Source organism: Deinococcus aerophilus (genome assembly GCF_014647075.1).
Lineage (GTDB): Bacteria > Deinococcota > Deinococci > Deinococcales > Deinococcaceae > Deinococcus > Deinococcus aerophilus.
In genome coordinates this window covers 56729-112707 of sequence record NZ_BMOM01000004.1, presented here as the reverse complement: position 1 = coordinate 112707, position 55979 = coordinate 56729, and the positions used below count along the sequence as shown (strand labels likewise).

52 protein-coding genes, 1 tRNA gene, 1 other RNA gene and 1 pseudogene (1 of these 55 cut by a window edge) are annotated in these 55979 nt (G+C 68.7%); 22 read left to right on the top strand and 33 right to left on the bottom strand.

Annotation, left to right across the window (positions count from 1 at the left end; translation table 11 throughout):
• Nucleotides 1-10 precede the first annotated feature (10 nt).
• Nucleotides 11-760 (bottom strand): WecB/TagA/CpsF family glycosyltransferase, encoded by a 750-nt coding sequence (locus tag IEY21_RS04005; protein ID WP_188901601.1) that lies wholly within the window; start codon nucleotides 758-760, stop codon nucleotides 11-13.
• A 100-nt stretch (nucleotides 761-860) separates the two neighbouring features.
• Between IEY21_RS04005 and IEY21_RS04000 the strand changes: the two genes are divergently transcribed.
• From IEY21_RS04000 to IEY21_RS03990, 3 genes are all read left to right on the top strand, one after another.
• Nucleotides 861-1535: a Crp/Fnr family transcriptional regulator gene (locus IEY21_RS04000; RefSeq protein WP_188901599.1), complete on the top strand. Its 675-nt coding sequence runs from the start codon at nucleotides 861-863 to the stop codon at nucleotides 1533-1535.
• 135 nt (nucleotides 1536-1670) lie between these two features.
• Nucleotides 1671-3227 (top strand): bacillithiol biosynthesis cysteine-adding enzyme BshC, encoded by a 1557-nt coding sequence (gene bshC / locus IEY21_RS03995; RefSeq protein WP_188901788.1) that lies wholly within the window; start codon nucleotides 1671-1673, stop codon nucleotides 3225-3227.
• A 620-nt stretch (nucleotides 3228-3847) separates the two neighbouring features.
• Nucleotides 3848-4429 (top strand): RlpA-like double-psi beta-barrel domain-containing protein, encoded by a 582-nt coding sequence (locus tag IEY21_RS03990; protein ID WP_188901597.1) that lies wholly within the window; start codon nucleotides 3848-3850, stop codon nucleotides 4427-4429.
• 109 nt (nucleotides 4430-4538) lie between these two features.
• Here IEY21_RS03990 and IEY21_RS03985 read toward each other — a convergent pair whose 3' ends face one another.
• Genes IEY21_RS03985 through mraZ form a run of 4 tightly spaced genes read right to left on the bottom strand, consistent with a single transcriptional unit; the run spans nucleotide 4539 to nucleotide 7639 of the window.
• The gene (locus tag IEY21_RS03985; RefSeq protein WP_188901596.1) at nucleotides 4539-5894 is read right to left on the bottom strand and encodes a peptidoglycan D,D-transpeptidase FtsI family protein; all 1356 of its coding nucleotides are present in this window, start codon (nucleotides 5892-5894) and stop codon (nucleotides 4539-4541) included.
• Entirely contained in the window at nucleotides 5885-6286 is a 402-nt protein-coding gene (locus IEY21_RS03980; protein ID WP_188901594.1) for a hypothetical protein, read from the bottom strand. The genes IEY21_RS03985 and IEY21_RS03980 overlap by 10 nt, the downstream gene beginning before the upstream one ends.
• Complete coding sequence (rsmH, locus tag IEY21_RS03975) at nucleotides 6283-7206, bottom strand: 16S rRNA (cytosine(1402)-N(4))-methyltransferase RsmH (protein WP_188901592.1); 924 nt, start codon at nucleotides 7204-7206, stop codon at nucleotides 6283-6285. The genes IEY21_RS03980 and rsmH overlap by 4 nt, the downstream gene beginning before the upstream one ends.
• Before the next feature lie 4 nt (nucleotides 7207-7210).
• Nucleotides 7211-7639 (bottom strand): division/cell wall cluster transcriptional repressor MraZ, encoded by a 429-nt coding sequence (mraZ, locus tag IEY21_RS03970; RefSeq protein WP_188901590.1) that lies wholly within the window; start codon nucleotides 7637-7639, stop codon nucleotides 7211-7213.
• 323 nt (nucleotides 7640-7962) lie between these two features.
• Between mraZ and IEY21_RS03965 the strand changes: the two genes are divergently transcribed.
• Complete coding sequence (locus IEY21_RS03965; protein ID WP_188901588.1) at nucleotides 7963-8319, top strand: DUF423 domain-containing protein; 357 nt, start codon at nucleotides 7963-7965, stop codon at nucleotides 8317-8319.
• Here the strand turns inward: IEY21_RS03965 and IEY21_RS03960 are convergent.
• Nucleotides 8316-8927, bottom strand: coding sequence for a TetR/AcrR family transcriptional regulator (locus IEY21_RS03960; RefSeq protein ID WP_188901586.1), 612 nt, complete (start codon nucleotides 8925-8927; stop codon nucleotides 8316-8318). The genes IEY21_RS03965 and IEY21_RS03960 overlap by 4 nt on opposite strands.
• Before the next feature lie 98 nt (nucleotides 8928-9025).
• Here IEY21_RS03960 and IEY21_RS03955 point away from each other — a divergent pair, with 98 nt between their 5' ends.
• Nucleotides 9026-9340, top strand: a complete 315-nt coding sequence (locus tag IEY21_RS03955) for a DMT family transporter (protein ID WP_188901584.1) — start codon at nucleotides 9026-9028, stop codon at nucleotides 9338-9340.
• Nucleotides 9337-9609, top strand: a pseudogene (locus tag IEY21_RS03950) (DMT family transporter); the annotation flags it as partial. The gene IEY21_RS03955 and the pseudogene IEY21_RS03950, both read left to right, overlap by 4 nt.
• Before the next feature lie 98 nt (nucleotides 9610-9707).
• Here IEY21_RS03950 and rnpB read toward each other — a convergent pair.
• The 3 genes from rnpB to IEY21_RS03935 form a co-directional block, all read right to left on the bottom strand.
• An RNA gene (gene rnpB / locus IEY21_RS03945) (RNase P RNA component class A) lies at nucleotides 9708-10167 on the bottom strand.
• A 33-nt stretch (nucleotides 10168-10200) separates the two neighbouring features.
• A complete protein-coding gene (locus IEY21_RS03940; protein ID WP_188901582.1) occupies nucleotides 10201-10959 on the bottom strand; it encodes a pseudouridine synthase in 759 nt (252 codons plus the stop codon).
• Entirely contained in the window at nucleotides 10956-11327 is a 372-nt protein-coding gene (locus IEY21_RS03935) for a hypothetical protein (protein WP_188901580.1), read from the bottom strand. The genes IEY21_RS03940 and IEY21_RS03935 overlap by 4 nt, the downstream gene beginning before the upstream one ends.
• A 165-nt stretch (nucleotides 11328-11492) precedes the next feature.
• On the opposite strand from IEY21_RS03935, the gene truB reads away from it, so the two are divergent.
• Complete coding sequence (gene truB / locus IEY21_RS03930; protein ID WP_188901578.1) at nucleotides 11493-12425, top strand: tRNA pseudouridine(55) synthase TruB; 933 nt, start codon at nucleotides 11493-11495, stop codon at nucleotides 12423-12425.
• Nucleotides 12426-12472: 47 nt separating this feature from the next.
• Here truB and IEY21_RS03925 read toward each other — a convergent pair whose 3' ends face one another.
• Nucleotides 12473-13687, bottom strand: coding sequence for a saccharopine dehydrogenase family protein (locus IEY21_RS03925; RefSeq protein ID WP_188901575.1), 1215 nt, complete (start codon nucleotides 13685-13687; stop codon nucleotides 12473-12475).
• Between the two features lie 56 nt (nucleotides 13688-13743).
• On the opposite strand from IEY21_RS03925, the gene IEY21_RS03920 reads away from it, so the two are divergent.
• The 5 genes from IEY21_RS03920 (at nucleotide 13744) to IEY21_RS03900 (ending at nucleotide 18283) form a co-directional block, all read left to right on the top strand.
• A complete protein-coding gene (locus IEY21_RS03920) occupies nucleotides 13744-14103 on the top strand; it encodes a hypothetical protein (protein ID WP_188901573.1) in 360 nt (119 codons plus the stop codon).
• A 271-nt stretch (nucleotides 14104-14374) separates the two neighbouring features.
• Nucleotides 14375-15217, top strand: a complete 843-nt coding sequence (locus IEY21_RS03915; RefSeq protein ID WP_188901571.1) for a serine/threonine-protein kinase — start codon at nucleotides 14375-14377, stop codon at nucleotides 15215-15217.
• Nucleotides 15208-16110: a DNA polymerase III subunit delta gene (gene holA / locus IEY21_RS03910; RefSeq protein ID WP_188901569.1), complete on the top strand. Its 903-nt coding sequence runs from the start codon at nucleotides 15208-15210 to the stop codon at nucleotides 16108-16110. The genes IEY21_RS03915 and holA overlap by 10 nt, the downstream gene beginning before the upstream one ends.
• Before the next feature lie 252 nt (nucleotides 16111-16362).
• Nucleotides 16363-17499: an acyl-CoA dehydrogenase family protein gene (locus tag IEY21_RS03905; protein ID WP_188901567.1), complete on the top strand. Its 1137-nt coding sequence runs from the start codon at nucleotides 16363-16365 to the stop codon at nucleotides 17497-17499.
• A gap of 88 nt (nucleotides 17500-17587) precedes the next feature.
• Nucleotides 17588-18283: a hypothetical protein gene (locus IEY21_RS03900; protein WP_188901565.1), complete on the top strand. Its 696-nt coding sequence runs from the start codon at nucleotides 17588-17590 to the stop codon at nucleotides 18281-18283.
• A 23-nt stretch (nucleotides 18284-18306) separates the two neighbouring features.
• Here the strand turns inward: IEY21_RS03900 and IEY21_RS03895 are convergent, their stop codons facing one another.
• A complete protein-coding gene (locus IEY21_RS03895) occupies nucleotides 18307-18801 on the bottom strand; it encodes a DUF456 domain-containing protein (RefSeq protein ID WP_188901563.1) in 495 nt (164 codons plus the stop codon).
• Between the two features lie 93 nt (nucleotides 18802-18894).
• A tRNA-Met gene (locus IEY21_RS03890) sits at nucleotides 18895-18971 on the bottom strand.
• A gap of 185 nt (nucleotides 18972-19156) precedes the next feature.
• Between IEY21_RS03890 and fni the strand changes: the two genes are divergently transcribed.
• The gene (fni, locus tag IEY21_RS03885) at nucleotides 19157-20200 is read left to right on the top strand and encodes a type 2 isopentenyl-diphosphate Delta-isomerase (protein WP_229752866.1); all 1044 of its coding nucleotides are present in this window, start codon (nucleotides 19157-19159) and stop codon (nucleotides 20198-20200) included.
• Here the strand turns inward: fni and IEY21_RS03880 are convergent.
• Nucleotides 20149-21516 (bottom strand): low temperature requirement protein A, encoded by a 1368-nt coding sequence (locus tag IEY21_RS03880; protein ID WP_188901561.1) that lies wholly within the window; start codon nucleotides 21514-21516, stop codon nucleotides 20149-20151. The two genes, fni and IEY21_RS03880, sit on opposite strands and share 52 nt — an antisense overlap.
• 28 nt (nucleotides 21517-21544) lie before the next feature.
• A complete protein-coding gene (gene ruvA / locus IEY21_RS03875; RefSeq protein WP_188901559.1) occupies nucleotides 21545-22141 on the bottom strand; it encodes a Holliday junction branch migration protein RuvA in 597 nt (198 codons plus the stop codon).
• Between the two features lie 132 nt (nucleotides 22142-22273).
• Between ruvA and IEY21_RS03870 the strand changes: the two genes are divergently transcribed.
• From IEY21_RS03870 to IEY21_RS03855, 4 genes are all read left to right on the top strand, one after another.
• Nucleotides 22274-22882 carry a GNAT family N-acetyltransferase gene (locus tag IEY21_RS03870; RefSeq protein ID WP_188901557.1) on the top strand — a complete coding sequence of 203 codons (609 nt, stop codon included), beginning with the start codon at nucleotides 22274-22276 and terminating at the stop codon, nucleotides 22880-22882.
• A 137-nt stretch (nucleotides 22883-23019) separates the two neighbouring features.
• Nucleotides 23020-25062, top strand: a complete 2043-nt coding sequence (gene metG / locus IEY21_RS03865) for a methionine--tRNA ligase (protein ID WP_188901555.1) — start codon at nucleotides 23020-23022, stop codon at nucleotides 25060-25062.
• Nucleotides 25063-25169: 107 nt separating this feature from the next.
• Nucleotides 25170-26012, top strand: coding sequence for an RNase adapter RapZ (rapZ, locus tag IEY21_RS03860; protein WP_188901553.1), 843 nt, complete (start codon nucleotides 25170-25172; stop codon nucleotides 26010-26012).
• Between the two features lie 115 nt (nucleotides 26013-26127).
• Nucleotides 26128-27399 carry a gluconeogenesis factor YvcK family protein gene (locus tag IEY21_RS03855; RefSeq protein ID WP_188901550.1) on the top strand — a complete coding sequence of 424 codons (1272 nt, stop codon included), beginning with the start codon at nucleotides 26128-26130 and terminating at the stop codon, nucleotides 27397-27399.
• 51 nt (nucleotides 27400-27450) lie between these two features.
• Here the strand turns inward: IEY21_RS03855 and IEY21_RS03850 are convergent, their stop codons facing one another.
• The 7 genes from IEY21_RS03850 to hpf all read right to left on the bottom strand — a co-directional run bounded on the left by IEY21_RS03850 (nucleotide 27451) and on the right by hpf (nucleotide 35548).
• Entirely contained in the window at nucleotides 27451-28428 is a 978-nt protein-coding gene (locus IEY21_RS03850; RefSeq protein WP_188901548.1) for a CPBP family intramembrane glutamic endopeptidase, read from the bottom strand.
• 73 nt (nucleotides 28429-28501) lie between these two features.
• On the bottom strand, nucleotides 28502-29542 hold the full coding sequence (locus IEY21_RS03845) for a threonine aldolase family protein (RefSeq protein ID WP_188901546.1): 1041 nt from the start codon (nucleotides 29540-29542) through the stop codon (nucleotides 28502-28504).
• Nucleotides 29543-29578: 36 nt separating this feature from the next.
• Entirely contained in the window at nucleotides 29579-30988 is a 1410-nt protein-coding gene (locus tag IEY21_RS03840; protein ID WP_188901544.1) for a carboxypeptidase-like regulatory domain-containing protein, read from the bottom strand.
• Between the two features lie 151 nt (nucleotides 30989-31139).
• Nucleotides 31140-33155, bottom strand: a complete 2016-nt coding sequence (locus IEY21_RS03835) for an elongation factor G (RefSeq protein ID WP_188901542.1) — start codon at nucleotides 33153-33155, stop codon at nucleotides 31140-31142.
• A 188-nt stretch (nucleotides 33156-33343) separates the two neighbouring features.
• A complete protein-coding gene (locus IEY21_RS03830) occupies nucleotides 33344-33715 on the bottom strand; it encodes a hypothetical protein (protein WP_188901540.1) in 372 nt (123 codons plus the stop codon).
• Nucleotides 33715-34800, bottom strand: a complete 1086-nt coding sequence (locus IEY21_RS03825) for a butyrate kinase (RefSeq protein ID WP_188901538.1) — start codon at nucleotides 34798-34800, stop codon at nucleotides 33715-33717. The genes IEY21_RS03830 and IEY21_RS03825 overlap by 1 nt, the downstream gene beginning before the upstream one ends.
• A gap of 184 nt (nucleotides 34801-34984) precedes the next feature.
• Nucleotides 34985-35548 carry a ribosome hibernation-promoting factor, HPF/YfiA family gene (gene hpf / locus IEY21_RS03820; RefSeq protein WP_188901784.1) on the bottom strand — a complete coding sequence of 188 codons (564 nt, stop codon included), beginning with the start codon at nucleotides 35546-35548 and terminating at the stop codon, nucleotides 34985-34987.
• A gap of 222 nt (nucleotides 35549-35770) precedes the next feature.
• On the opposite strand from hpf, the gene IEY21_RS03815 reads away from it, so the two are divergent.
• The gene (locus IEY21_RS03815; protein WP_188901536.1) at nucleotides 35771-36457 is read left to right on the top strand and encodes a TetR/AcrR family transcriptional regulator; all 687 of its coding nucleotides are present in this window, start codon (nucleotides 35771-35773) and stop codon (nucleotides 36455-36457) included.
• A gap of 59 nt (nucleotides 36458-36516) precedes the next feature.
• Here the strand turns inward: IEY21_RS03815 and IEY21_RS03810 are convergent, their stop codons facing one another.
• A complete protein-coding gene (locus IEY21_RS03810) occupies nucleotides 36517-37296 on the bottom strand; it encodes a hypothetical protein (protein WP_188901534.1) in 780 nt (259 codons plus the stop codon).
• A gap of 153 nt (nucleotides 37297-37449) precedes the next feature.
• Nucleotides 37450-38619, bottom strand: a complete 1170-nt coding sequence (gene argJ / locus IEY21_RS03805) for a bifunctional glutamate N-acetyltransferase/amino-acid acetyltransferase ArgJ (protein WP_188901532.1) — start codon at nucleotides 38617-38619, stop codon at nucleotides 37450-37452.
• A gap of 60 nt (nucleotides 38620-38679) precedes the next feature.
• Between argJ and IEY21_RS03800 the strand changes: the two genes are divergently transcribed.
• Nucleotides 38680-40248: a GMC family oxidoreductase gene (locus IEY21_RS03800; protein ID WP_188901530.1), complete on the top strand. Its 1569-nt coding sequence runs from the start codon at nucleotides 38680-38682 to the stop codon at nucleotides 40246-40248.
• 22 nt (nucleotides 40249-40270) lie between these two features.
• Here IEY21_RS03800 and IEY21_RS03795 read toward each other — a convergent pair whose 3' ends face one another.
• Nucleotides 40271-41230: a LysR family transcriptional regulator gene (locus IEY21_RS03795; RefSeq protein WP_188901529.1), complete on the bottom strand. Its 960-nt coding sequence runs from the start codon at nucleotides 41228-41230 to the stop codon at nucleotides 40271-40273.
• A gap of 170 nt (nucleotides 41231-41400) precedes the next feature.
• Here IEY21_RS03795 and IEY21_RS03790 point away from each other — a divergent pair, with 170 nt between their 5' ends.
• Nucleotides 41401-41697 carry a hypothetical protein gene (locus IEY21_RS03790; RefSeq protein WP_229752864.1) on the top strand — a complete coding sequence of 99 codons (297 nt, stop codon included), beginning with the start codon at nucleotides 41401-41403 and terminating at the stop codon, nucleotides 41695-41697.
• A 97-nt stretch (nucleotides 41698-41794) separates the two neighbouring features.
• Here IEY21_RS03790 and IEY21_RS03785 read toward each other — a convergent pair whose 3' ends face one another.
• On the bottom strand, nucleotides 41795-42703 hold the full coding sequence (locus IEY21_RS03785; RefSeq protein WP_188901526.1) for a transglutaminase-like domain-containing protein: 909 nt from the start codon (nucleotides 42701-42703) through the stop codon (nucleotides 41795-41797).
• 97 nt (nucleotides 42704-42800) lie between these two features.
• Here IEY21_RS03785 and IEY21_RS03780 point away from each other — a divergent pair, with 97 nt between their 5' ends.
• Complete coding sequence (locus IEY21_RS03780; protein WP_188901524.1) at nucleotides 42801-44840, top strand: thioredoxin domain-containing protein; 2040 nt, start codon at nucleotides 42801-42803, stop codon at nucleotides 44838-44840.
• A gap of 9 nt (nucleotides 44841-44849) precedes the next feature.
• Here IEY21_RS03780 and IEY21_RS03775 read toward each other — a convergent pair whose 3' ends face one another.
• The 4 genes from IEY21_RS03775 to IEY21_RS03760 all read right to left on the bottom strand — a co-directional run bounded on the left by IEY21_RS03775 (nucleotide 44850) and on the right by IEY21_RS03760 (nucleotide 49535).
• Complete coding sequence (locus IEY21_RS03775; protein ID WP_188901522.1) at nucleotides 44850-46547, bottom strand: VanW family protein; 1698 nt, start codon at nucleotides 46545-46547, stop codon at nucleotides 44850-44852.
• Nucleotides 46548-46674: 127 nt separating this feature from the next.
• Nucleotides 46675-47934, bottom strand: a complete 1260-nt coding sequence (locus IEY21_RS03770; protein ID WP_188901520.1) for an aspartate aminotransferase family protein — start codon at nucleotides 47932-47934, stop codon at nucleotides 46675-46677.
• Nucleotides 47935-48030: 96 nt separating this feature from the next.
• On the bottom strand, nucleotides 48031-48909 hold the full coding sequence (locus IEY21_RS03765; protein ID WP_188901518.1) for a DMT family transporter: 879 nt from the start codon (nucleotides 48907-48909) through the stop codon (nucleotides 48031-48033).
• The gene (locus IEY21_RS03760) at nucleotides 48906-49535 is read right to left on the bottom strand and encodes a pyridoxamine 5'-phosphate oxidase family protein (RefSeq protein WP_229752862.1); all 630 of its coding nucleotides are present in this window, start codon (nucleotides 49533-49535) and stop codon (nucleotides 48906-48908) included. Before IEY21_RS03760 ends, IEY21_RS03765 begins: the two co-directional genes overlap by 4 nt.
• Before the next feature lie 85 nt (nucleotides 49536-49620).
• Between IEY21_RS03760 and pdxR the strand changes: the two genes are divergently transcribed.
• Nucleotides 49621-51132, top strand: a complete 1512-nt coding sequence (pdxR, locus tag IEY21_RS03755; RefSeq protein ID WP_188901514.1) for a MocR-like pyridoxine biosynthesis transcription factor PdxR — start codon at nucleotides 49621-49623, stop codon at nucleotides 51130-51132.
• Here the strand turns inward: pdxR and IEY21_RS03750 are convergent.
• From IEY21_RS03750 to IEY21_RS03735, 4 genes are all read right to left on the bottom strand, one after another.
• Nucleotides 51129-51701, bottom strand: coding sequence for a cob(I)yrinic acid a,c-diamide adenosyltransferase (locus IEY21_RS03750; protein ID WP_188901512.1), 573 nt, complete (start codon nucleotides 51699-51701; stop codon nucleotides 51129-51131). The genes pdxR and IEY21_RS03750 overlap by 4 nt on opposite strands.
• 155 nt (nucleotides 51702-51856) lie before the next feature.
• On the bottom strand, nucleotides 51857-53368 hold the full coding sequence (malQ, locus tag IEY21_RS03745; RefSeq protein WP_188901510.1) for a 4-alpha-glucanotransferase: 1512 nt from the start codon (nucleotides 53366-53368) through the stop codon (nucleotides 51857-51859).
• Nucleotides 53369-53599: 231 nt separating this feature from the next.
• A complete protein-coding gene (locus IEY21_RS03740; RefSeq protein WP_188901508.1) occupies nucleotides 53600-55285 on the bottom strand; it encodes a bifunctional metallophosphatase/5'-nucleotidase in 1686 nt (561 codons plus the stop codon).
• A gap of 40 nt (nucleotides 55286-55325) precedes the next feature.
• On the bottom strand, nucleotides 55326-55979 hold the 3' portion of the coding sequence (locus IEY21_RS03735; RefSeq protein ID WP_188901506.1) for a TetR/AcrR family transcriptional regulator. Its footprint extends 6 nt past the window's final position; 654 of the gene's 660 nt are visible here — the last part of the coding sequence; its start codon lies beyond the right edge, outside the window — the gene reads right to left on this strand; the stop codon is at nucleotides 55326-55328.

Sequence of the window (55979 nt, the reverse complement as noted above, 5' to 3'; positions counted from 1 at the left end):
TGCGGTCGCCTCAGCCCTTGCGTTTTTTCTCGGCCGCCACCATCTGCACAAACTGCAGCAGGCGGGGCGCCCGGTTCCAGCGTTTGCGGTCCCCGGCCACACGCCAGATCCACTCCACGCCCATGCGGCGGGTCCAGGCCGGAGCGAGGTCGGCGGTGCCGGCCAGCACGTCAATGACGCCGCCGCAGCCGATCATTACGGGCACGCCCAGCACCCCGCGCCACTGCTGGTTGAACACCTCTTGCCGTCCGGCTCCCATTGCGGTCAGCAGCAGCCCGGCGCCGCTCGCGGCCACCAGCCGCGCCACCCGTTCATCGTCCTCCGGGCCAAAGTACCCGTGGTGCACGCCCGCCACCGTCACGCCGTACTCACGCGCGGCGTTCTGGGCGGCCACCTCGGCCACTCCGGGCTTGGCTCCCAGGAAGAACACGCTCAGGTCCGCTCCGTGGCGCTGCATCAGGCCCTTCACGATGTCGAAGCCGGGGGCGCGGGGCACCTCCTCGCCGCGCAGCTGCCGGGCGGCATACACGATGCCCACACCGTCCGCCGTGACCAGATCGGCGTCCTGCACAGCCCGCACGAACTCGGGGTGGGTGCGCGACTGCACGATGATCTCGGGATTGAGGGTCACGACCGTGTGGGGAGCGCGCGCCTCATCGGCCAGCCACCCGCCCAGCAGGTCCAGCGTGGCCGGCAATGTGATCACATCCAGCGGCAGGTCGAAGAGCCGCAGGCGGTCGTGGAAAGATGGGGAGGTCATGCACGGACGATTCTAGAGCATCCGTTTCCCGGACGGTTCCGGCGCGGCGCGGGGGATGGACTGTGCCGAAGGGGAGAGCTTGGGGCATACTGCTAGCCATATGTTGCCCGGAGCATTTGGAACCTTGCCTGCGGACGCCCAGGCCCAGATCATGGCGGCAGGAAGGGTGGGGCGCTGGGCGCGCGCCGGGCTGCTGTTTCACCCGGAAGACCCCGCCGAGACGCTGTACGTGGTGATGCGCGGCGCGGTCCGCCTGTACCGGCTGGGCTCGGGCGCACGCGAAGTCACGCTGGACGTGCATGGGCCCGGCGCGCTGCTGGGCGTCTCGGCCCTGCTGTCGGGCCAGAGCCAGGGTGTGTACGCCGAGGCCATGGATGACGTGGAAGCGCTGATGCTGGGTCAGGACGCCCTGCACCGCCTGACCCACGCCCAACCGGCCCTGGGTGTCACACTGACCGAGCAGATCACCCGTCAGACGCGCGGCGTACAGGAACGGCTCTCGGGCCTGGTGTTTCTGGAGGTCTCGCAGCGGCTGGCGCTGGCGCTGCTGAACCTCGCCGAACGTGAGGGGGGCTGGCCGGAAACCGGGTCTCTGGCGCTGCGCGACCGGGTGTCCCATCAGGATCTGGCACACGTGGTGGGCAGCACCCGGGAAACCATCACCAAGCTGCTGGGGGATTTCCGCGCACGCGGACTGCTTGATCTGGGCTACCGGCGCATTATCCTGACCGACCGTGAAGGTTTGCAGCGCGCCGCGCGCGAATCGCTGCGCTAAGGTCAGCGTTCGGAATGCCGCCGGGTGCGCCGGGTACCACGCAACGGCCAGCCACGGCACACCACTCACATACAGCACACCACGGTCTCGCCGCCTGCCCGGGCAGAGCGGCAAGGCCCTGAAGGGACGGGCATGATGGCGCGGAATATAGCGGCGGAATACAGAAATGGGCAGCTGGCGGAGTTCTTCCGTCTTCCGGTCAACGCGCTGGAAGACGCGCAGGCCGAGACCAGGCCGGACCTGGACCGCCAGGCGCTGGCCGGGGCGCTGCGCGAATACCACCGCGATCTGGGCACGCTGGACCGGCCGGTGGAGGAAGCGTTGACGCGGCTGGCCCATCCCGCCTCACGGGTGGTGGTGACCGGGCAGCAGGCGGGCGCCCTGACCGGCCCCGCCTACAGCGTTCATAAGGGCGCGGGGGCGGCGGCGCTGGCCCGGCGGCTGGACCGCGAGGACGCCCCGGTGGTGGCCATCTACTGGGTGGCCAGCCAGGACCACGACGCGGCCGAGGTCGCTTCCACCACCCTGCTTGACCATTCCGAGCGCCTGCACCGCCTGACCCTGGACGTGCCGGCGGGGGTGCCGGTGGGCCGGGTGCCGTGGCAGCCCGACTGGACGGCGCAGGTCATGGCCCTGCTGGACGCCTTTGATGCCCCCGCCGGGTACGTCGCCGCCGTTCGGGAACGGGTCGCGCGCGCCACCGCGGGGGGAGGCAGCTACGCCGACGTGTTCGCCCGCCTGATCCACGGCCTGCTGGCAGCGGCCGGCGTGGTCGTGCTGGACCCGCTGCATCCGGCCCTGGCGCGGCTGATGGCTCCCACCCTGGCCCATGAGCTGAGCAGTCCGCTGTCCGCCTCGGCCCGCATCGAGGACGCGGCGGCGCGGCTGAGCGCCCAGGGCTTCACGCCGCAGCTGCGCAGACCCGAGGGAGCCACCAACCTGTTTATCGAGGAAGACGATGGGCACCGGCGGCTGCTGCGCGTGGAAGGCCAGACTTTCAATACCGAAACGCGCAGCTATACCCGCCAGCAACTGCTGGATGTGCTGGCCGCCGATCCCAGCCGCCTGACCCCGGCGGCCGGTCTACGCCCAGCCGTGCAGGACGCGCTGCTGCCCACCTTGGCCTTCGTGGTCGGTCCCGGCGAGATCGCCTATGGCGCGCAGCTGCGCGAAGTCTATGAACTGCACGGCCTGTCCCAGCCGCTGCTGTGGCCGCGCCTGAGCGTGACCTGGCTGGAACCCAACGTCGCGCGGATGCTTGACCGGCTGGGAGCCAGCGCCGCCGAGGTGCAGGCCGATCCGGAAGGAGTGCTGGGCCGGGCCGTGGCCCAGGAACGCGGCGTGCAGGCACTGACCGCGCAGCGGCTGGAGGACCTGGATGCCCGGTTGCGCGCCGTGGTGGATGAGATCGCTGGCCTGGACCCCACGCTGGTCGGCGCGGCGCAGCGCACCCGCGCCCGCGTAACCGCACGTATTGCCCGCCTGCAGGCGCAGGCCACCCGCGCCCTGGCCCGCCAGGAGAATGACCGCAGCGCTCAACTTACCCGCCTGCGCGCCCATCTGCTGCCGGGAGGCACCCCCCAGGAACGCGAGATGAACTTCCTGACGTATCTGCTCAAGCACGGTGAGACGCCCCTGACCCTGCTGCTGGCGCTGGAGCCCGACTTTCAGGGCACGGTCACGATTCCGTAAACCCTTTCCAACCGGGACCGGCAGCTTTCCAGCGAAGAACTCTGGCTGGGGGAATGACCGCCATAGCGCGGCGCCTCGTGCCGACCGTGCCGCTGTTTCCAAAGCTGCGGTCGTTCTGCATGCTGGAGCAGCCCCCTGTTGCCGGTGCCTCAGCCGAACAACAGGAGGTCCCCGACTGTTCCCCCTACATGAGAAAAATGATAGGAAACTCACCTGACTAGATGTATGTTAGGGGTCTTGACTGTGCCCTCATGACAATTTTCAGAACAAAAGTAGGTATTCACCCTCTATTGGAAACCATTGCAGAAGAATAGGCAGAAAAGGCCAGGGGTGTTCCTATCAGATGAGCACATTTGATGAGAAAATAAATGAGAGAATTAGAACTCCTCTCATTTTAGAAAGAGCGTCCCATATGAATTTTCGTATGCACTTTTGTACTTGGTATAATCATATTTTTTCTAGATTATGAGCCTCCGGGAGCTTTTTTGCCACGAAACCACCATCTTGGCACCCTAGTCTCATCGCCGAGGTCGGGGAGACCTTGAGTTTCCCTTGAGTCGCTTTTAAGGACACAACCACAAAGGGTGCGTCAGCGTGCTGGACACCCCGAAGGAGAAAATATGGTTCGACCACTTCACCGTTGGATGTACGGCGTGCTGTTTGGCATTGCCAGCGTGGCCGCAGCCACCCCCGCCCTGCCCGGCAGCGCCCTGGCCACCGACGCCGTTCGCGGCGCCCTGGTGGTTCCAGTTAAGGCCCCGGCCCCTGTGGCCCAGACCCCCCCCGTCCAGCAGAAGACGGCCGAGCAGAACCGCGCCGCCGCCATTGCCCAGGAGGCTGCCGTCTCGGCCACGGTGGCGCAGAGCGTGGTGCGGGGCCGCAGCGCGGTCGTGCGGGCCACGGCCTACAACAGCCTGGCCAGCCAGACCGACAGCACGCCCTTCATCACTGCCACCGGCACCCGCACCCGTCCCGGTGTGGTGGCCCTGAGCCGCGACCTGCTGCGTCAGTTTCCGTACGGCTCGAAGATCATGATCGAGGACCTCAGTGGCCGCTACAACCGCATGCTCAAGGGCCGGATCTTCATCGTCGAGGACACCATGGCCGCCCGCAAGACCAACAGCCTGGACATCTGGATGTCCACGCGCAGTGAGGCCATCAACTTCGGTGCGCGTCAGGTCCGCATCACCGCCGTTCGCTGAGCCGAACCCGCCCGTCGGGGCTCAGGTGAAGGAGTCATCCCAGAAGGGGTGGCTCCTTCGCGTGTTGGGGGGTGTTCTTGCGTGTTATTCGGAAGGTGCCGCAGCCCGCTTACTTGGCAGGCGACTCCGGAGCCGCCTCCGGCTGCGGCACCGCCGCCCAGTTCGACAGGATCTCGGAGGAAACCTCCTGAAAGATGGGCGCGGCGAGCATGGACCCGTGCCAGCCGATCTTGGCGCCGTGGACCATCACCGCGACGGTCACGCGCGGAGCATTGGCCGGGAAGAATCCGGCGAACACGCTGTCATAGACCGTCGAGGAATAGCGTCCGTCCACCACGACCTGTGACGTGCCGGTCTTGCCGCCCAGCGCATATCCCTTGACGCCGGCCTGGGTGGGAATCCCTTCCTCAACAACCTCCTGCAGCATCTTGCGGACCGTGCGGGCCACCTCAGGCCGCAGCACCTCACGGCGCTGGGTGCTTCCCGCCGCGCCTTCCACCAGTCGAGGGGGCAGGTAGCGCCCATCGTTCGCCAGCGTGTTGTAGGCGGCGGCCAGCTGCAGCGTGGTGCTGCTCATGCCCTGACCGAAAGCGTTGGTGACCCGCACCAGGTCATCCCAGTTGCGCAGGGGCTGCAGCCTCCCGGTGGCGGTGGACACCACCGGAAGGTCCACATCCGCGCCAAAGCCGTAGTCGAGCAGGTAATTGCGCATCTTTTCCGGCTCAAATTGCTCGACGATGTGGCTCATGCCAACGTTGCTGCTGTAGCGCAGCACCTGCTGGGTAGTCAGGGTGAGGGGGTGCTGCACGGCGTCGTTGATGACGCTGCCCCAGCGTCCACCCACGTGACGGCGCATGGGCGTGTCATAGCGCGCAGTGGGGGTGGTCAGGCCCTCGTTCAGGGCGGCAGCCACGACCAGTCCCTTGACCGTCGACCCCGGCTCGAACACATCCAGGAAGGGCCGGTTGCGCCGGTCGTCCTGGCTGTACTCGCGCCACTTGTTGGGATCGAAGCGGGGGTAACTGGCCGCTGCCAGCACACGCCCGGTGCGGGCTTCCAGAATCACCACCGAGCCGTACACCGCTTCGTGGGCCGGCACCGCGCGGGCCAGGGCCGACTCGGCCGCGGCCTGCATGAAGGTATCGAGCGTCAGGTGTACGTCCTCGCCGCTTTCCAGCACGCGGTTGTAGGCGTACTCCAGGCCCTCAAGCCCGTTGGAGGTTCCCATCATCCCGACCACCTGTCCGGCCAGGGTTCCCTGCGGATACACCCGCTTGCCGTCCACGCTGCGGGCCAGCACCTTGCCGTCGGCCGCCATGATCGACCCGCGCGCCTGCACCAGATTGCGCTTGACGGTCTGCGGAACGCCCCATTCCAGCTGTGCATAGGCCCACACCAGCGTCAGGAGCAAGAGGGTCGCCAGCACCTGCATCAACCGAGACCGGTTGCGAATCTTTACTTCCACTGCGTCTTAACCTCCACGGTCGTCCCCGGCGCGGAGGCGGGGGGGGTGAGCGAGGTGGGGAGAGCTGGGGGCAGGGGCTGAATCTCCTGCGTGGTCTTGGGCACCTCGGCAAAACGGCGCATGCCATTGGCAAGGGCCCAGTCGCGAATGCGCTGCGGGTTTTCCAGGCCCTGCAGCTGCACCGTCAGGTCGTCGCGCTGGGTGGTCAGAGCAGCCTGACGCGCCTCGGCAGTCCGCAGGTCCGGGCGGATGTGCTGCGTCAGGGCGCGGGTCACCACCAGCGCCAGCGCCAGCGCGAGGTAGATCAGCACGTAGCGGATCGCCCGGTTGCGCCAGGTGGTCACCGACAGGTCGAGGGTCGGCGCGCGCCAGGGAGAACGGGAAGCGGTCATGCCTCTTCCCCCTGCGCGGCGTCTGCGAGTTTCTCGGCGCTGCGCAGCTTGGCGCTGCGGGCGCGCGGATTGGTGGCCTGCTCGTCCTCGGAGGCGACCTCGGGGCGCTTGCTCAGCGGGCGCAGCGCCGCGCTGCCCAGCAAAAAGCGCTTGACGATGCGGTCCTCCAGCGAGTGAAAGCTGATGACCGCCAGCCGCCCACCGGGCCGCAGCAGGGCCTCGGCAGCCTGCAGCCCGTCGCGCAGCGCGCCGAGTTCGTCATTGACATGGATGCGCAGCGCCTGAAAGGTGCGCCGCGCCGGGTGAATGCCCTTGCTGAAGCCAGGATAGGCCCGTTTCACGATGTCGGCCAGCGCCACGGTGGTCTCGATGGGTGCTTTCTCCCGCGCGTACACGATGCCCCGGGCAATGCGGCGCGAGAGACGGTCCTCACCGTACTCGTAGATGATCGAGGCCAGCTCGGCTTCCTCGTAGGTGTTGACCACGTCGGCGGCGCTTTCACCGGACTGACTCATGCGCATGTCCAGCGGCGCCTCGGTGTGGTAGGAAAATCCACGCTCGCCGTCATCGAGCTGAAAGGAGCTGACGCCGATGTCCAGCAGCACGCCGTCTACCTGCGTGACGCCCTGGGCGGCCAGCAGCGCCGCCATGTCGCGGTAGTTGCCTTCCAGAACGTGCAGGCCCGGCAGGGCCGCCGCGCGGGCGCGGTCCAGGGCGTAGGGGTCCTGGTCGATGCCGTACACGGTCGCGCCGGTCGCCAGCAGCAGCCGGGTGTGGCCCGCGCCGCCCAGTGTGCCGTCCACCATGACCCTGCCAGGAGCGGGCGCCAGGGCAGCGAGGACCTCGGCGGCCAGCACCGGGGTATGTGAGAGGGGCGAATTGGGGGTGGGTTCGGATGGACCGGATGGATTGGTATTCATGGAGTCACGCCACGAAGTTGATGAGCAATTCGGGTTTGGGGGGATGGTTCTGAACGGCGGTGATGGCGGCTTCCCAGCGCTCCGGGCTCCACAGTTCCAGGCGGCCCGGCGCGCCCGCCACGATCACTTCGCCTTCCAGACCGGCAAAGGAGCGCAGGGGCTGGGGCACCGAGACCCGGCTCTGGTTGTCCAGCCGCGCCTTGTTGGCCCCGGAATAAAAGAAACGCACGAACGCCCGGGAATCGGCGTCCGTGAGCGGCAGACCTTCGAGCTGTTCTTCCACCCGCCGCCAGCTGGCCAGCGGAAAGACATACAGACAGCCCTCCATGCCGCGCGTCAGGATCATTCCGTCCTCCACGAACTCACGAAAGGGCGGCGGCAGGACCACGCGCCCCTTGTCGTCAATGGTGTAGGGATACTCTCCGAACGGCACTTGAACTCCTCTATTCCAGACCGCCCTGCCACTTGTGTAGAGGCAGTGGGGCCAGGCAACCTGAACGCGACATTAAGATCTGCTTCAGGCTGTGGGGGAAGTGTAACAAGCGTTCCCACAGATTACCACTGGCTCCCACCATTTCCCCCGAAGTCCGGGGCATTTTTCGGTTTTTCCCACCTGAACCCCTAAGCACCCGGAGAGGGCAGCGGCGGGGGGCATAAAAAAACGGGCAGCGGGCGGTCCTGAAAGCCACCGGTCTACGGCGACGCCCTGGCCCCAGCCAGGACAAATCCCCACCCGTTCCCCCCTACCCTGCTGGGATGCGACCCACCATCACCTTTCAGACCGGAGCCGTCCTCGCCGCCGTGGGGGTCGCGCTGGGCGCTTTTGCCACCCACGGCCTGCGGAGCACGCTGGAGCCGGCCCTCCTCGCCAATTTTGAGACAGGGGTGCGCTATCAGATGTACGCCGCGCTGACGTTGCTCGCGCTGGGCACCCAGGACCACCAGCGGCGGGCGCCCGCCCTGCTGCTGTGGGGCGCAGTGATCTTCAGCGGCACGCTGTACGTGCTCGCCCTGACCGGGGCGCGCTGGCTGGGGGCCGTCACGCCGCTGGGCGGCGCGCTGCTGATCGGCGGGTTTGTGCTCGCGGCGCTGGACGCGCGGCGTTCCGCTTAGGGCCGGCTGGAATCCGGGGCGCCGGGGGCCACGAGCAGACGGGCCAGGGCCGCCCGCAGGGTTTCCCGGGCCCGCTGGGGCGTGATCTGGGAGAGCAACAGGTGAACGCTCAGGCCATCCAGGAGGGCATGCAACTCGGTGGCGGCCTGCTGGGGCGTGTGCGCGGGCAGCCAGCCGTGCCGGGAGAACTCGGCCAATACTTCCTGAAAGTAGGTGTTCAGGTCGCGGTAGAGCAGTCCCTGGGCATCGGCAAAATTCGGTTCACTGACCGCCGCACCCACGAAGGCCAACCAGACCTCCAGCCACAGCCGGCTGTCGGCATCCAGCGGCAGGGTCAGTTCCAGGCGGGCCAGGAAATCCTCAAAGGGGTCCGGATGTGGTGCCAGTTCCCGCAGGCGCCGCCCGGCCTGTTCGCTGATCTGCTGGGCTGCAAAGTTCAGGATGGCCTCGCGGCGCGGCAGGTAATGCCGGATCGCCCCGCTGGACCACCCGCTGCGCTCGCTGAGGCTGCGGATCGTGACACCTGCCAGCCCGTGCTCCCGGATCAGGCTCCAGACCGCCTGGGCCAGCTCGGCGCGGCGCAGATCGTGATCGACAATGCGGGGCACCGCTCCGTTTTAACACAGGCTTGCTAGAACCGCCGCGCCGTGCTATTTGTGAGGGCGGGATTTGGCACAACCCTGCTAAATCTGCCCTGGAGGTTTGTGTGGGATGGACCGCCCTGCTGCTGGCCGGACTGTGTGAGATCGGTTTTACCACCTGTCTGCAACTCAGCGACGGCTTTAAGAAGATCTGGCCCAGCGTATTTTTCGTGGTCTTTGCCATTGCCAGCTTTCAGCTGATGAGCACGGCCCTGGAAACCCTGCCGCTGGGCACGGTGTATGCCGTGTGGACCGGCATCGGAGCGGTGGGGACGGCGCTGGTGGGCATCGTGTACTTCCGGGAATCGGCCAGCCCGCTGCGGCTGGGCTTGCTTGCGGCGGTGGTCCTGCTGATCATCGGCCTGCGGGTGATTCCGTGAAGGGCTGGACCGGATGGCACTGGCTGGTCCTGGCGGGCCTGCTGGAAATCGGGTTTGCCACCGCGCTGAAGCTGGAACAGACCCGCCCGGTGTTTTTCTATGTGTTTCTGGGGTGCGCGTACCTCAGCTTCGACTTTCTGTCGCGGGCCCTCAGGACCATTCCGCTGGGCACGGCGTACGCCATCTGGACTGGCATCGGGGCAGTGGGCGCGGTGTTCATGGGCACGGCGCTGTTCGGCGAGAGCCTCAGCCCGGCGCGGCTGGTGCTGATCGGCCTGCTGATCGCCGCGCTGACCGGGCTGAAATGGGCCGGCGGCGCCCGCACGGCACAGAAAACCGCCCCTCCCGGAAAAGGAGAGGCGGCAGGTGGTGCGGGGGAACTGTAAGCCGGGTTCTGTCCATCACTTTGGGTGACTGTTCGGCCATCTCTCTGGGACGCACGTCGCCGCGCGCCTCGTTGCGACCATCCTGGCGGTCAGTGGAGCGGGCCGCTCCTCACGCACTGTCGGGTCTTGCACCGGATGGGGTTTACCAGCACTCCGCGTCTCCACGGGGCCTGGTGCGCTCTTACCGCACCGTTTCACCCTGACCACATCCCCGCCTGCGCCCAGGCTCCACGTTCTTCACGCCGGAATGTGGCGGTCTGGTTTCTGTGGCACTGTCCTTCGGCTTCGCCGCCACCGGCATGCACAGGCGCACATGCGGCGCTTGACTCGCCGACCAGCCGTTAGCTGGCATCCTGCCCTGCGGTGCCCGGACTTTCCTCACCCCCAGTGCCATGAAGCGAACTCCACAGCACCGGGCGGCGCGGCCGAACATTCCCCCGCGCCGGGCAGCATAGCACTCCTGTCCCGAACGCCTCACCCCCAGCGGCGCTGGATGCGTTCCCACTGACGGTCCCACACCTGTGCGGGCGTGTCCTGCGGATGCAGCAGATCCTGCAGGTCGCGCGGCGTGAGTTCGCGGTACTCGCCCACATCCATGTCGCCCAGCCACAGCCCACCCACGCGGTAGCGCATCAGGCGGGTCACCGGGTGCCCGATCGCCTCGAGCATGCGGCGCACCTGCCGTTTGCGGCCCTCGGTGAGCACCACAAAAGCGCCGTCGGTGGCCGGGCTGGCGCTGATGGCCTTCGCCACGCCGTCTTCGAGCTTGACGCCCTCGAGCAGGGCTTCCAGGGCCTCCGCCGACGGCTGACCCTCGGTCCAGGCGCGGTAGGCCTTCTCATGGCCGTAGCGCGGGTGGGTCAGGGTCAGGGTCAGGTCACCGTCGGTGGTCAGCAGCAGCAGTCCCTCGGAGTCGCGGTCCAGGCGGCCTACCGGGTGCAGGCCGGGCAGGGGCGGCATGGCGTCCAGCACGTTCTTGCGGCCGTACTCGTCCTGCGCGGTGGTGACGTAGCCGCGCGGCTTGTACAGCGCGAAGGTGCGCCGCTCGACCGCCTCGGAGGCGATCAGCTGACCGTCCACGCGGATGTCATCGGCATCGGTCACGGACTGCCCGAGCGTGGCGGGCACGCCATTGACCGTCACCCGGCCCGCCGTGATCATGGCCTCCGCCGCGCGGCGCGACGCCACCCCGGCCCGCGCCAGCCGCTTTTGCAGCCGCTCCGCGCCGCTCACAGGCGACCCCGTGTGGTGGGCAGGGTCAGCATGGCCGCCACCGCGAGCAGCAGCAGCGCGCCCGACAGCACGAGCAGCAGGGTCCGCAGCCCGGACGGCATCACGTCGGCCTGACGCAGCGCGGCGGGCAACAGCGCCGCCGCCGTCAGCAGGTTGCCGCCGGCCAGTCCGCCCACCTTGACCCCGTCCGGGGCGACGCCCGCCGCCACCTGGAACGCCCCCCAGGCCAGCAGGACGCCGCCGGCCACCCGTGGCAGCCACAGCGGCGAGACCCCCAGCGTGGCGGCCAGAGCGGGGGGCAGAAAATACAGCACCAGACCCAGCGGAATAAACAGCAGGGCGGTCAACCAGAACGAGGCACGCAACACGTCCGTCAGTGTACGCGGGGCGGGCAGGAAGAGGACGGTTGGGGCACGGAATGAATGGAACGGTCCGTCCGCTTCCGGATGCTGGGAATCACCCAGCGTTCGGCGCGGGACCCGGGGCCGCCGACCTATGACTGCGGCCTGCGGGGAAGCACTACCATCTGCCCCATGCCCGTGATTGCCGTCGATAAACCGCTGCACCTGACCTCGCACGATGTGGTGAACCGTGCCCGCCGGATGCGCCATACCAAACGGGTGGGCCACACCGGCACGCTGGACCCGCTGGCGACCGGCGTGCTGGTGCTGTGTGTGGACGACAGCACCAAGGTGGTGCAGTTCATGGAGGCCGACAGCAAGGATTATCTGGCCTGGATCAGCCTGGGCGCAGGCACACCGACGCTGGACGCCGAGGGACCGCTCACGGACACCGCGCCCGTTTCTCCGCTGGACCCTGCGGAGGTCCGGGCCGTGCTGGAGCGCTTCACCGGGCCGCAGCAGCAGGTGCCCCCGCAGTACAGCGCCATTCAGGTCGGCGGACAGCGGGCCTACGCGGTGGCGCGGGCCGGGGGCGAACTGGAGTTGCCCGCCCGCCCGGTGGTGATTCACTCGCTGGAGTTGCTGGGCCTCTTTCCCCGGGTTCAGGACACCCCCCGCCGCTTCTCCCCCACCCCGGACGGCTGGGTGGCGGATGAGGCGGGCCTGACCTTCACCCTGCCCGAGGCGCTTGGAGAGTTCCCCACCATGCTGGTGCGCGCCCGCGTGGGCAGCGGCACCTACCTGCGCTCGCTGGCGCGCGACGTGGGAGCGGCGCTGGGGCTGCCCGCCCACCTCGCCGGACTGGTCCGCACGCGGGTGGGGCGTTATGGCCTGGAACACGCCGTGTCCCTCGACGGCCTGGCCGACGCCACCGGACTGCCCGACCTGGCCGCCCTGGACTTTCCCCGCATCGAGGCGGACCCGGACCTAGCCCGCGAACTGCGCCAGGGCAAACGTCCGCGCCGCCCCGAGGTGGGACGGCACGTCGTGATCCTGAACGGCGAACTCGTGGCGGTGGTGGACGGCGACGGCGAGCAATTGAAAGTGGTGCGGGCCTGGGCCTGAGAGGGGGCCGCGTCGGGTCCCGCCACGCCCCTTCCCCTCACCCCGGTTTACTTCACCAGTTCAATTCCGGCCAGTTCGTCCACCGGCAGGCCCCAGGTGTTCATGGCCGCGATGAAGGGATCGGGGTCGAATTCCTCAACGTTGTACACGCCGGGCTTCATCCAGGTGCCCTGCAGCATCAGCATCGCGCCGATCATGGCGGGGACACCGGTGGTGTAGCTCACGCCCTGGGCCTGCACTTCCTTGTACGTCTGGGCGTGGTCGGCGACGTTGTACACGAAGTGGACCTTCTCCTGACCGTCCTTGCCAATTCCCTTGGCCTGCACGCCAATGCAGGTCTGCCCGGTGTAGTTGGCGGCCAGCGATTCGGGGGCGGGCAGCACGGCCTTCAGGAACTCGATGGGAGCGATCTTCTGGCCCCGGAAGTCAATCGGTTCGATGCTGGTCATGCCGATGCCCTCAAGCACATTCAGGTGCTTGATGTAGCTCTCGCCGAAGGTCATCCAGAAGCGCGCGCGCTTGATGGTCGGGAAGTTGATGACCAGCGATTCCAGCTCCTCGTGGTACAGCACGAAGCTCTTGCGGGTCGCCACCTTGGGGTAGTAGATGTCCTGGCTGATTTCCAGCGGAGCGGTTTCGACCCACTGTCCGTTTTCCCAGTACCGCCCGTTGGCGGTGATCTCGCGGATGTTGATCTCGGGGTTGAAGTTGGTGGCGAACGCCTTGCCGTGGTCGCCGTTGTTGCAGTCGATGATGTCCAGGTAATGGATCTCCGAGAAGTGGTGCTTGGCGTGGTGGGCCGTGAACACCTGCGTGGCGCCGGGATCGAAGCCGCAGCCCAGCAGCGCCATCAGGCCCGCCTTCTCAAAGCGCTCGCGGTAGGCCCACTGCCAGGAGTACTCGAACTTCGCCACATCCTTGGGCTCGTAGTTGGCGGTGTCCAGGTAATGCACGCCGGTTTCCAGGCACGCGTCCATGATGGTGAGATCCTGGTACGGCAGCGCCACGTTGATGACCAGTTCGGGCCCAAAGTCGCGGATGACCTGCACCAGCGCAGGCACGTCGTCCGCGTCCACCGTGGTCGTGCTGAACTTCGCCGCGCTTTGGGGAAAGTGTTCGTGGATCTCGGCCACGATGTGGTCGGCTTTGCTGACCGTCCGGGTGGCGATCAGCACCTCCGTGAAGACACTGTCGTTCTGCGCGCATTTCTTGGCAACGACGTTTGCCACGCCGCCCGCTCCGATGATGATGACCTTGCTCATGGCGCCGAGTTTACCCCGCCGCCGTTTGCCCCGCGCCCCGCGCTAGCCTGAACGCGATGAGCAAGCGTGCCCGCCCCGTGTCTCCGGCCGCCCCACGTGAGGTCACTCCCACCGAGCGGAGCAGCGCCCTGCGGACCTTTCTGTGGATTCTGGTCGCCTTCGTGGTGGGCATCGGCGTGCTCGTCGCCACGCTGGCGGTTCAGGGCCGCGCCGTGCGCGACTACGCACAGGCGGTGCGGACGGCGGCGCAGGCGGGTACGCCCTCCACCAATGTCTCGTATCGGCAGCCCTGCGCCGACGTGCGGCCCGGTCCCCTGCCGCGCGGAGCGCTGACCTGCGACGTGCTCGTCGAGGGCGGAGAAGTGACGGTGGTGATGGAAGTCGAGGGCAACCGGCAGTACCGCATCGGTCCCTGATTCCCGAGCGCCCGACCCTGGCCGAAATCTGGAGCGGAGTCTGGAAACAATGCGGCCCAGAGCATATCCCCGCCGGATGATGCCGGGGGCCATCCGCCGATAAGTGACCCGGACCCAATTGCCCCCTGGCGGGGCCGGCTAGGCTGGCCGCTGACCGCGCGGGGTCAAGAGGTCAAAACAGGCAGGAGCCTGCGCCTTTATTCAATGACAGGTGCCCCGACCCCCTCCAATCTTACGGAAGAATGTGAAAGACTTAACGTAGAGTGCAAACGTGAGAGAGTTGACGACCCCACCCGAGCTGGAATGCCGGACGCCTGTGGCCCACCGGGGCGGCGTTCTGTGTGAATCGGCGCGCTGGCAGGGTCTGCCCATCTTCGTCAAGACGCTGGTGGTCGACGATGCGGAGACGCGCGACCGGTTCCGGCACGAATGCCGGGTCCTGATGGGCCTCAACCATCCGGGCATCGTGCCCCTGCTCGCCGTGACCTCCAGCCAGATGATCTTTCCCTTTGTGGAGGGTGGGACCCTGCGCGACCGTCTGGAAACGGGACCGCTGAATCCCGACGAGTCCACGGCCGTGGCGCTGGGACTGCTCGACAGCGTGGGGTACCTGCACAGCCAGGGCGTGACCCACCACGACCTGAAGCCGGAAAACATCCTGCTCAGCGGAGGCCAGCTCAGCCGGGAGGCGGTGCGGGTGATTGATTTCGGCATGAGCCACGCCCGCTCGCTGCCTCAGGACATCCACAGCGGCACGCGCATGGGCACGCCCCACTTCATGGCCCCCGAGCAGTTCTATGGAGTGCGGGGTGATCCACGCAGCGACCTGTACTCGGTCGGGGCGCTGCTGTTCGACTGTCTGGCGGGATACCCGCCCTTTGAGGACGCGCTGGGCTGGCTGGCGGGCATTCACAGCGACCGTGCTCCCTGGCCCGGCCCGGATGTGCTGCATCCCATCATGGCCGCTGCCCTGTCGCGCGATCTGGCCGAGCGGCCCGCCTCGGTCCTGGAGCTGCAGGGCGCTCTGGAAGCGGCCCGCCAGCAGCTGGGCCTGCCGCCCACACTGTGGACCCATGCCCTGGACAGGCGCCGGGGGAGCACCACGTGCCACTGATCGCCTTTACCGGCAACCGCCTGCTCGCCGAGGAAGCCCTGCGCAATACCCTCCGGGAGCGCGGCCTGAATCCACGCAACCTGCCCCGCTTCGGCGGAGAGGACGTGGACGCCCCGACCCTGGAGCCGCACCTGATCCCGGGCTTGTTCGGGGACGGCGGCGTGATCGTGGATTTTGCCGGAGTCAAGCCCGACAAGGCGCTGCTGGAGCTGCTGCTCAGTGCGCCCGTGACCGTGGCCGTGCTGGACGAGGCCCCGCCCGCAACCCGGGCCAAGCTGTATGCCGCCCGCGCTGAGCAGGTCGCCTCGGCCGCGCCGAGCAGGCCCGCCGAGGTCAGCGGCTGGGTGACCCAGTACGCCAAGAAACACAAGGTCGCGCTGGACCGCGAAGCCGCCGCCTACCTCGCCGAGGTGTTCGGTGCCGACCTGACGGGCATTGCGGGCGAGCTGACCAAGCTGGCGTTGCTGGACGGCCCGCACACCCGCGAGGCGGTGCAGCGGGTGGTGGGCCGCGAGCCGCCGGGCGACAGCTTTGCCATGCTCGGCGCGGCAACGGCCGGACGACCCGGCGAGGCGGTCGCGCAGCTGCGCCGCCTGCTCGCCTCGGACGAGGATCCCTTCAAGCTGATGGGCGCGGTGGTCTGGCAGTACAGCCTGGTGGCCCGCACGGTGGCGCTGCTGCAGCAGGAAGGCCGCATGAACGAGGCGGCGGCGGCCCAGCGGCTGGGCGTCAAGCCCTATCCGGCCAAGAAGGCACTGGAGGTGGCCCGCAAGCTCAACGAGGCCAGGATCCGCACGCACCTGAACCGCATCCTTGACGCGGACCTCGCCATGAAGCGGGGCCTGGACGCCGGGGTGACCCTGGAACGCCTGATCGTGCAGCTGAGCGTCTAAGGCCGCCCACGACCTGTCTGCTCTGCCCCGGTGACGAGCACCCAGCCTTCCAGACGGTCCAGCAGGCCCCGCACCACACCCGCCGCGAAGCGGCTGCGGCTGCCCCCTCAGGAGGGTTGTACGCTGGGGCCGTGATCGGCGTGGGCGCCCCCAAAGAACTGCGGGAGTGACGCGCCCAGGCTGCCCGGAACTGATAGAATTGAACTCAGTTCAAAGCCCCCCACACCCCCTTGCCCCCAGGAGCGACCAGTCATGGATTTCACCCTGAACGACGAGCAACGCCAGCTGCAGCAACTCGCCCGCGACTTTGCCCGCAAAGAGATCATTCCTATTGCCGCCGAGTACGATCAGAAAGAAGAGTTACCGTGGCAGGTTGTGGAAAAGGCCTTCCAGGTCGGTTTGCTCAACCCCAGCATTCCCGAGCACGCGGGCGGTCTGGGCCTGGGCATGTTCGACGAATGCCTGATCGGTGAGGAACTTGCCTACGGCTGCATGGGCATCTACACCGTGCTGATGGCCTCTGAGCTGGGCATCGCGCCCATCCTGATTGGCGGCACCCAGGAGCAGCAGGCCCGGTTCCTGACCCCCCTGACCGAGAAAGCCGGGCTGGCCGCCTTTGCCCTCTCGGAGCCGGGCAACGGATCGGACGCCGCCGGCATGGCCACCACCGCCCGGGATGACGGCGACGCGTGGATTCTGAACGGCACCAAGATGTGGATCAGCAACGGCGGCGTGGCCGAGTTCAACGTGGTGTTCGCCACCACCGACAAGCAGGGCGGGCACCGGGCGACGGTGGCCCTGGTGGTTCCCAAGGACGCCCCGGGCTTCAGCCACAACAAGATCAAGCACAAGATGGGCCAGCGCGCCAGTCTGACCAGCGAACTGGTGTTCGAGGACGTGCGCGTGCCCAAGGAAAACCAGCTGGGCGGCCTGGGCGACGGCTTCAAGATCGCCATGAAGACGCTGGACAAGACCCGCATCCCGGTGGCCGCCGGCTCGGTCGGCATTGCCCGGCGCGCCATGGAAGAGAGCATCAAGTACGCCAAGGAACGCAGCGCCTTCGGCAAACCCATCACCGAATTCCAGGCCATCCAGTTCAAGCTGGCCGAGATGGCCATGGGCATCGAGACGGGCCGCCTGATGTACCAAAAGGCCGCGTGGCTGGTGGACCAGGGGCTGCCCCACGGCTTTGAGAGCGCGATTGCCAAGGCCTACTGTTCGGAAATGGCCTTCAACGCCGCCAACGAGGGCATTCAGGTCCACGGGGGCTACGGCTACGTGGGCGAGTACCCGGTAGAGAAACTGCTGCGCGACGTGAAGCTGAACATGATCTACGAGGGCACCAACGAGATCCAGCGCGTCGTGATTGCGCGGAACCTGCTGAAGTAGGCCGCACCCTCCGGGACCGTCCTGCCCGGCAAAACCCACGCTCCCACCCGGCCATGCCCGGAGCAGATGCTCTAGCATGGCCGTCTGTATGGCCCGCACCCGCCCCCCTGCCCCACCACCCGAGGCCCCGCTGCCCACCGAACTGCTGCTCAGTCCGCGCACCTTTGCCCGCAAGCTGGGCGGTACCGAGTTGCTGTGGTGGCGCTACCTGGGGGTCGTTGCCGTCGCCGGGCTGCTGGGCGGCGTGGCCTACGCGCTGCTCGTGCGGCACGCGGCGGTGTTCGCGGCGGCGGCCAGCGGCAGCAGCGCTCCGACCCTGGCGACCCATCTGGTCAACACGCTGGGCACCACCTTCCTGACGGTATTGATCTTCGTGCTGATGTGGGGGCTGGGCCGGGTGGGAGCGGGTCTGGCCGGGCGGGCAGCCGAGGTGTACGCGGCCAGCTTTGCCCTGATGCCTCCCCTGTACCTGCTGGTGATCATCTGGGGGCTGCTGACGCCCGCCGCCGCCTTCCTGCCGGACGCCACGGTCACGGGCAGCCTGACGGGCGACCCGCGGACCCTGGAACGCGCCGCCCTGGCCCAGACCGCGCAGACCTCGGCCGGATTTCTGCTTGTGGTGGTGACGCTGCTGGGCACGGCGGCGCAGTTCGGCTTCGTCTACGCAGCGATGCGCGAGCTGACCGGGCAGACAGGGCGCGCCGTGCTGGGCACGCTGCTGCCGGGGCTGCCGGCGCTGGCCGTGCAACTGATCGCGGTGTCGCCGCTGGTCTTTGCGCGGTAGGGCGAGGCCGCCCTCCCCTTTCCTCAGCCCCCCGGCACCGAGTTCCACAGCCGCCACAGGGCGTAACCGCCCATCAGCAGGTGCAGCACCAGTTTGGCGGCCAGCCCGGTGAGCAGCCCCACCAGCGTGCCCCACGCGGAGCGCAGCGCGTCGGGCACACTTTTTCCGACCAGCAGCAATTCGGCCAGCAGGGCCCCCACCAGCGGTCCCAGCAGCAGGCCGAACGGTACGAAGATTCCCACCAGCCCGCCGAGCAGCGCGCCCCACACTGCCTGCCGGCTGCCCCCGTAACGCCGCGCCCCCCACGCCGAGGCCAGGTTGTCCACCAGACTGATCAGCACCGTCAGGGCCGCGAAGGTGAGCAAAAAGGGCAGGTCGGGCCACAGCTGAAAACCGTCGAGCAACGTCGCCGCCAGCGCTCCCAGAAAGATGATCAGTGTGGCGGGCAGCACCGGCATGAAGGTCGCCGCCAGCCCGACCACCCAGGCCACCAGAAAAACGAGAAAGGCGAGGCTCATGTTCTTACACAGTACGGCCTGCGCGTTGCCGGGGTTCCGTGCCCACGCGCACACGAAACCACGAAAAACCCCCACCGTTGAGGTGGGGGACTTTGGTTGCAGGGACAGGATTTGAACCTGCGACCTCCGGGTTATGAGCCCGACGAGCTACCAGACTGCTCTACCCTGCGTTACCACTTGAACTGCCGTGAACTCTTTTGCGCCTGCCAGATGGTCTTTCTTCTTTCCGGCCCGTTCTTCCGGCGCTTGGAAATAGTACAGTGGACCGGCCAACCTGTCAACTGTGAGGGCTGCCTCTTTGGCGGCGGCCCAGGCGAGAAGCCCCGCGAAAGGTGGGGGGCGCTAGGCTGGAGCCGTGACCCTGCCAGGCCCTCCCACGCCTCCCGCCGACATCACCGCGCGCAAACTGCGCCATGTGGAGGCATGTCTGCGGCCCGAGAGTCAGTACGCCGGCGTGACCACCGGCCTGGAGACGGTGGCGTGGCCGTACCGGGCGTTGCCCGCGGGCAACCTAGCCGACGTGCGCCTGGACACCACCTTTCTGGGCCGCCGTCTGCGCGCTCCGGTGCTGATCGGCGCGATGACCGGCGGGGCCGAGCGGGCCGGGCGCATCAACTTCCATCTGGCCCGCGCCGCACAGCGCCTGGGCATCGGCATGATGCTCGGGTCCCAGCGCGTGATGCTCGAGCGCCCGGAAACCGCCGCCACCTTCCAGGTTCGGGAGGTGGCGCCCGACATCCTGCTGATCGGCAATCTGGGCGCGGCGCAGTTCCTGCTGGGCTATGGCCCGGCCCAGGCGCGGCGCGCCGTGCAGGAGGTTGGCGCGGACGCCCTGGCGATTCACGTCAATCCCCTGCAGGAGGCGATGCAGCGCGGCGGAGACACCCGCTGGTCGGGGATGGCCGCGCGGCTCCGGGAGGTGCTGCCCGAGTTGCCCTTTCCGGTGGTCCTCAAGGAGGTGGGCCACGGACTGGACGCCCACACGGTCGCCGCCGTCCGGAATCTGGGGTTCGCGGCGCTGGATGTGGCGGGGGCGGGCGGCACGAGCTGGGCGCGGGTGGAACAGCTGGTGGAACACGGCAAGGTGCGGACTCCCGACCTGTGTGATCTGGGGGTGCCCACCGCGCAGGCGCTGAGGGAGGCACGCGCCGCCGCGCCGCACGTGCCGCTGATCGGCTCCGGGGGCATACGCAGCGGACTGGACGCCGCGCGTGCCCTGGCCCTGGGGGCCCAGGTCGTCGCGGTGGCCCGCCCGCTGCTGGAACCCGCGCTGGACAGTGCCGAGGCCGCCGAGGCGTGGCTGGCGAACTTCATCCACGAACTGCGGGTGGCGCTGTGGGTCGGCGGCTACGCGGACGTGTCGGAGCTGCGCCCCCCCGCGGCGGTCCCGGGGCGCTGAGCGGCCCCCTCCCCCGCTGGCACGTCTTCCATGGCGGACAGCTGCCCGCGTTCCAGGCGCTCCATCACCTGCTCTTCCAGCCGGCCCAGCCGCCGGGTCACGGGATCACCGGCCACGATCAGGGCCAGCCCGACCGTCAGGGCAGCGACGGCCAGATGCAGCCCCACGGTGTCCAGATCCACGAAAGCCAGCCCGGCGGCCAGCGCCGCGCCCAGCAGCAGCGCAGGCAGACCGCGGTCGGGGAAGAACCGGTGCGTGACCCGCAGCGAATTCCAGCGCAGAAAGGCCAGGGTGAGCAGCGCCCCCGAGAGAGCTGCGGCCACCAGCTGCTGACTGAGGGCGTCCTCGGCGGCCCCGGCAGCGGCCAGGCCGTGACCCAGGCCCACGCCCAGCACCACCACGCCCAGCGTGAAGGGCAGGTGGCCGTACAGCCACGCCAGCATGCGCCCCACCCGGCCCTCCACCCGCGCGCCCAGCAGCGGCAGTGCCCGCGCCTGATCGAAGTACAGCCGCCACAGCGCCACCACCGCCACGATGGCGGCCAGGGCGGGCAGCAGGTTGGGCCAGCCCAGCGCCTGCTGGCGGCTGCCCCCCACGATCTCGGTCACGATGGCCCCCAGCGCGATGATCTGCAACAGGCCCACCCGCTCGGGCAGGTGTCCCTCATGTGGCAGGGCGCGGCGCTGATGGGGAAGGCTCAGCACCGGGGTCAGCACGTCAATGAGCAGCGCGGCGCACCACAGCCCGATCTGCGCCGCCGAACCGCCCTCCAGCAGGGCTGAGACCAGCCACAGCCCCGCCGCCGCGCCGAAGGCCAGCACCATGCGTCCGGCAAAGGCGGCCCCCTCGCCGCCGCGCCGCCAGACCGCCCAGTACATCCCGGCCTGGATCATCCGGCCGGCGCCGTAGGCCAGCGCGAAAGCCGGGCCCGTGTCCGACAGGTCGCCGCGCAGCGTCAGGGCGATCATGCCCAGCGAGATCAGCTGGGCCAGCGTGCCCCAGCGGTACAGCCGCGACTCGTTGCCGTAGCGGGCCGCGAAGGTGGTGTTGCCGGCCCAGGCCCACCACACCGCCACGAACAGCAGCCCGAACTCGGCCAGAGCGGCGAGGTTCAGCGCGTGCTCCGCCGAACCGGTCGTCTGGCCCAGCCGCTTGGCCAGCTGATCGAAGGCCACCACGAAGATCAGGTCGAAGAACAGTTCCAGCCACGACACCTTCTGCTCGTGGTAGACCGACTCCTGATCGTTCGGCGCTGCGGGAGAAGCCTGTTCCCCGGCCCGCTCGATCTGCACGTCGTCGGGCTGACCGTGGGTCAAGGCGGGGCCCTCCTGGGCGGGCGGGTTCTCACCGCAGACGGCCCAGGCCCTTGCGGATCAGGGCGTCGGCGCTCAGCTCCGGCTCGGCGGAGAGCAGTTCGGCGACCACGGCGCGCACCCCGGCCTCGCGGAAGCCCAGCGCAAGCAGCGCGTCCACCGCGTCGCGGCCCGCCGTGGTGATCACCCGCGCCGGTTTGGTTCCCGCGGCGGCGGGCGCGGCCAGGTGTTCGGGCACCTTGCCCTGCAGTTCCAGCACCAGCCGCTCGGCGGTCTTCTTGCCCACGCCGGAAACGCTGGAGAGCAGCTTGGCGTCCCCACTCAGCAGGCCCTGGGCCAGCGCCGACACCGGCATGGCCGACAGCAGCGCCAGCCCCAGCTTGGGGCCCACGCCGCTCACGCCGGTCAGCAGATCGAACAGGCGCACGCTGTCGGTATCGGCAAAGCCGAACAACAGCTGGGCGTCCTCACGCACGATAAAGCGGGTGTTCAGCTCGGCGATTTCTCCCACCACCAGCCTCGCCAGCGTGCCCGCCGGACACTGCACCTCGTAGCCCACGCCGCCCGCCACCACCACGGCGCTATTCTCACGCACCTCGCGCACCACGCCGGTCAGGTATGCAATCACGCCCCGGATTGTAGGGCGTGGGCGACCAGAAAAAGGGTGGATGGCGCGGATTCTGTGGCCCTGGCTGTGGCCGCTGCCCTCCCCGGAGGACCGCCGCCCGAGGCGCGTCCCCCGATCTGGTTCAATACCCGCATGTTCATCATCCGTCCGGCCCGTTCCGACGACCGTGACCCCCTGTACCGCATCTGCCTGGAAACGGCGGACAGCGGCGCGGACGCCACGGCGCTCTACCGCGATCCGCGGTTGGTGGGACACATCTACGCCGGCCCCTATCTGGCCCTGGAATCGGCGTTTGCCTTTGTGCTGGAAGACGGCGAGGGCGTGGCCGGCTACGTCATCGGCGCGCGGGACACCCACGCCTTTGAGCAGCGGCTGGAGCGCGGGTGGTGGCCTGCCCTGCGCGGGCAGTATCCCGACCCCAGCGCGGTGCCGGCTGCGCGGCGCACCCCCGACGAACGGCTGGCGCTGCTAATCCACCATCCGCGCACCACGCCGCAGAGGCTGCTGACGGACTATCCATCGCACCTGCACATTGACCTGCTGCCACGCGCCCAGGGCGGGGGCAACGGGCGGCGCATGATGACGCGGCTGTTCACGGCGCTGAAAGAAGCCGGATCACCCGGCGTGCATCTCGGGGTGGGCGGACGCAACACCCGGGCCATCGCCTTTTACCGGCACCTGGGGTTTCAGGAGCTGGAGGCGGGACCGGGCGGATCGCTGGTGTTCGGGCTGCGGCTGTAGGCCTCGTGGCAGGGGCGAGGCGTGCCCACCCCCCGAAACGCAGCCCGCCTTCCTTTTTCTCCCCTTTTTTCCGTATCCTGTACAGGTTGTCCGCCCCGCCTCTCATCAGGGCGCCGCGGCGGAGAGGAAGGGACAGCATGAGCGACCACAACGAGCAGGAATTCATTATCACCACCGCCATCGACTACGCCAACGGCGAGCCGCACATCGGGCACGTCTACGAGAAGATTCTGGGCGACGCCATCGCCCGCTACCAGCGCCTAGCCGGCCGGAACGTGACCTTCGTGATGGGCACCGACGAACACGGCGAGAAGATCAGCAAGGCCGCCGCCAAGGCCGGAGTGACGCCGCAGGAACTGGTGGACGACCTCAGCGACCGCGCCTTCCGGGGGCTGTGGGACCGACTGGAAATCAGCTACGACGCCTTTATCCGCACCACGGAGGCCCGGCACAAGAAGTTTGTGCAGGGCGTGCTGCAGAAGGTCTATGACACCGGGGACATCTACTTTGCCGAGTACGAGGGCCTGTACTCGGTGGGCGCCGAACGCTACGTCACCGAGAAGGAACTGGTGGAGGGCCCCGACGGCGTGCGCCGCTACCCCGGTGACCGAGACGCCCCGGAGCTGAGGCGCGAGGCCAACTACTTTTTCCGCATGGAGAAGTATCAGGACTGGCTGCTGGAGCATCTCAAGGCCAATCCGGGGCTGATTCAGCCCGCCGGCTACCGCAACGAGGTGCTGGAGATGCTCAGTGAACCCATCGGGCCCCTGAGCATCAGCCGCCCGAAAAGCCGGGTGCCATGGGGCATCGAGCTGCCGTGGGACGCCGATCACGTGACCTACGTGTGGTTCGACGCGCTGCTCAGCTACCTCACCCCCTTCGTGGCGGGCGGGCGCGGCGCCGAGACGGTGAGCGGGCTGGCGTGGCATGTCATCGGCAAGGACATCCTCAAACCGCACGCGGTCTTCTGGCCGACCATGCTCAAGGCGGCCGGGCTTCCGGTGTACCGCCGCCTGGTGGTCCACAGCCACATCCTGGCCGAGGACGGACGCAAGATGGGCAAGTCGCTGGGCAACGCGATTGACCCGCAACAGCTGGTCAGCGACTTTCCCGTGGACGCCATCCGCTACACCCTGCTGCGCGAGGCGTCACTGGGCGCCGACAGTCCCTACGGCGAGGGCATTCTGGTCAGCCGCCTCAACAGTGACCTCGCCAACGACCTAGGCAACCTGCTGTCGCGCACGGTCAGCATGATTCAGAAGTACAGAGGCGGCGTGCTGCCCGCCGCACACGAACCGTCCGAGCGCGAACGCGCCATCGAGGCGGCGGCGCTGGCCCTGCCCGGGCAGATTCTGGCGCTGGTGGACGATCTGAAGATCAACATGGCCATCGAGGCCGCCATGAACTTCGTGCGCGACCTGAACCGCTACATCGCCGAGAGTGCGCCGTGGAACCTCGCGAAGTCCGAGGACACCGCCCGCCGGCTGGACACCGTGCTGTACACCGCCGCCGAGGGCCTGCGCGTTGCCTCGGTGTGCCTGGAGGCCGTGATTCCCGGCAAGGCCCGCGAACTGCGTGCCCAGCTGGGCCTCGCGGGACAGACCTACGCCCTGACCGGCGCCTGGGGATTGATTCCCGCCGGTACACGGGTGCCCGGCGGAGCGATCCTGTTCCCGAAACCCGAACCGGTCAAGCCGGCACAGGAGACGCCGTCCAAACCCGAGAAACCCGCCCGAACCCGTCCCACCCAGGAGGCCGCCGCCGTGACCCAGAGCGCCGAACACCCATCCGCAGAACCGCAGTCCTCCGGACATCCCGCTCCCTCTCCCAGCGCCACCCCCGCCGAAACTGCGCCGCTGATCTCCATTGACGACTTTGCCCGCATTGACCTGCGCGTGGCGGAAGTGATCGCCTGCGAGGCGGTGGCCAAGGCCGACAAACTGCTCAAGCTGACCGTGAAACTGGGCGAGGAAACGCGCACGGTGGTCAGCGGCATCCGCAAGTGGTACGAGCCCGAGGCGCTGGTGGGCCGCAAGGTGATTCTGGTCGCCAACCTCAAGCCTGCCAAGCTGCGCGGCATCGAGTCGCAGGGCATGATCCTGGCCGCCGAGGACGACGCCGGCAACCTGGATCTGGTGGGGCTGAGTCTGGACCTGCCCAGCGGAACCAAGGTGCGCTGAGGCGCGTTCCCACACCCCGGCCCCTGCCGGAAGTCCCTCACCGGGCTTCCGGCCTCTTTTTTTACCTCCGAGGCCGGCCCGTGGCCGCCGTCCCGTAAACTGACGGTATGCCGTTCATCGTGGTTTCCGGTCTTTCGGGCAGTGGCAAGAGTACGGTGCTGCGCACCCTGGAGGACGCTGGATTTTTTATCACCGACAACCTGCCGCCCGAACTGTGGGGAGCCATGCACGATCTGGCGACTGCGCGGGGGCTGGGACGGGTTGCCATCAGCACCGACGCGCGTACCCGCGATTTCCTGGGAGCGCTGGAGTCGAGTTACGAGCGGCTGTCGCGGCGGCGCGAGGACCTGCGGGTGCTGTTTCTGGAAGCGACGGCGGAGGTGCTGCTGCAGCGCTACAACCTGACCCGCCGCGAACACCCGCTGGGCGACACCCTGATGGTTGATTTCGCCCGCGAGCGCACGCTGCTCTCGCCGCTGCGTGCCATCGCCGATACCGTGATCGATACCACCGAGCTGTCGGCCGCGCAGCTGTCCGAGCGGGTGCTGCGGCTGTACCGGCTGGAGCACGATTTCAATCTGCGCCTGCTGTCGTTCGGCTTCAAGCACTCGCCGCCGCGAGACGTGGACATGGTGGTGGACGTGCGCTCCTTGCCCAATCCGTACTACGACCCCGCGCTGCGACCAAAGACCGGCCTGGAGGCGGACGTGGCCGGGTACGTGTTTCAGGATCCGTCCTCGGAGGAGTTTTACGCCGAGCTGCGGGATTTTGTACGCAGCGCCGCCGAGCGGGCGCGGAGCAGCGGGCGCCACGGGTACACGGTGGGCATCGGCTGCACCGGCGGGCAGCACCGCAGCGTGGCGGTGGCCACGCGGCTGGCCGGTGACCTGCGCGACCTGAACGTGGACGTGACCGACCACCGCGACATGAAGACCGCCGAGGCCGGCTGAAGTGAGCGATTCGCCCGCGCCACCGCGAAAGGGCGCTTTGAGGGGAGGGCTGGGCGGGAACGGCCTCAGGGCCGGGGCGGTCCTGAGGGGCCGGCACGCGACCCGGCGTGCCCGCATGTGGCTGGCGCCCGGCATCGGCGTCAAGCGCTGGCTGGTGCTGTTCGTGTTCTGTACGCTGGTGGGGGCAGTGGGCTTCCTGCACTTCACGTGGACCGGGCCGCTGCACTTCATCGCCACGCGCTGGATTCTTTACCTCAACGCCCTGACCTCGCCGGGGGTGATGCCGCTGCACGTGACCGGCATGCTCGTGATGGGACTGTCGCTGGTCGGGGCGTTTTTCAGCATCGCCATGCTCAACCGCTCCATGCTGCGCGGTACCGGCACGGCCCCCGAGACGGCGGTGGACGTGCTGTACGAGCGCCGCAACTTGGCGCGGGGACCCCGCATCGTGGCGGTGGGCGGCGGCACCGGGCTCTCGAATCTGCTCTCGGGTCTGCGCGCGCACACTGGCCACACCACCGCCATCGTGGCCGTCTCGGACGACGGCGGCTCCAGCGGGCGGCTGCGCGAGTCGCTGGACATGATCGCGCCCGGCGACCTGACCGATTGCTACGCCGCCCTGAGCGACAGCCCGGTGATGGCGCGGCTGCTGCTGCACCGCTTCAAACGCGGCGACGGCATTGAGGGCCACACCTTCGGCAACCTGATGCTCGCGACCCTCAGCGAGGAGGAGGGCGGGCTGGCCGAGGCCATGAAGGACATCCACGAGGTGCTGCGCATTCGCGGACAGGTCTTTCCGGCGACCACCGCGCCCGCCACACTGGTGGCCCGCCTGAGTGATGGCCGCGAGATCCGGGGGGAGAGCAAGTTCGCCCCCGGCGTGGGTGAGGCCCGCATCTGTGAGGTCCGGCTCGACCCCCCGGGCCTGCCGGCCCTGCCCGACGTACTTGCGGCCATCCAAGGGGCCGAACAGATCGTGCTGGGGCCGGGCAGCCTGTTCACCAGCATCATTCCCTCGCTGCTCGTTCCCGATATTGCGCGCGCCATCCGGAACTCGGCCGCCCCGCTGATCTACGTGGCCAGCCTGATGACCGAGCCCGGCGAGACCGACGGCCTGAGTCTGGAGGGACACGTGACGGCCATTACCCGGCACCTGGGCCGCACCCCCGACTGCGTGCTGGTCAACAGCGCGGTCCTGCCCGACGCCGTGATCGACCACTACGCCCAGGCGGGCGCACACGTGCTGACCCTGGAGGCGGCCGGCCGGGACCTGACCAGCAGCGCGGTCGTGGTGCCGCTGATTCAGCCCGATCAGGCCCGCCACAATCCACAGGCGCTCGCCCAGGCCCTGATGACGCTCGCGCCGCGCCGCCGCCTCCAGAACTGAGTTGCCCGCGAATGCTCCCGCCGCCTCAGGCGTGTGGCGTTCAGGAACGCTTCAGAACAGCGCACGCCGCAGGTCGGTCATCCACAGGCCCACCTGCGGAAAGGTCAGGGCGACCGCCACCAACCCGAACAGCACGATCACCACGTAGGCGAGGCTGAGCCAGGGGCCCGGGGCGCCGCGCTCCTGCGGATCGGGCCGGGGGGTCAGCCACAACTGCAGCACGACCATCACGACCCCGCCGAACAGCAGCGCACCCAGCGCCAACGGCCACTTCAGGGCCGGATTGCCCAGCAGTTCGGTGGCCTGCGCCGGGTCGCCCAGGCTGCGCCCGGCCAGCGCACTGCCCAGCGCGACCGCCAGGGTGTTGTTCAGCGCGTGGACGATCACTCCGTTCCACAGGCTGCCGCTGTGCTGCACCACCCGGGCAAGCACGTAGGCCAGCGGCAGAATGCCCGCGATGCTCGCCGGAACCCCGTGCGCCACCGAAAACGCGAAGGTGGAGGTCAGCGCCGCCACCGTGAACCCGGCCGCCCGCTCGTGGCCGCGCATCAGCAGGCCCCGGAAAGCCACTTCCTCGGCAAAGGGAATCAGCAGGCCCGCCGCCAGCAGCAGCGCCCACAGATCCGGGCCCCGGCTCAGGAACTGCGGCACCGAGTCCACGGCTCCCGGAACCAGCGTGACGTAGGCGAGCACGAAGGCCCGCGACGCCAGGAAGGCGAGCGCGAAGGCTGCCAGCGCCAGCCCCCAGGACGGCGGCGTGCGCCAGCGCACATCATGGCCCAGCGCCCGCAGGGTAGGCCGGAAAAACACGAAGGCGACGGCCACCACCACTCCGAACGAACCCAGCAGCGCCAGGCCCAGCGGTATCCGCAATCCGACCAGCACGGCAGAAACCACGTTCTGAACGATCAGCAGGGTCAGTGCCGCCCGGTTGCCACTCACCGCACGGATGCCCGCCCGGCCAGTGGGGGGCTGCGCCTCGTCGGGCCGGGGGTGCGGGGCGGAGGTGTCCGTCTTCGGGGCGGTCATGTCTCAGAGGGTACTGCGCGGGCCCTCACCCTGCCTCCGCCTTCTGGTGGAGGGGTTCTTGACCCTCGGGGGCCTATTTCAGGGCGCCCGCCACGGCCCGGTCCTGCAGCAGCACGTCCATGGCTCCGGCCAGCGCGTCATCCCCGACCTGATGGTGCAGTACAAAGCGCACCGAATCCGGCCCCAGCGCGCTCGCCAGCACGCCGTGTTCGGCCCAGCGCGCGACGTGCGCGGCGGCGTCGGGCAGCGTGACGTAGATGATGTTGGTCTGCACGGCTGCCAGATTGACGCGGTATCCAGCCCCGGCCAGCGCCTCGGCCAGCACGCGGGCGCGGCGGTGATCGGCCTGCAGCCGGGCAGGACCATCCCGCAGAGCGACCAGGGCGGCGGCAGCGAGCACCCCGGCCTGCCGCATGCCGCCGCCCAGCATCTTGCGGTAGCGGTGGGCCTGCTTCATCTGCCCCGCCGTACCCACCAGAACGCTGCCCACTGGAGCACCCAGGCCCTTGCTCAGGCACACGCTGACGGTATGAAAGTGCCGCGTGATCTCGGAGAGGGGCACGTCCAGCGCCGCCGCTGCATTGAAGACCCGTGCGCCGTCCAGATGCAGGGGCAGGCCCTCGGCATCGGCCACTGCGCGAATCTGCTCAATGACTTCCAGCGGAATAATGGTGCCGCCCGCCTTGTTGTGGGTGTTCTCCAGGCTGATCAAGCCGGTGGGCGACTGGTGGACGCTGTGACGCACCGCCAGACGCACGTCTTCGGGATCGGGCACTCCCAGCGGCGCGGTCACGAAGCGCGGCACCACACCGCTGAAGGCCGCCATCATGCCCAGCTCCCACTCGTAGATGTGGCTACCCTCGGCGCAAATGACCTCCTCGCCCCGGCGGGTGTGCAGGGCAATCGCCACCTGATTGGTCATGCTGCCGGACGGCATGAACAGGCCCGCCTCGAAGCCGGTCAGGCGGGCGACTTCGGCCTGCAACTCGTTGACGGTGGGATCCTCGCCGTACACGTCGTCGCCCACCTCCGCACGGGCCATGGCCTCGCGCATCTCGGGGGTGGGCGTGGTGACGGTATCGGAACGCAGGTCGGCGATGACGGAAGAGGGCATGGCTCCCATGCTAGCGAACCCGCCGCCCGGGTCGCCTCAGTCCCTCACGAACACCTTCATCTGCTTGATGCCGCCGCCACTGTAGCTGGCCGGGTTGAAGTCATCCCAGGGCACCCAGCGTACGATGACGCTGCTGTGTTCCACGTCGTTTGCAGCGAGTCCCAGCTTGAGGGGCTTCTGGCGGCCGTCTGGCAGGGTGGCGGTGACGGTCAGGATGTAGCGGCCCAGCGGCAGGTCATTGAAGTTGGTGCTGTGGTACTGCCATCCCTGGCCCAATGTTGTGCGGCCCCCGCCGTTGGGTTCGGAGTAGGGGTAGCCGCCGGGAGGAGCCAGGGGGGCCGCCTTGAAGGTATAAACGACGGGTTTTCCCGTGCTGCCGTCCACCAGCTTGCCCTGGGGCGTGAAGGTTACGGTGATGGTGCTGCCGCCGGGGGCCGCGCCGGGCGTCACAGCGCTGTACTTCTCGGCGCAGTACGCCTTTGCCGGCAGGCCGCAGTAGCTGAAATCAACGCTTGAACCGTAGAAATCATCGTACCGGTTGGCCCCGGCGCCGCTGCCCGCCCGTGGGCCGGACAGCTTCCAGCGAAAGTTGAGGTTGCCGCCCTCGCTGGAGTCCACGCTGGTGCTGGGGTTGCCGCTGGCCGGGTCCATGAAGAACGAGAAGGTCTGACCTTCAAACGTGGTGGTGTACGAGGCCTTGGCCTGATACCGCCCGTCCGGCACGCGCAGGCTGTAGGTGCCGTCCGCTTTCGTCTCGGTCTCGAAGCTGGTCTTCTGGCCCTGGGTAAAGGTGGTACCGCTGATGAACACCCGTGCCCCCGCCAGCGGACGGCCCTGGGTGTCCAGCACCAGCCCGCTGACATATCCAGGCTTGGTGGTGGGCGGTCTGGCGCTGGTGGCGGGCGCAGCGGGCTTGGCTGGTGCGGGAGCGGGCGCAGGTTTGGCGGGCGCGGGTTTGGCCACGCTGGCCCCCGGCGCGGTGGGCTTCAGAGCGGGGGCAGCGGGCTTGGCGGGGGCAGCGGCCGCCATGGGTTTCAGCGTGCACCATGCCAGAACGGCGTTGCCCCCGGCCTCCACCCAGATGCCGGCCAGCGCATCCTTGGCCCCGATCAGCGAGAAGATCGAGGCCCGACCATCGGGCTCATCGCTGCGGTCCAGCAGCTGGTACCGGTAGCCCAGCGACTGGACGCCGCCGTTGAAGGTGTCTTCCAGGCCCTCGTCCGGCTCGGTCCAAACCACGTATTCGCTCTTGGTGCAGCTGCCGCCGGCGGCGCTGGCGGCGTCCCGCAGGGCAGAGGCCAGTTCGGCGACGGCGACGCGGTCGGTCACGATCACCGCGCCCTCATTGAAGCTGGCGGGGACCAGACTGCTGGCCGGACCGGCGGCCAGCGCCCCCTTCCCGCCCCACAGCACAAGCAACGACAGCGTCCAGACAGCTCTTTTCATAGACGACACCTCGCAGCCCACGCCACGACGGCACGCGAGTTCAGGAACAGCTCCTGGCTCGTGAAAGGCGCGTGGGAATAAGAAAATTATAGAGGAATGAGAGGGGTTTTCCAGCCCCCTTCTTCTCCGGGTACCGGCGCGTGGGCCGGAATCAGCCGGCGGCCACCTCGGCCCGCCGCTCCTCGATGATCTTTCTGGCAAGGTGGTCCGGCACGTCTTGGTAGCCGTGTGGCTTGACGCTGAAGGCTGCGCGGTCACCGGTCAGCGAGCGCAGGTCGGCGCTGTAGTTTTGCAGCTCGGCCTGCGGCACGACCGCGCTGATCGTGATCACCGTGCCCCCGGTATCCATGCCCTGCACGCGGGCGCGGCGGGTCTGCAGGTCGCTGATCAGGTCGCCGGTAAACGAGGCGGGCGCCCGCACCTTGAGCAGCACGGCGGGTTCCAGCAGACCGGGCCGGGCCTGTTCCAGCGCATTTTTCAGCGCCATGCTGCCCGCCATGCGGAAGGCGATGTCCGAACTGTCCACGTCGTGGTAGCTGCCGTCCAGCACCGTCACAGACAGGCCCTGCAGGGGATAACCGGCCAGACTGCCCTTCTGCATGGCGTCCTGAACGCCCTTCTCGATGCTCGGCAGGTACTTGCCGGGAATGGCCCCTCCGACCACCGCACTCCTGAACTCGAAGTCTTCGCCGGGCTCTATGCGGATGGTGCAGTCGCCGTACTGGCCGTGGCCGCCGCTCTGTTTCCTGTGCTTGCCCTGGGCCTGGGCGGCGGCGTGGATGGTTTCCCGGTACGGAATCTGCGGCGTGCTGACCGTGACGTTCACCCCCAGGGCGGCCAGCTTCTCGGCGGCGATGCTCAGGTGCATGTCGCCCATGCCGCTGAGCAACTGCTCTCCAGTCTGCGCCTCGCGCCGGAAATGCAGCGTGGGGTCCTCCTCCATCAGGCGGCCCAGCGCCGCGCCCAGCTTGTCCTCGTCCTGGCGGGTGACCGGATGCAGCGCCACCGTGTGGGCCGGGTCGGGCAGCCACAGCGGATCGTACTGAATGGGATTCGCCGGATCGGCCAGGGTATCGCCGGCGTGCAGGTCACTCAGTTTGGTGAGCACGCCGATCATTCCGGCACGCAGCTCGGGCACCTCGGTCAGCTCCTTGCCATTGATCAGGTACAAGTGTGCGGGCTTGAGCTCGAGGTTGTCGCGCGAGGTGTTCAGCACCGTGTCGCCCGGTTGCAGGGTCCCGCTGTACACCCGGATGTAGGCCAGCTTGCCCACGAAGGGGTCAATGCTCACCCGCCATACCCGGGCGCTGAAGGGCGCGTCGGGCAGCGGCTCGCGGTTCTGACCGTCCTGGCCGGTGGTCGGGCCGCGTTCGCGGGCGCTGCGCAGGCCTGTCACCAGCAGGTCCAGCAACTGCGGAACCCCCACGCCCGTGGTGGCGCTGACCGGCATGACCGGATACAGCGTTCCCGCGTGGACCGCCCGCAGGAAGGCGGCGTGCAGGTCCTCCACACCGATCTTCTCGCCCTCCAGAAAGCGCTCCATCAGGGCGTCGTCGCTCTCGATGATGGCGTCGGTCAGGCCGTCGCGAGCCTCCTTCAGGACCGAGCGCATGTCCGACGGAACGTCCTGGCCGTCACTGGCCTCGCCGTTCAGGACGTTGACCACGCCCCGGAAGTCCGGGCCCTCCCCGATGGGCAGGTACAGCGGCGCCACCGGCCCGCCCAGGCTGGAGCGCAGGTCGGCGAGCACCGCATGAAAATCGGCGCGTTCGCGGTCCATCTTGTTCACCGCCACCAGCCGGGGCATGTTGAAGCGGTCGGCAGTGGCCCACACCCGCTCGGTACCGACCTCCACCCCGCTCACGGCACTGACCAGCACCAGAGCGGCGTCGGCGGCCCGCACCGCGCCCCGGATCTCGCGCACAAAGTCGGCGTAGCCCGGCGTGTCCAGCACCGTGATGTCGGTCTCCTGATGGTTCAGGCGCAGCACCCCGGTGCTGATGGAAAATCCGTGCGCCTTCTCGGCGTCGGTGTGGTCGCTCTGGGTCGTGCCGTCTTCGATCCGGCCAAGACGTGAAATGGCCCCGCTGTGGTGCAGCAGGGCTTCGCTCAGCGTGGTTTTCCCAGCGCCGCTGTGCGCGGCGAGGCTGACAATACGGACGGGCATTTTCAGACCACCGATCCTTTCGTGTTGGAAGGAGAGGGCGGGGCGAACAGCCTCCGGGCGGACAGGATATTGTGGTGAACCCAGCTTACACCGGCGCGGGCGGTTGACCCAGCAGGCCGGTGGCCGCAGACCACAGAGGTGTGGTGACAGCGGGCAAGACCGCTTCACGTCTCCCCCACTGCCTGGGTCTAACGCTGCTGGTCGCGCACCGCCGCCAGGGTTTCCTCGAACTCGTCCAGGAACTCGTCTTCCAGGGCGCGGTCGCGGATCAGGGCGTCCTGCTCCGTGGTGGCCTGTTCGCGGGTCCAGCGGACGCGGGCCTGCCGTGCGCCGCTGACATTGCCCTTGCCCGCGATGTAGCGCGCGGCGTGCCGCACCGCCTCATGGGGATCGTCGGTGGGGGCGGTAACCGTCAGGTTGCGCAGCCCCCCCTGGTCGTTGACGAGCGAGGACGTGACCTCCACACGCATACCCCGGCGGGCCAGGAACACCTGATCCACGCGCCACATGCTCGTCGCACGGATGGGATCGGGCGCAGGCCGTCGGGCGCGGCGGGCCATTACGCTCCCGGCGCGGCGTGGGGGTGGCGCCACTCGCGCGCGGCCTCCAGCCCCAGCAGCACGCGGCCTGCGCCCTCGGCCAGGGCCTCGAGTTCCAGCTCGCCGGGCACCACGAGTACCGGGGCCACCCAGGCCAACCGGCGCTCAATGCGGTCCACCAGTTCCTCCCAGCGGGCAATGCCGCCGGTAAGCACCAGCGCGTCTGGGCGGCCCGTCAGCGCCCCGGTCTGCTCGCCCACCGCCTTGCACACCTGATGCACGAAGGCGGCGGCGGCAGACTGCACCTCGGGGTCGCTGACCAGCCGCGCCTCCAGATCCTTGAGGTTGGCGCTGCCCGTCAGGGACTTGAAGCCGCCCGCACCGGAAAGCATTTGCAGCGCGCCCTGCTCTCCGTGCTCGCGGACAAGCGCCAGCAGTGAGCGGGCAGGCAGCGGGCCGCTCTGACGGGCGCCCAGCGGGCCACCATCGGGACCGGTGCCGCTGGTATCGATGGCGCGTCCGTGCTCGAAGGCCGTCACGCTGGTCGTCACGCCCAGGTGGGCCACCACGATACGGGCATCCTGAAACCGTTTGCCCACGTCGTGCGCGGCGCGGCGGGCCACCACGCGGGCATTCAGGGCATGGAATTCGGCGTGACGGCGCACCCCCTGCAGGCCGGTCTCGCGGGCCTCGGGCAGCAGTTCGTCCACGCTCTGCGGGTCGACCACGAAGGCGGGCACACCGTACTCCTCGGCCAGCGCCAGCGCCAGCGGTCCGCCCAGGTTGGGCGGATGCCGCGCGCCGTCATCCTGCACGGCGAAGGCCGCCATCTCCGGGGTCACGCGGTAGGTTCCCGCCGCCACCCGGCCGATCAGGCCGCCGCGCCCGACCACCGCGTCCGGAGCGGGCCAGCCCTCGGTCAGGGTCCGCAGCTGACGAATCAGTTCCGGCAGATCGTCCGCCGTGGGCGAGACGTCCAGCGACAGCTCCTCGCGGGTCAGAATCAGCTGCAGCTGACCGGGCAGGGCCGCGTTCAGGCTCGCTTCGATGGCCGCGCAGGCCAGCTTCACGCCGCCGGTCCCTGGATTGATCACGTAGGCGATCACAACGACGCAGAGTAGCAGATCGTTCGCCTGTAGATGGGGCCGTGATGAGACGGTGGCCACCGACAGGGAACACCGGCGGGACCTCCCGCCTTTGCGGCAGCGCCCACCGGTGTTCACAGGCGTGGTCCAGAATTGCCGGGAGGCCGTCCGCCGGGCAGAGGAACCCCCCCCGGCTGGATGGCCCTCAGCTGGGTTCGATCAGGCCGTAGTGGCCGTCCTTGCGGCGGTAGACCACACCGGTCGCGCCGGAAGTCATGTTCACGAAGACGTAGAAGTCATGCCCCAGCGCCTCCATCTGGGCCACGGCGTCCTCGGGGCTCATCGGGCGCAGGTCAAAGCGCTTCTGGCGCACGATCTCGGGGCTGAACTCGCTGACGTCATCCATGCCGGCTTCCACCGCCGCCTCGGCGGGACCGGGCACAGGCTGCGGCGCACCGTCGTGGCGGGCCTTCATGTAGCGGGTCTTGAACTTGCGCAGCTGCCGCTCCAGCACGTCGCTGGCCTTGTCGATGGCGGCGTACATGTCGGCGTGGTGTTCCTCGGCGCGGATGATGCCGTTGGGCACGTTGAGTTGCACTTCCACACGGTTGCGCCGGGTGGCGTCGCGTACCTCCCGAACTGTCAAGGTCACGCGGGCGTCCGTGATGGAGTCGTTGTAACGGTCCAGACGCGTGAGCTTCTCCTCGACGTAATCGCGCATGGCATCGGTCACATCGACGTTTCGGCCTGACAGTTTGTAGATATGCACAGCTTTCACCCTTCCTTTCCCCGGAAGGAGGAGCGAACCTTCCGGTCTCGCCTACTGTATGCCACGCTCCGGTCTCCTGTCAGGCGAGTGCTTCACAGCGCGTTCCCTCATGAAGGGTTATGGTAGGGGGCGGAGAGGGGGATACGCCCGCCCCCCCATAGCTCAAGAACACCTCAGGGACGCTTACCAATCTGCGGGTGGGTTCCGCAGTATTCTGGCCGCGTGAAGGTGGACCGGCAGGAACAGGAAGAGGCCCGGCGTGAACGCATCGCCCGCGCCGCCTTCGAGCTGTTTGCGCGCAGCGGGCTGGAGGCCACCAGCGCCCAGGACATCGCCCGCGCCGCTTTCGTGAGCCGCACCAACCTGTACCGCTACTTTCCCAGCAAGGTGCACATGCTGCTTGCCCACTTCGACAAGGCGGTGCAGGCCAGCCGTGACGACGCCATCGAGCGCCTGCGCGCCGGCGCCAGCCCCCAGCAGGTCTGGGAGAACGTGATGACCCGCATGGCCGACCTGGGGGTGCGCTACCGCCACCTCGTCGGTGCGGTCGGGCAGGCAGTGCTGGGCGCGGGGCCAGAACCAGCTGGGAGCGCGGCCCAGGGGCAGCTGGGGCTGGGCGACCGTTTGATGGGAGCCGGCAACGGGATGCGCACGGCCCTGACCCTGGCCGCGCTGGTCGAGCCGGTGCTGCTCGCGATGCAGTCCCAGGGGCGCCTGCGGCCGGATGCGAACGTCGCTACCCTCAGCGCCCTGCTCGTCGACGCCTGTCTGCTCGCGCTGCTGCACGGCGGACACCGCGATCAGCGCGAGGTGCTGAGGGACTGGCAGGACCGCTTCAGCCTGCTGATGTACGGCGCGCTCGCTCCGGTACCGGGCACGGGCGAGGGGCTGCGGGCGTCCCAGGACTGACCGCAGCCGACCACAGCCCAGAACCAACGGTGTCCCGGTTGCCCTGTAAATCCCGGGATTCAGCCGGTGGGAACGTTCAGCCGGCGCAGGCCCACCGTCAGGGTGGCGGCGGCCAGTGAGTCGAGGCCCCGGGTCTGCCGGCCCAGCAGGCCGGCCAGCAGGGCCAGCACCGCGAGTTGCCGCGCCCGCTGCAGGTCACCCTCACGCACCCGGCGTGCCGACCGGTCGCATCGGCTGCTGACCGTCTCGGGGGCAAGCAACAGCGGAGCGAGCGCCAGGGCCGCCAGCGTCACCACGGTGGCGGGAACCTGAGTGCCCTGCCGTTTCTCTCCCGTCTTGTCTTTCCGGCCCCACAGCCGGGGCACCGCCGCGCCCACTGCGGGCCACAGCGCCCGGGATTCGGCGCTCAGCAGCGGAGCCAAGCCCGCCAGCAGGGCCGCGCTGCGCTGCCCGGTGGCCGCTGCCAGGGCCGATTGCAGCAGCAGGGCTGCGTGGTCAATGGGGGTGGCGGACCGGCCGGTGGTTCCGGCCACCAGGCGCAGGCCGCTGAGGGACGCGGCGCCGCCCATCGGATTGCCCGCTCCGCCCAGCAGCGTGACCGCGACGGCCACCAGCAGCGCGGCATTGGCCGTCTCGGGCGAGTCGGGATCGAGTTCACGGGCGACGGCCCAGGCGTTGAAAGCCGAGCCGCCCACCCCCAGCGCCTGCCGCCAGTCGCCGCGCAGGGCGCGCCCGAGCAGCAGCGCCGAGCCGGCGCCCAGCACCGCAAAACGGTTGGACGACAGCGAGAAATCCAGGGGACGGGCCAGCGCGGGCAGCGGGGCAGAAGTCTTGGTCATGGGGGCAGCGTAGGCCAGTGCTCCCGGAGCACAACGCGGTGATGAAGATTGACTCAAGCGAAGTCCGGGGGCAGGGCACGTAGTGAAAAGGCCGCAGGGAGGTGAAAATCCGGCGTCCCCCCTCCCCGTGCCCTCTCACGGTCCACGCTCCCGTCAGGTCGTGTAGTCCGCGTTGATGCTCACGTATTCGGCGCTGAGGTCGCAGCCCCAGGCCTCGCCCGACGCGCCGCCCACGCCCAGATCGAGGTCAAAAACCACCTCGTCGGCCCGCATGGAGGCGCTGACCGCCGCGTCGTCGTAGGGCAGCGGGCGGCCCGCAAAGACCGGATGCCCCTGCACGGCCACGGTCATCACCTCGATGTTCACGGTGGCTCCACTGCGGCCCACCGCCATGATCACGCGGCCCCAGTTGGGGTCAAAGCCGTGAACGGCACTCTTGAGCAGCGGGCTCACGCAGCAGGTGCGGGCGGCACCCAGCGCCTCGGCCTCGGTCAGGGCGCCCGTGACGCGGACGGTCAGCAGCCGGGTGGCACCCTCGCCGTCGGCAGCAATCTGCCGGGCCAGATCGCGCATCACGCCCTCCAGGGCCGCCAGGAACTCGGCCGGGTCCACCGCGCCGGCCTGACCGTTGGCGAGTACGGCGGCCATGTCGTTGGTGCTCGTGTCGCCGTCCACCGTCACGGCATTAAAGGTCCGGGCCACCACGCCGGGAAAGGCCGCACGCAGGCTGAGCTCGTCCACGGCGGCGTCGGTGAAGACGAAGGCGAACATGGTCGCCATGTCCGGGTGAATCATGCCGCTGCCCTTGGCCACCCCCACGATGCGGGCGCCGCCGCCCAGCGTGACCTGCGCCGTCTTGGGGCGGGTATCGGTGGTCATGATCGCGTGGGCAAAGGCCCCGGCGTCGCCGCTGCCGGCCTCGGCCAGCCCGTCGGGCAGATGCTCGATGCCGCTCAGCACCCGGTCCATGGGCAGGGGGTGGCCGATGATGCCGGTGCTGGCGGTCAGCACGGCATCCATATCCACGTTCAGCACGCTGCCCAGGGCGTCGGCCAGATCGGCATTGTCCTGTGCGCCGCGCCGTCCGGTGGCCGCATTGGCGTTGCCCGCGTTCACGAGCAGCGCCCGCACCGGGCCGCCCGCCGCGTACAGCTCGCGGTTGCGCGTCACGCAGGCGGCGGCGGTGGTGCTGCGCGTGCCCGCAAAGGCCCAGACGCACTCACTGTCCGAGACGACGGCGCTCAGGTCGGTCTTGCCGCTGGGCTTGATGCCGGCGGCCATCGCGGCGGCATGAAAACCACGGGGAAGGGAAAATTCGTTCATGCGCCGAGTGTAGAACGCGCCGGCCCGCCGGGACCCGCCGCCTCTCTATACTCGGCCTCCATGACCGCCAGACGTGCAGACGTGATCATTGTTGGAGCCGGCTCGGGCGGCTGTGTGGCGGCGCGGCGGCTGCTCGATGCGGGGCTTCGGGTGCTGCTGCTGGAGGCGGGCGGACGCGACACCCACCCGTTTATCCGGCCCCCGGCGGGCTTTCCCCGGTTGTTCCGCTCGGCGGTGGACTGGAACTTCCAGACCGTGCCCCAGCCCTGTGCCGATGGCCGGCAGTTCTACTGGCCGCGCGGCAAGGTGCTGGGCGGCTCCAGCGCCATCAATGCGACCATCTACATTCGCGGCTCGAAGCGGGATTTCGACGGCTGGGGCGAGGGTTGGACCTGGGCCGACGTGCTGCCCGCCTTCCGGGACCTAGAGGACTTCCGGGGAGAGGCGAGCGGAACACGCGGCACCGGCGGGAAGCTGCCGACGGGAGCGCGGGCCGCCTCACATCCCCTGAGCCACGCCTTCGTGACGGCGGCGGCGACCGCCCTGCACGTGCCCGAGGCGCAGAGTTTCAATGATGGCGTGCTGGAGGGCGCGGGCCTGCTGGAAAGCAACCACCGCAACGGCGAACGCTACAGCGCCTTCCGGGCCTTCTTACAACCGGTGCTGCGCCACCCCAACCTGACGGTGCTGACGGGCGCACACGTGCTGGAACTGCTGTGGGAGGGCACGCGGGCCGCAGGGGTGCGCCTGCGCTGGCGGGGCCGCACCCTGGACGCCCCCGCCGGTGGGGTGATCGTGGCCACCGGCGCGGTGCAGACCCCCCAGCTGCTGATGCTCTCGGGCATCGGCCCCCGGGCGGAACTCGAACGGCACGGCCTGGGGGTCCGGCGCGACCTGCCCGGTGTGGGCCAGGGATTGCAGGACCACCTCGCGGTCCCGGTGGTCTTCCGCTCGCACAGTCCGTCACTGGAGGCGGTGCCCGAGGCGCTGGCCCTGGCCCAGTACCTGTGGAACCGCAATGGGCCGCTGGCAAGCAACATTGCCGAGGCTGCGGCCTTCACGCACGCGCGGTCCGGCCCAGCGACCGGCGATCCGGACCTGCAGTTTCACTTCGGCCCGGCGTACTTCCGCGACCACGGCTTCACGCGCGAAACCGGGCACCACTTCACGGTCGGGCCGGTGCTGGTCGCCCCTCACAGCCGGGGGCAGGTCACGCTGGCCTCACGCGACCCCCTGAGTGCCCCGCGCATCGATCCGCGCTACCTCAGCGCCGGGGCCGACCTGGAACGGCTGGTGGCCGGGGTGCGGCTGGCGCGCGAGATCGCCGGGACGCCGCCGCTGCTCGCCCACCGCCGGGGGGAGGCCCTGCCCGGCAGCGGGGTCCGCAGCGACGGTGCACTGGCCGCTCATGTCCGCGCCGAATCGGCCACGCTGTACCACCCGGTCGGCACGGCGGCGCTGGGCGACAGCGACGACGCCGTGGTGGACCGCACGCTGGCCGTGCGCGGCGTGGAGGGTCTGTGGATCGCCGACGCCAGCGTGATGCCCCGCATCATCCACGCCAACACGAACGCCACGAGCATGATGATCGGCGCGCGGGCGGCGCAGTTTGTGGAACAGGCCCTGTAACGCTCCGCGCCGTTTTCTCCGGTCAGGACGTGCCCGACACGGGCGACCCCAGCGAATCCACCAGCGCCGCCGTGAACGCCCGGATCAGCGGCAGCTGAGCGCGCCACGGCAACGCAGCCACTGCCATCCTGCGGGTCAGCGGCTGGGGAAGGGGCAAGGTCACCACTCCGTCCGGCACCGGCAGCAGCGCCAGCCGGGGCATCAGCGTGACGCCCAGGCCGTGGCGCACCATGCCTAGGATCACGCTGTCCTGGTCTATTTCGGTGATGCCCGAGTCGTCTATGCCCAGGCCGCGCAGGTACGTCTCGATCCGCTGATGACACGAGTTTCCTCTGGGAGACAGCAGCAGGGTCGCGCCCCCCAGTTCCTCGGCCAAGACGGGATGGCTGCCGCGTGACGCCGGAGCGATAAACAGGTACTCGTCCTGAAGAAGGGGCGTCAGCCGCAGGCCGGGGGCCGACTCGCCCTCCACCAGCGCGAGGTCTGCCTGTCCATTCCTGACCTGCTGTTCGCCGGTTTCTCCCCGGTTGCGGTCGCCGTCCAGCAGCCGCACCGTGACCGCCGGATGCCGACGGCGAAAGGCGGCCAGGACAGGCGGCAGCAGATGCGTGGCCGCCGAGCGGAAGGACGACACCCGCAACAGCCCGGACAGTTCGCCGTCATCCTGTGCCGAGAGCAGCACGTCTCCGGAGGCCTGCACGGCCGTGCGCGCGTGAACCACCGCGCGCAGCCCGGCGGGCGTGGGAACCGTGCCCCTGGCGCTGCGGCGCAGCAGCGCGCGGCCTGCCAGGTCCTCGAGTTTGCCTACCGCCTCGCTCAGCGACGACTGCAACACGTTCAGCGCGGCCGCCGCCTCGCCAAAACCCCCGACGTCCACCACGGCGATCAGGGCACGCAACTGCGCCAGCGTGGGCTGGCCCGTACTGGGATGAACCGCGCCCGGATGGACCGGGGCGGGCTGGATCAACGGAGCGTGCGTCATGGACGAACCCGGGGCAGACAGAACAGACTTCGCGGCGGCCATGTTCCATTGTAGGTCCGCGCCGTGCGGCCGACCCATCGGAAAACCCGATGACCGGCGCCCAGTGCCCGGCCTGTTGCCGATGTCCAGATGGACGTCTGCGGCGCAAGCTGGGGCCAGGAGGTCCAGCCATGACCCTGAACATCCACCCCGCTTCCCCCCTCCCCTGCCCCCCGTTGGCCCGCTCTGTCCGCCCGGACCCTGAACTGTTCGGTGCCTTCCTGCTCGAAGCGGTGACCCCCACCGGAGCGCCGGAAATGCCCGAACTTCCCGCCTGGGAACTGCGGCTGTGGCCGGTGGCGCGGCTGGGTGACGTCACCATTGAGGCCCGCCCCCTGCTGCCCCACCTCGGTCCGGACGATCTGCGCGCCGCACTCCGGCACGGGGGCTGGACGCCGCTGGGGCCTGTGCGGGTGCGGCGGGGGTAAACACTCCCCGCCGGGCGTTTCGCCCCTCTATCTCCGGGACAGGGGGCTGCAAGGAACAAGCCCTCTCCACCGGGAAGAGGGCGGGCCCAGGAGTCCGCTAGAAAATCCGGGGGTTGGGCTCGATGTCGAGCGTATTGCCCATATCGGTCTCATCCGCCCAGACCCTCATGTGGGTCAGTCGGGCGCTGCCGAAGGTGGTGCTGAAGGCCACGTCGCTGGCATCGCGGCCCTGGGCAATCAGGACGCGGCCCGCACGCGGCTTGTTGTGCCGGGCGTCGAAGGTGCGCCACTGGCCGTCGAGGTACGCCTCGAACCACGCATGAAAATCCATCGGCACCCGGTCCGGAACGATGTCGATGTCGGGCATGTAGCCGCACACATAGCGGGCAGGAATGTTCAGCGCGCGGCAGAACGCAACGCCCATGTGCGCGAAGTCACGGCACACCGCACGCCGGCTGTCCAGGGCCTGCTTGGCGCTGGTGGTGCTGTTCGAGCCGTAGCCGTAGGTACACTCGTCGTTCAGAAAATCGCTGATGGCCTGCACCTGTGCCCATCCCCCGGTGATGTGCCCGAAACGGTCCCACGCCTCGGGGCTGATCACGTCGCTGTCCACGTACCGGCTGGGAAGCAGGTACTGGATGGTCTCGTCGGGCAGCTGCTCCACCGGGGTCTTGCGCAGCTGCGGCAGCACGGGATCGGCGTTGCGGCTCACCTCGGCAATCAGGTCGTGGCCGATGGTGAACGTGCCGGGCTGGGCCAGCGTGCGCCAGACCGTGTTGCCGTGGATGTCGGTGTAGGTGTGGATGCCCTGGGCCGCGCCCAGAGGACGAGCATCGATGATGCGCTGGCGGGTGCCGGTGGGGTGCAGGCGGTCTTGCGGCTGCACCACGAACAGCATGGGGGTCGGGTAGGGCACTTCAAAGGTCAGGGAGAAGCCTGCCCGGATCCGGACAGGACGGTCAATCAAAGCTTCCCCCTGGGCGGGGGTGGTGTCGGGCTGCGGCATGACCCGTAGTCTGAGGCTTTTTGAAACGGCGAATGTGTGAAGCCTGCTCTGTGGAACGCAGCTCCCCCGGCACGCCCGGCGCGTTAGCCTGACAGACATGAACCGCCTGACCCATGAATCCAGCCCATACCTGCGTCAGCACGCGGACAACCCGGTGGAGTGGTGGCCCTGGGGCCCGGAAGCCTTTGCGGCGGCGCGGGAGCGGGACGTGCCGGTGCTGCTCTCGGTGGGGTACTCCACCTGTCACTGGTGTCACGTGATGGCGCACGAGAGTTTTGAGGACGCGGCGACAGCGGCCTACATGAACGCGCACTTCGTGAACGTCAAGGTGGACCGTGAGGAGCGCCCCGACGTGGACGCCGTTTACATGGCCGCCACCCAGGCGATGACCGGCCAGGGCGGCTGGCCTATGACCGTCTTCCTGACGCCGGAGGCCGAACCGTTCTACGCGGGAACCTACTTTCCGCCGCGGGACGCCCAGGGCATGCCCAGCCTGATGCGGGTCATGCACAGCGTGGCCCACACCTGGGCGCAGGACCGCGACAAGATCACGGCGAACGCCCGCGCCCTGAGTGACCACATCCGGCAGGCCAGCCGGCCACGTCCGGTGGAAGGCGACCTGCCGCCGGACTTTCTGGACCGGGGTGTGGCGAACCTGCGCCGGGTCTACGACGCCGACCGGGGAGGCTTTGGCAGCGCTCCCAAATTTCCTGCACCCACCACGCTGGACTTTTTGCTCACGCGCCGCGACGGCCGCGAGATGGCCCTGCAGACCCTGCGCCAGATGGGCCGGGGCGGCCTCTACGATCAGCTGGGCGGCGGCTTTCACCGCTACAGCGTGGACGCGGAGTGGCGGGTGCCGCACTTTGAGAAGATGCTGTACGACAATGCCCAGCTGACGCGCACGCTGCTGCGGGCCTATCAGGTCAGCGGCGACGCACAGTTTGCGTGTCTGGCCCGCGAGACCCTGGAGTACCTGGAGCGCGAGATGCTGCAGCCCGGCGGCGGGTTTTCCAGTGCCCAGGACGCCGATACGGCGGGCGTAGAGGGCCTCACCTTCACCTGGACCCCCGCCGAGGTGCGGGCCGTGCTGGGCGACGGCGAGGACGCCACCCTCGTGATGGCCCACCTGGGAATCACCGAGGGTGGCAACTTTCTGGACCCCCACCGACCCGAATACGGGCGGCGCTCGGTGCCCCATCTGGCCCGGCCCGCCGCGCAGCTGGCCGCCGCCCGGGAGGACAGCGAGGAGCGCGTTCAGTCGCGGCTGAGCGGACTGAAAAACCGCCTGCACGCCGCACGCCAGACCCGCGAGCAGCCCGGCACCGACGACAAGGTGCTGACCTCCTGGAACGGGCTGGCGCTGGCCGCCTTCGCGGACGCGGCGCGGGTGCTGCGCGAACCGCACTATCTGGAGATTGCCCGCCGCAACGCGGAGTTCATCCGCGCCGAGCTGCGGCTGCCCGGCGGCACGCTGCGCCACACCTGGGGCGGCGGGGCTGCGAAGGTGGAAGGCCTGCTTGAGGACCATGCCCTGTACGCGCTGGGGCTAGTGTCTCTGTTCCAGGCGGGCGGCGAGGTGGCGCATCTGGAGTGGGCCCGCGAACTGTGGACGGTCGTGCGCCGCGACTTCTGGAACGAGGAGGCGGGCGTGTTCATGGCCTCGGGCGGACAGGCCGAATCCCTGCTCACCCGTCAGGCCCCCGGCTTCGACAGCGCGGTCCTGAGCGACAACGCGGCGGCGGCGCTGCTCGCCGTGTGGATGGACCGGTATTACGCCCTGCCTGGGGCCGGCGAGCTGGCCCGGCGCACGGTCCAGAGCTTCCAGGCCGACATGCTCGCCGCCAGCGGGGGCTTCGGCGGGTTGTGGCAGGCCGCCGCCTTCCTGGCCGCGCCCCATTCGGAGGTGGCGGTCATCGGCACGCCGCAGGAACGAACGGAACTGGAGGACGTGGCCGCCGGGGTCGCGCTGCCCTTCACCGCCCTGGCCTTCACCGCCGGCGGCGGCGCACTGCCCGTGCTGGAGGGTCGCCCCGGCGGCGGCACCGGCTATGTCTGCCGCAACCACACCTGCGATCTGCCGACCCGCGACCCGGCGCAGTTCCGGCAGCAGCTGGAGGCACTGGAAGCAGACTGACGCGGCAGGTCAGTTGCTGGGACCGACCTCATACACCGCCTGCCACGGCTGGTACTCGGTGCCCACCGTGTCGGTGCGGACGCCGGAACTGTCCTTGATGGTCCGGGTGATGTACAGCTTGTAACCGTCCTGTGCCCAGTCCACCTGGCGGGAGGTGCCGGGACGCATCTTCTCGTTCACCACATACTTGGCGGGTGGATGCGCCGTGCGGCTCAGAATCACGGCGGGGCTGACCTTGACGGTCCGCTGCGGCTTGAGGCCCCAGAGCTGCACCTCCAGCGTGCTGTGGGCGTCGTCGTTGACGGTGCGGATAAGCAGCGGCCCGCCGGTGTCGTTCTTCATCTTGAGGTCCAGGCCCGGATCGTACACGGCGGCCTCAAATCCCACCTGCGGTTCGTAATAGCCCACCCGGTAGGAGTGCTGGTTGCGTTCCACGACCGGCAGCCCGGCCCCGTACAGCGCGCGGAAGGTGGTGGTGCTCACCTGACACACGCCGCCCCCCAGCCCGTCCACCGTGCGTCCACCGCTGATGATCAGGCCGCCCACGAAGCCGTTCTCGGGAGTAATGCTTCCCAGATTCTCCAGAAAACTGAAGGTGCCGCCCACCGGAACCACCGTGCCGTCTATCCTGGCGGCCGCGTTGGCGACGTTGGTGCGCCGCTCCGGACTGCTGTGGTCATAGGTGCTGCGGCCGGTGTGGATCAGTTGCAGTTTGCCCGCATCGGGCAGCTGCTTCAGCGTCAGGGTGGGTGTCGTGACCCTGCTCGCCAGGATCACGCTGGTTTTGCTGGCATCGAACACCGCCGTCTTGAAGGCGGCGTAGGCGGCGGCCCGGTCCGTGACCCGGCCGGCCTGCTCGGGCATTCCCACCAGTTTGTCGCCCCGGGCGGCGAAGCGGGCATTGCGGGCCGGCTGGTCCACCGTTTCGGTCAGCAGACCAAAGGCACGCTTCAGCGCCGCCGGGTCGGGCACGACGCCCTCGGGGCGCACCCAGTACAGGTTGGCGACCTGCAGGGCCGTGAGGACACCCTTGCGTTTGGTCCCCGCCAGCGTGGCGCCGAAGGGACGCATCAGGGCATTGCCCTGGGCCACATGGCCCTGCAGGTCCTGTGCACGGACCTGTGCCATGCGGTCCTGCACCGTCACACGCAGCAGGGTCGTGGCCGGCGCCGCCGCGTAGGCGCGGGCAGCGGCCTCGACCTCAAACTCCTGGCCCGGCGCGTCGGCCCGCACCGCGTAGCGCAGGGCCACCTTATCGAAGTACACGCGGGCGTCGGTCGGTGGAGTGACCAGACCCGCCGTCAGGGTGGCCAGCGCCCTCCCGGCGGCGGCGGCGTCCACCGCGGCCACCAGCGGAAAGTTCTGAGGCTGCTCCTGTCCCACCAGCCCGCGCAGCCGCTGCAGGGCCGTGCGCTCGGCGGTGGCCCGCTCGGCCGCCGCCACGCTGGCCTCGGCGTCTGCGTGCCAGCCCAGGGCGCCGGCCTCCACAGTCCAGCGGTGGTGGCCGGCCACCACCGTTACCTGCGGTGCGCGCAGGGTCTGCCCCGACACGGCGGCCAGCGCCTGCGCACGGGTCAGCCCGCCCACGTCCACCCCACCCACCCGAAAGCCGGGGGCAAGCTGGTCGTCTGAGCCTGCCACCGCACCCACCGCCAGCGCCCCACCCAACAGCGCCAGCGCCGATATCCCGCCCACCCAGAACTTCACGCCCGCAGTGTAAGGAGCCTCACGCTGGGGTGTCTGAGCGAATTTCACACTTGCCCGGCGCCGTCATGGGCAGCAAAAACGGGCCGGGGAGCCACGTTCGCTCCCCGGCCCGGTCTGAACCCGGCGGCTACTCGCTCTGCTTTTCCTCGGCCTGCGCTGCCAGCTGGGCCTGACGCTCGGCACGCGGGTTGACCGTGTTCAGCACACGCTCGAAGGCGGCGACCACCGTGTCGATCTGCTCCTTGGAGATGGTGATGGGCGGCAGGAAGCGCACGACCAGCGGCGTGGCCTGCAGCGCCATCACGCCCTCGTCGTGTTCCAGCGCGGTGATGTACGGCGCACTCTTTTCCTTGAGTTCCACGCCGATCATCAGACCCATCCCGCGCACCTCGCGGATCTTGGACGACTCGATGGCGCGCAGTTTCTCCATGAAGTACGCCCCCTTCTCGCGGGCCTGCTCGGCCATGCCCTCGCGCTTCATGGCGCGGATGGCGGCGAGTCCGGCGGCCATGCTCAGGGGATTGCCGCCGAAGGTGGTGCCGTGGCCGCCGGCAGGCATGCGGTCGGCGACCTCAGCAGTCATCACGAACGCGCCGATGGGCACGCCGCCCGCCATCGCCTTGGCCAGGGTCATGCCGTCGGGGGTGACCCCGAAGTGCTCGGTGGCAAACATCTTGCCGGTGCGGCAAAAGCCGGTCTGGATCTCATCCATGATCAGCAGCGCGCCCTTTTCCTGGGTGATGCGGCGGGCCTCCTGAATGAATTCCAGGCTGCCGGGACGGACCCCGCCCTCGCCCTGCACGGGTTCCAGGATCACGGCGGCGGTTTCCTCGGTCACGGCCGCGCGCAGTTCCTCGATGTTGCCGTAGGTCACGAAGTCCACGTTCTTGTTGTCCACGGCCTCGCCGAAGGGTTCACGGTACTTGGGCTCCCAGGTCAACGCCAGGGCACCCAGGCTGCGGCCGGAAAAACCGCGCTTCATGCTCACGAAGCGCTTGCGGCCCGTGCCGGTGATCGCGAACTTCTTGGCCGCTTCCATCGCCTCGGTGCCGGAGTTACACAGGAAGACCCGCTCCAGCCCCGCGGGCAGCACGCCCACCAGTTCCTGCAGAAACTCGGCGCGCTTGTCGTTGGGCACGCTCTGGGGCATGATCATCAGCTTGCCCGCCTGCTCCTGAATGGCCTTGACGACATCCGGATGGCTGTGGCCGATGTTGGCGACGCCGTAGCCCGCCACGCAGTCGATGTACGAGCGTCCGTTCTCGTCCCACACGGTCGCGCCCTGGCCGCGCACCATCACGACCTCATGCTTGTTGTACACGCCACTGTCGTACTTCATCTCGGCGCTGAGCCACTTGCTCTTGTTGGTTTCCGGGGTTGCGGTCATATGTTCCTCCGTAGGGAATCAGTGTAGGCTTCGTGAAAAGAAAATTCGGTGAGGTGTCCAGCCTACCGGTCCGGGGCGGCGTTTCGGGACAGGGCTTCAGGTGAGGACGGGGATACGAACACGCCGGAACCGCAGATTGAGCAGCGCCAGCCCCGCCAGGATCACGCCCACGCCGACCACCGAGAGGGTTCCTACCCGTTCACCCGCCACCGCTCCCCAGAACAGTCCCCAGACCGGCAGCAGATAGGTGACGGCAACGACCTGGGTGGACGACACCCGCGACAGCAGGCCGTAGTACAGCAGGTAAGCCAGGCCGCTGCCGAACACGCCCAGAAACAGCATGGCGGTCACGGCCTGCAGGGTCAGGGCGGCAGGCGGGGGTCCCAGCAGCGCGGCGGGCAGCAGAAGGAGACCGGCCAGGGTCAGTTGCGTGGTCGCCAGACCCACCGGTTTCAGACCGCCCAGCGCGCGCTTGGCGATCACGGTGGCGATGGCGTACCCCAGCCCCGCCGCCGCCAGCACCGCAATGCCCAGGGCCGTGGCGTGGCCGCCGCTGAGCCCGCCGAAGACGGTCAGGCCCACGCCGCCCAGGCCAATCAGCACGCCCAGAATCACACGGGCACTGGGGACAACCTCGCGCACGCCCAGGCTGATCATCAACGTGAACAGCGGCGTGGTGGCGTTCAGGATGGCGGCGATGTTGCTCGAAACGCTCTGCTCGCCCCACGCGAAAAAGGTCCACGGCACAACGTTGTTGAAAAAGGCGACGAGCAGCAGCGGTTTCCACAGCCGGGCTGGCGGCAGGGAGTGGCCGCCCAGCCGCAACGCCAGCCACAGCACCCCGCCCCCGAACACGCACCGCAGCAGCGCGACCCACAGCGGCGGAAAGACCTCACCACCCCACTTGATCAACAGAAATGAGATGCCCCACACTGCAGAGAGCAGGAACAGCTGAAGGGCGTCGCGACGGTTCACGGCACCAGCCTACCGGGCTCAGACAGGGCCGGGCGTAACCGGGCCAGTTCCGGGGTCAGTGCGGGCCAGTCCTGTGTCTGATCGGCTCCGGGCATCCAGTTCTCCTTGCCGCTCCAGCGCTCGATTGCCAGCGAGTAGACGCTGGTTCGGGCCAGGTCGCCTTCCAGGATGGGCCGGGTCTGCTGACCGATACACAGGTCTGGAAATATCCGCTCGGACAGCACGGTCAGGGCGGCGCGGGCCTCCTGCGGGTCGGTCAGCAGGCGGGCGGTCCCGAAGGCGATCACGGAGCGGTACTGCACCGAGAGTTCCAGCGGACTGTTGCTGGGCAGCAGGGCCCCGATCTCGGACGCCTCCAGGGTCGCCGGGTGGCCCTGCACGGTGTTGGCCCACAGCCGACCGGTGATGTTGGTGTGGTACACGAGGTCGTGCGTTTCCGGACGGTATGCGAAGGCCAGTGGAGTGATGAACGGAAACGGCCGCCCGTCTTCCGACTGCCAGACCGTGGCCACCCGGCCGATACAGACGCGGCCCAGCACCTCCCGTATCCACGGGTCGTCCCGGCGGTTGTGCGGGCGGCGGCTGAGGCTGGGATCGCGCTTCCGGGGATCGTAGAAGTCGCTCACGGAAACCCTGCCGTCAGGGGGAAGGAGTTGGACCTGAGGGGGCGCAGCAGCGCGCGTATAGGAAACATGTCCGTACACTAGCCGCATGGTGGCTCCCCAAAAAGCTCCACTTCGGGCCAAACACAGCGGTCCACTTCGGGCGGATCTGCCCATAGCGCTGCGCCTGCAACGAGGCGCGGAGACGCCGTTGCAGGCGCAGCTGGCCGCAGAACTGCGCGCGGCGGTGCTGTCGGGCGCACTGCCGGAAGGCACCACCCTGCCCGGCTCGCGGACGCTGGCCGCCGGACTGGGGGTCACGCGGGGGGTGGTGGCGGGCGCCTACGCGGAACTGGTGGCTGACGGCACGCTGGAAGCGGTGGTGGGCCGCGGCACGCGCGTCTCGGCAGGTGCGGCGCGCGGGCAACTGGTGGACAGCCCCGCTCCCGGATGGTTCCGGCGGCCGACGGCCGCCCCGGTGGACGGCCCCGGAACCGCCCGCGGCATTCATTTTCGGGTGGGAGTGGCGACCACGGCAACACTGGACACCCGGGCGTGGCGGCAGGCCTGGGCGCACGCGGCGCGGACCCGGGTATCCGGCGACTACAGCGATCCGGCGGGCGAACCCGAACTGCGCGCGGCGTTGGCGGCGTTCGTGGGCCGCTCACGGGGCCTGGGTGCCGCGCCGGAACGGGTACTGGTCACGGCGGGCAGCCTGCAGGCCCTGAACCTGATTCTGCGGCTGCTGCCCCCGGCCTCACGGGTACTGCTGGAGGCCTGCGGCTACCGCGCGGCGCGGCAGGCCATTATGGACGCCGGTCATCACGTGCTTCCACTGCAGGTGGACGCCGACGGTCCGGTGATCGGCCCGGACACGCCCGCCGCCCGGCTCGCCTATGTCACGCCCAGCCACCAGTTTCCGCTGGGCGGACGCATGAGCCTGCCCCGGCGTCTGGCCCTGCTGGAGTGGGCCCGCGCCCACGACGCCCTGATCGTGGAAGACGACTACGACGGAGAATTCCGCTACGGCGCGCCGCCGCTGCCCACCCTGGCCGGTCTGGACTCCTCGGGCGGGCGGGTGCTGTATCTGGGCACGCTGTCCAAGGTGCTGACTCCCGCCGTCCGCACCGGCTTCGTGGTCGGACCCGGCGCGCTGATGCCGGCGCTGGTGCGGGCCCGCACGCTGCTGGATTCCGGCCACCCACTGCCGGTTCAGCACGCCCTGCTGCACCTGTTGAGAACGGGTGAGATCGACCGTCACATCCGGCGCACCCGCCGCTGGCACGCCGGAGTACGCGCCGCACTTACGCAGATACTCGAGCCGCTCGCCCCCCACGTCACCCTGGGCGGCATCGAGGCCGGGCTGCATGTCTGCCTGCACCTCTCGCCCGCCCACGACGCCCGTGAGGTTGCCGCCGAACTTGCCCGCCACGGCGTTTTCGTGTCCACGCTGCATCCCTACACCTTCGACGGTCCGGTGCCCAATGCCCTGCTGCTGGGTTACGGCGGCCTCACCGCCCATGAAGCGGCGGCGGGAGCGCGGGAGATCGTGCGGGTGCTGACGCAGAAAGCAGTGGCGGCGCGGCGTGCTCGACGACCTGCCCGGCCCGCTCAGGTCTAGCGCCGGCCCTTGACCAGCCAGGCATGTTCCTCGATGCCCGCCGCCTGGTTGGCGGCCCGCGCCATTACGAACAGCAGGTCCGAGAGGCGGTTGAGGTAGATCTGAACCTCAGGGTTGGCGTCCTCCTCCTGCAGCAGGCGAATGACCTCGCGCTCGGCGCGGCGCGCGACGGTGCGCGCCACGTGCAGCGAGGCGGCGGCGGGGGTGCCGCCGGGGTGGACAAAGCCGGTGAACGGCGGCGCAGCCTCCTGATAACGGTCAATCATCGCCTCCAGAAAGGCCGAGTCCTGCGCGTCGATGCGGCTGATCTTGGCCTCGTACGTCGTGCCGGGGCGGGAGGCCAGGTCGGCACCCAGATCGAACAGCGCGTTCTGGAGGTATTCCAGATCGGCGTCCAGTGCCGGGTCGGGCTTGTGGCTGCGGGTGTTGTGCGCCCGCGCCAGCCCGATCACGCTGTTGAGTTCATCGACCGTACCGTAGGCCTCCACGCGGCTGTGCGCCTTGCTCACGCGGTCCGCGCCGTACAGTCCGGTGGTGCCGCCGTCGCCCGTCTTGGTGTAAAGCTTCATGGGCCACAGGGTAGTGGAAAGCCTGGGCCAGCGGCGGACGGCCACCCAAAGAACAGCAACAGAAAGCAGAAAAAAGACCCCGCCGACAAGGCGAAGTCTTAGGTCTTCAGAAACGGCGTGGGCAGTTGGAGGGGGCGCGGCGGCCTTAAACCGGCCTAACGGCCCAGACGGCCCGTCATCTCGGTCAGGGCCCGCAGGCGGGCCGCCAGATCGGGGCGCAGGTCGCCGGCGAAGTAGCGCCAGGTCCAGTTGTGGTCGCCGGTGGTGCCGGGCAGGTTCATGCGGTCTGCGCTGCCCAGGTTAAAGATGTCCTGCAGCGGCACGACCGCGAGGTTGGCGCGGCTGCCGAAGGCCAGTTCGGTGAGCTGCCACGCAAAGCCTTCCTCGGTGGGATCGCTGCTGGTGTACACCCGGAAGTTGTGCCGCTCCTGATCGCTGGCGTTCGCCCACCATCCGCGCGTGGTGTCGTTGTCGTGGGTGCCGGTGTAGACCACCTGATTCTCGCGCAGGTTGTGCGGCAGAAAATCGTTGACCGAGAAGTCACCGCCGCCGAAGGCGAACTGCAGCACCGCCATGCCGGGGAACCCGAAATCGTCGCGCAGCTTCTCCACATCGGGCGTGATGACGCCCAGGTCCTCGGCGATGATCGGCAGCACGCCCAGCGCTTCCCGCACCGCCTCGAACATCTGGTGGCCCAGGGCGGGCACCCAGCGTCCGTGCATGGCGGTCTCGGCCGGAAAGGGAATTTCCCAGTACGCCGCAAAGCCCCGGAAGTGGTCGATGCGGATCAGGTCAAAGAGCTTCAGGCTGCCCTTGAAGCGCTCGATCCACCACGCGAAGCCGTCTTTGCGCATGACTTCCCAGTTGTACAGCGGGTTGCCCCACAGCTGCCCGGTCTCGGAGAAGTAGTCCGGCGGCACGCCCGCCACCACGGTGGGCTGGCCCTGGTCATCGAAGTAGAACTGGTCGCGGCCCGCCCAGGCGTCGCTGCTGTCCATCGCCACGAAGATGGGAATGTCGCCGATGATCTCGATGCCCTTGCCATGCGCATACGCACGGACCGCGTTCCACTGGCGGAAGAACAGGAACTGAATGAACCGCACGCGTTCCATGGCCCCGGCCAGCCGGGTGCGGGCCGCGTCCAGCGCCTCGGGGTCGCGGTCGCGCACGGCCGGCTGCCACGCATTCCAGGGCAGGCCGCCATGCTCGGCCTTGAGGGCGGTGAACAGGGCGTAGTCGTCCAGCCAGCTCTTTTCCTCGGACTTGAAGGCCTCGAACTCGGGCGTCAACTGCGGGGCCGCGCCGCCCACATACGAGATGTAGGCCCGCTCCAGCATCTGGTTGCGCCAGATGTATTGCTGCCCGAAATCCACCCGGGCCGGAGCGAAGGTCGGCATGCCGCTGAAATCGGTGTCGTGCAGCAGGTTGTCCTCGCGCAGCGTCGCCAGGTCAATCAGGTAGGGGTTGCCCGCAAAGGCAGAGAACGCCTGATAGGGGCTGTCGCCGTAGCCGGTCGGCCCCAGCGGCATGACCTGCCAGTAACGCTGCCCGCCGTCGGACAGCCAGTCGATGAAGTGGCGCGCGTAGGCCCCCAGCTCGCCGATGCCGTAGGGACCGGGCAGGCTGGTGGGGTGCAGCAGAACGCCGCTGGAACGGGAAATGGTCATGGGAAGAACCTCCGGGGAAAGGGCGTGTGGATTGGAAGTGTTTCCAGCGGGCTGGGCAGGAACACGGATACCGCCGAGGATAGTACACGGGTCAGCCCCGGGGCGCAGCCCTGAATGGACGGTCAAGGCCCGCGCCGAGCACGACAAGAGCAGGCGCGTTCCGGCCCTCCTGGGAGGTTCGGAACGCGCCGCGATCAGCGTGCGGGGAGCTGAGGAATTATTGACCCAGAATTACTTGGTCTTGGTGATGCGGTTCTGCGGGCCGCCCGCGAGGCCGGGGTTGGCCTTGGCGTAGGCCACGAAGGCGTCCACATCCACCAGATTGGGCAGCTGCAGTACGTTGGTGCCGTCTTTCAACACCAGGAAGGAGTCGCCGCCGCCAGCCAGGAACGAGTTCATGGTCACGCGGTAGGACTTGGTGGGGTCCAGGGTCTGGCCGTTCAGCTTGATGCTCGCAGCGTCCACGCGGCTGCCCTTGGCGGCGGTCGAGTCGTAGCTGTAGGTAAAGCCCTTGCTGACCTGCAGGATGCGGCTGCTGCCGGCGGCAGGGTTGTCAAACTGCTGCTCGAGCAGGGCCTTGATCTGCGCGCCGGTCAGGTCCATGACCACCAGGGTGTTGCCGAAGGGCTGCACGGTGTAGATGTCGCCGAAGGTGGCGGTGTTGCCGGCCGCGCTGGCGGTCAGGTCGGCGCGGATGCCGCCGGGGTTCATGAAGGCGATCACTGCGCCCTTGTCCTGGGTGGCAGCCAGCTGCGAATCGGCAATCACGTCGCCCAGCGCACTCTCGCCCGCCGCGTTGCTGGTCCGGCTGATGGTGGGGGTGGCCAGCGTGCCCACCGGCGTCTGCTTCACAGCGTCGGTCAGTTCCTTGGCGCGCGTCAGGATGGCAGTCATGGCCGGGTCCTTGGGCAGGGTGCGGGTATCGACCACCACGTTGGCCGCCTTGATGGACAGCAGCTTGTGGTTGGCCTTGTCCACGGTCAGGTCCAGGCGCTGCAGCAGGTGGCCGTAGTAGTCGCCCTGAATCACCACGCGCCCGCCCACCAGGCAGTTGTAGCCCTGGTGGCTGTGCCCGGTGATCACCGCTCTGATGGAGGGGTCCAACTTATTCACGATGTCAACAATGGGGCCGTCCAGGGTGCCGCAGGCGGGCTGCGCGAAATCATCCTTGGCCGTGCCGCCCTGGTGGATCAGCACGATGATGGCGTCCACGTTCATTTTCTTGAGTTCAGGCACGTACTTGTTGATGCTCGCCGCTTCATCCAGGAAATCCAGCGTCTTGACGCCGTCGGGACTGACGATGCTGGGCGTGCCCTGCAGCACCGCACCGATAAAGCCGATCTTCGCGCCGCCGACTTCCTGAACTGCGTAGGGCTTGAAGACAGGCTTGCCCGTGGTCTTGTCCACGACGTTGGCTCCCAGCCACTGAAAGTCGGCCGCCGGGTACGGGTTCTGGAACTTGCAGGCCTTGGCCGTGTCGTTGCTGTCACAGCCGCCGTTCTGCATGCGCAGCAGTTCCTGGAGGCCCTGATCGAATTCGTGGTTGCCCAGCGAGCTGAACTTCATGCCCAGCTTGCTCAGCGCGATGGTGCTGGGCTCGTCGCGCAGCAGGCTGCTCGTGATGGGCGAGGCGCCGATCAGGTCGCCTGCGCCCACGAACACCAGATTGGGGTTCTTGGCACGCTCCTGGGCCAGGTAGCCGCCGATGGCCTCGATGCCCCCGGCCTTCAGACGAATCTGCTTGGTGGGATCGGCGGGATCGGGAATCATCACTCCGCTGAAGTTGGTCGCTTCCAAGTTGCCGTGGAAGTCGTTGAGGCCCACCACCGCAACCGTCACCGGCTCGGCCGGGTTCGACGTCATGCTGCATGAGGACAGGGTAAGAACCGAGCTGATCAGGAACAGGTTTCGCTTCATGACCTCCATCATAAACCCCTAATGTCGCGGATGTATCAGGTCATGGGTGGGACGCCTCCAGCCGGGCCATCACCGCCCGTAGGGCCAGTTCAAATTCCTGCCCGTAGACGTTGCCCGCAGGGTCGGTTCCGGCGGCAGAGGGACCCGCCGGGCCAAACGGGAAGCGCGCCGGAGCGCCGCTCAGCTGCTGCCAGCCGACGGACAGGGCATAGACGTGCTGCAGGACGCGGCCCGCCGTGGCGGACGAACACGGCATCAGGGCCGTCAGGGCCACGAGGGGAGCGTGCAGGTCGTCCTGCAGGTCCCGCAGCCGGTCCGGATGAGCCTGACGCTCCAGCACCGTGCTGTAAAGAACAAGCAGGCGGCGCAGCGCACCGTTGTCTGCGCTGACGGCCACGAGCACGTCGGCCAGCTGAGTCAGGGTGGTCGGCTGCTCCCGGCGCAACGCCTCCTCCAGGCGCCCGGTCCAGTCACGCAGGTGCCCGGCGAGCAGTTCCAGGAACAGGTCCTCCTTGGTGCCGAAGTACAGGTACAGCGTGCCCTTGGCGAGTCCGGCCTCGCGGGCCACCTCGTTCATGCTCAGGTCCGTGTACGAGGTGCCGGCCCACAGCCGTTCGGCGGCCCGCAGGATGTCATCCCGTCTTTGTCTCTTTTCGGTGGCGCTGCGGGCGCGGATGGGACGGGAACAGTCACT

Excerpts from the sequence above, each read along its gene's own strand:
- IEY21_RS03800 (WP_188901530.1), top strand. The coding sequence starts at position 38,680 with ATGACCGCCAGACGTGCAGACGTGATCATTGTTGGAGCCGGCTCGGGC.
- IEY21_RS03925 (WP_188901575.1), bottom strand. The coding sequence starts at position 13,687 with ATGAGCAAGGTCATCATCATCGGAGCGGGCGGCGTGGCAAACGTCGTT.
- rapZ (WP_188901553.1), top strand. The coding sequence starts at position 25,170 with ATGCCGTTCATCGTGGTTTCCGGTCTTTCGGGCAGTGGCAAGAGTACG.
- IEY21_RS03750 (WP_188901512.1), bottom strand. The coding sequence starts at position 51,701 with ATGAAGCTTTACACCAAGACGGGCGACGGCGGCACCACCGGACTGTAC.
- bshC (WP_188901788.1), top strand. The coding sequence starts at position 1,671 with ATGGCGCGGAATATAGCGGCGGAATACAGAAATGGGCAGCTGGCGGAG.
- IEY21_RS04005 (WP_188901601.1), bottom strand. The coding sequence starts at position 760 with ATGACCTCCCCATCTTTCCACGACCGCCTGCGGCTCTTCGACCTGCCG.
- IEY21_RS03840 (WP_188901544.1), bottom strand. The coding sequence starts at position 30,988 with ATGAAAAGAGCTGTCTGGACGCTGTCGTTGCTTGTGCTGTGGGGCGGG.
- IEY21_RS04000 (WP_188901599.1), top strand. The coding sequence starts at position 861 with ATGTTGCCCGGAGCATTTGGAACCTTGCCTGCGGACGCCCAGGCCCAG.
- IEY21_RS03965 (WP_188901588.1), top strand. The coding sequence starts at position 7,963 with ATGCGACCCACCATCACCTTTCAGACCGGAGCCGTCCTCGCCGCCGTG.
- IEY21_RS03900 (WP_188901565.1), top strand. The coding sequence starts at position 17,588 with ATGGCCCGCACCCGCCCCCCTGCCCCACCACCCGAGGCCCCGCTGCCC.
- IEY21_RS03920 (WP_188901573.1), top strand. The coding sequence starts at position 13,744 with ATGAGCAAGCGTGCCCGCCCCGTGTCTCCGGCCGCCCCACGTGAGGTC.
- metG (WP_188901555.1), top strand. The coding sequence starts at position 23,020 with ATGAGCGACCACAACGAGCAGGAATTCATTATCACCACCGCCATCGAC.
- truB (WP_188901578.1), top strand. The coding sequence starts at position 11,493 with ATGCCCGTGATTGCCGTCGATAAACCGCTGCACCTGACCTCGCACGAT.
- IEY21_RS03855 (WP_188901550.1), top strand. The coding sequence starts at position 26,128 with ATGTGGCTGGCGCCCGGCATCGGCGTCAAGCGCTGGCTGGTGCTGTTC.
- IEY21_RS03770 (WP_188901520.1), bottom strand. The coding sequence starts at position 47,934 with ATGACCGCAACCCCGGAAACCAACAAGAGCAAGTGGCTCAGCGCCGAG.
- IEY21_RS03845 (WP_188901546.1), bottom strand. The coding sequence starts at position 29,542 with ATGCCCTCTTCCGTCATCGCCGACCTGCGTTCCGATACCGTCACCACG.
- IEY21_RS03990 (WP_188901597.1), top strand. The coding sequence starts at position 3,848 with ATGGTTCGACCACTTCACCGTTGGATGTACGGCGTGCTGTTTGGCATT.
- IEY21_RS03790 (WP_229752864.1), top strand. The coding sequence starts at position 41,401 with ATGACCCTGAACATCCACCCCGCTTCCCCCCTCCCCTGCCCCCCGTTG.
- malQ (WP_188901510.1), bottom strand. The coding sequence starts at position 53,368 with ATGACCATTTCCCGTTCCAGCGGCGTTCTGCTGCACCCCACCAGCCTG.
- IEY21_RS03780 (WP_188901524.1), top strand. The coding sequence starts at position 42,801 with ATGAACCGCCTGACCCATGAATCCAGCCCATACCTGCGTCAGCACGCG.
- IEY21_RS03740 (WP_188901508.1), bottom strand. The coding sequence starts at position 55,285 with ATGAAGCGAAACCTGTTCCTGATCAGCTCGGTTCTTACCCTGTCCTCA.
- IEY21_RS03870 (WP_188901557.1), top strand. The coding sequence starts at position 22,274 with ATGTTCATCATCCGTCCGGCCCGTTCCGACGACCGTGACCCCCTGTAC.
- argJ (WP_188901532.1), bottom strand. The coding sequence starts at position 38,619 with ATGAACGAATTTTCCCTTCCCCGTGGTTTTCATGCCGCCGCGATGGCC.
- IEY21_RS03785 (WP_188901526.1), bottom strand. The coding sequence starts at position 42,703 with ATGCCGCAGCCCGACACCACCCCCGCCCAGGGGGAAGCTTTGATTGAC.
- IEY21_RS03835 (WP_188901542.1), bottom strand. The coding sequence starts at position 33,155 with ATGCCCGTCCGTATTGTCAGCCTCGCCGCGCACAGCGGCGCTGGGAAA.
- rsmH (WP_188901592.1), bottom strand. The coding sequence starts at position 7,206 with ATGAATACCAATCCATCCGGTCCATCCGAACCCACCCCCAATTCGCCC.
- IEY21_RS03905 (WP_188901567.1), top strand. The coding sequence starts at position 16,363 with ATGGATTTCACCCTGAACGACGAGCAACGCCAGCTGCAGCAACTCGCC.
- IEY21_RS03810 (WP_188901534.1), bottom strand. The coding sequence starts at position 37,296 with ATGACCAAGACTTCTGCCCCGCTGCCCGCGCTGGCCCGTCCCCTGGAT.
- pdxR (WP_188901514.1), top strand. The coding sequence starts at position 49,621 with ATGGTGGCTCCCCAAAAAGCTCCACTTCGGGCCAAACACAGCGGTCCA.
- IEY21_RS03850 (WP_188901548.1), bottom strand. The coding sequence starts at position 28,428 with ATGACCGCCCCGAAGACGGACACCTCCGCCCCGCACCCCCGGCCCGAC.
- IEY21_RS03795 (WP_188901529.1), bottom strand. The coding sequence starts at position 41,230 with ATGACGCACGCTCCGTTGATCCAGCCCGCCCCGGTCCATCCGGGCGCG.
- IEY21_RS03980 (WP_188901594.1), bottom strand. The coding sequence starts at position 6,286 with ATGACCGCTTCCCGTTCTCCCTGGCGCGCGCCGACCCTCGACCTGTCG.
- IEY21_RS03895 (WP_188901563.1), bottom strand. The coding sequence starts at position 18,801 with ATGAGCCTCGCCTTTCTCGTTTTTCTGGTGGCCTGGGTGGTCGGGCTG.
- IEY21_RS03830 (WP_188901540.1), bottom strand. The coding sequence starts at position 33,715 with ATGGCCCGCCGCGCCCGACGGCCTGCGCCCGATCCCATCCGTGCGACG.